Source organism: Flavisolibacter tropicus, from assembly GCF_001644645.1.
GTDB classification, from domain to species: domain Bacteria; phylum Bacteroidota; class Bacteroidia; order Chitinophagales; family Chitinophagaceae; genus Flavisolibacter; species Flavisolibacter tropicus.
The window spans coordinates 4,075,647-4,133,317 of the sequence record NZ_CP011390.1; the positions used below are offsets into that span (position 1 = coordinate 4,075,647).

Here is a 57,671-nt window from a genome sequence, read left to right on the forward strand (position 1 = left end):
TGAATTCAACACGAACAGGTACACGCTGTACTACCTTTACGAAGTTGCCGGTAGCATTATCCGGGGGCAGTAGGGCAAAGCTGGAACCCGTAGCACCGGCGAAAGAAGAAACCTTGGCTTCAAACTCTTTTCCTGGGTAAGCATCCACGTGGATGGTTACTTTTTGCCCTTCTCTCATTTTGTTCAGCTGTGTTTCTTTAAAGTTGGCTACCACCCACAAGTCGTTATTTAAAACAACACTAAACAGAGACTGGCCGGCTTGTATAAATTGGCCAGACTGCACATTTACTTTTGATATAACACCATCAGCAGGAGCCGTAATAACGGCATAGGATAAGTGCAATTTAGCATCATCCACATCAGCCTGGCGTTGCTTGATAACAGCGCTGGCTACACCAATCTGAGAACCGGTAGCATTGCTTTGCGTAGCTACTGCATTGGTTTGCGTAGCTGCCTGAAGCTTTTGCTGTTGCAGGATCTCTACCTGGCGCTCTGCGGCCTGCTTGGCGGCCAAAGCCTGCTCATATTGTTGCTGTGTAACAGAGTGATCCTTGATCAGGTTTTCATAACGCTGAAAATCCTGTGTGGTGCGCCAAACATTTACTTTAGCTGCTTCGATCTGCGCATCTACTGTAGATACAGAAGCTCTGGAAGTAGAGATATTAGCGGTTGCTGCTGAAGTAGAGGCTTTTGCTGCTTGCAGGTTGCTTTCGGCCGTTGCTAAAGCTGCTTCCGCTTGCTCTAATTTGATCACCAGGTCACGATCGTCCAATACAATTAAAGTATCGCCTTTCTTTACGCGTTGGTTATCGGTTACACGTACATCTGCTATATAACCAGAAACGCGGGGAATAACAGGGCTGATATTAGCAGCTACCTGTGCATCATCTGTTTCTTCGTGGTGCTGGGCGTGTGTGTATTTGCTGATACCAAACCAGCCACCGCCAACTATTAATAAAATAAGAATAATTAAAAAGACCTTGCTCTTTTTCTTAGGTGCACTTTCTTCATTTACGGTAGTAGTAGTGCGTTGTTCTTTTACTTGCTGTTCCATAATTCGTTTACTATTGCTGTTGAGAAATGGTTGTTTATTGATTGGTTAAAAGACCTGCTGATTGCAGCAGTTTGTTATAGGCTACAACGGCATCGGATTGGGCAAAAGCGTAGTTCATACGCGCTTGTAACTGGGCTACATCAGCATCCAGCAAGTCAGTAACAGTAGCCAGACCATTGTTGTATTTGTTATTAATGATCTTGTAGTTTTCTGTAGCCTGTGCCATAGCTGTAGTATATACATCGATCTTTTTCTGGCTGGACAAATAGGTTTGATAAGCTTGGTTTACCTGTAGGCGAATAGCATCGTTCAGCATGCCTTCACCAATTACCAATTGCTTTTCACGCGCTTTGGCCTGGTCTACTTTTGCTTTATTCTTCCATAGGGTAGAAAGACTGTATTGTACACCTACGCCTACGTTCATTGCATTCGGCACCGCCAGTACGCCAGGAACATCCAGTGCCACATAACCACCTGTTAAGGCCAGACTGGGTAGTTTTTCAGCAGCAGCTGCTTTTACACCTACCTGGGCTGCTTTTTTACGATAGTTCATTGCTTCCAGGTCTTTACGATTTTGTAAGCCTTGCTGTACATAATCTTCAATAGACTTTAAAGTAGGCGTAGCTGTTATACTAGCAGAGTCTACGGTCAACTCTGTATTTTCTGGCAGCCCTAACATCAGGTTCATGTTGATCATAGACAGCTTCCAGTTGTTCTGTGCATCTAATAATGCTAATTCTGTATTGGAGGCCTGCAGTTCTGCTTTTAAATAATCGTTACGGGCCAGCAAACCGTTCTTTTCCAGGCTGGAAAACTGCTTTACACGCGCACGTGCTTGTCCCAGGCTTTCTTCTACCAGCGATACGGCCGCTTTGGCTTTGTATAAATTGTTGTAGGCATCAATGGTGTTAAGCACCACTTCTTCACGGTTGTTATCGGCATCCAGCTCAATTGCTTTCTCTAAGTATTTGGCAGATTCGATACCATATTTAATACGGCCACCGGAAAACACGGGTAGCGAAGCATTGACCATACCATACATGGCCTGGTTAGGCTTAGCCATAGCTGCACCACTACCACCACCAGAGCTGCTGGGTTTGCTTTTTAATGCTACGCTGGGTTGGTTCAGTCGCAGGTAGGAGCCGGACGCATTAACGTCTGGTAAACGACGATCGGTGGCTTCTCTAACTGCAGCAACGGCCTCTTCAATGCGCGCTTGATTTGTTTTTAATTCTTTGTTGCTGGCCAGGCTTAAGTTAATTGCTTCCTGCAGCGATAATGTTTTCTTTTCTTGCGCATATAGGGAACTGTTTCCCCAAATGCAGATGAAAGAAATCATTGTCAGGAGCTTCCATAATCTATGCTTCATAATTCAGGATTGCTTTGTATAAATTTTTTATGTGGTTACTAGCTTTTTCTTTCAGTAGTTTGTCAAAGGCTTCTTCCGAAAGCGCTTCCAAACCGTGAAACTTTTTGTAGATGGCCTTATTTAAAAGGGCCTGCATGGCAATGCCGGTGAGGGTATTTGTAAGCAACACAATATCTACGCCTTTTTTAAACAGCTTCTTTTTTTGCCCATCCTTAATGATCAGTTCCATGAACGCAAGGTTCTTTTGCTTGAGTTCGTTTAACAGCTCCGTTATAAGGGTATTCTTTTCCAGGATCTGCTCATGCAGCATGATTTTAAAGAAGCGCTGCTTTTCCTTTACCCGTTCTACATAGTCATCAATAACATAGCATAGTTTGTCCCATGGATTCAGTGATTCATTCTGGATGAGGTTTTCGTAGCGCAGGGCCATGTGTTGTGTACGCTCTTCAAAAAGCGATTGCATTAATTTCTCCTTTGATCCGAAATAGTAAGAGATCATGGCAATGTTTACTTGGGCTGCCTCTGCAATATCCCGGATAGAAGTTCCGTCAAACCCTTTGCAAGCGAACAGCTTTTCAGCTGTACTTAAAATATGTATTTGCTTGTCATTCAGATTCATGATGCAAAATTAAACAATCGTTTAATTTAAACAAACGTTTAATTGAACTTGTTAAGGGATTTAACATTTTGTAAATACTGTAAGACCCAACAGTACGATAGGGCAGTTGGTCTTGAATTTGAATAGAATAGGCGGGAAGTTTTACAATGGCAGAATCAATTAACCGGAAGGAGTTATTAGAAGGACCTATAATCAGCTCATTGTTGAAATTGGCGATACCGTTAGTGCTGGCCAATATTTTACAGTCGGCCTATCAGCTCATCGATGCCTTTTGGGTAGGGCGGCTGGGTGGCGATGCCGTGGCAGCCGTTTCAGTTACTACCCCGGTTGTATTTTTATTTATAGCCCTGGGTTTTGGATTGGCGATAGCTGGTTCTACCCTGATTGCCCAGTATGTAGGCGCTGGCAATTTTTCCATGGTGAACCATGTAGCTGCACAAACCACCCTAATGGTAATGCTGGTCTCTTTGCTACTGGCTTCTATTGGTTACTTTTTTACGCCCAACCTGTTACACCTGATTGGTGTGGCGCCAGAAGTATACCGTGGTGCTGTAGGCTTTATGCGGGTAACCTTTATGGGACTTCCTTTTAATTTCTTTTTTATCGTATTTCAGTCCTTTATGCGCAGCACCGGGCATGCTAAAGTGCCGGTTTATATCGTATCGGGCACGGTGGTGCTCAATTTCTTGCTGGATCCACTATTCATCTTCGGCTGGGGGCCTATACCCGCCATGGGTGTAATGGGTGCAGCGTTAGCCACTTTTATTACACAGGTCATTGCCGCACTGATAGGCCTTTTACTGCTTTTTCGTGGACGATACGGGATACATTTAAAACGCAAAAACTTTGCACCCGACTGGGCCTATATTAAACGGGCTTTTTTATTAGGCTTTCCGGCTTCTATTGAGCAGTCCATGCGGGGATTGGGGCTGATTGTAATGACCTTTTTGATCACCAGTTTTGGTACCCTTACCCTGGCCGCTTATGGGGTGGGATCAAGTGTGCTGCAGGTAGTAATGATTCCGGCTATGGGGCTCTCCATGGCTATATCCACGTTAGTAGGACAAAACATTGGCGCTGGCAATATAGAACGAGCGGCTAAGATTGGCAGCTTAGGAACAACACTGGGTTTTTGGGTACTTACCGGCTTTGGTATTTTGGCCTTTTTGTTAGCGCCTCATCTTATTCGCTTTTTTGTTCCGGAAGACCCGAATGTTATAGCCGCCGGTGCTGAATTCTTACGCACAATGTCCTGGGCCTGGGGCTTTATTGCCATTCAGTTTTGTTTGACGGGTGTCTTCCGAGCGTCGGGCAATATGTTTCTATCCATGATCATAGCCTTGGTTTCACAATGGGTGCTGCAGTTTCCGCTGGCTTATGTACTATCGCGACATTCGCCCTTAGGTACGCAAGGATTGTGGTGGGCCTTTCCGGTTACCAATTTGATTACGGCATTAATTACATGGGTGATCTTTAGGAAAGGTGATTGGAAAAAGAAACGACTCACGGATGAAGATGAAGTTTTGACAAGGCAAATAGCAGGTGAAATCATTGCAGAAGAAGGAATCCGTCAGTGATGGTAATAGTAGGAATTGGGAATTTGTGATTTGGAATTTGGTTTAGCAAGGTCTAGATATTCCATATCTCGTCAAGAGACATCAAGAAAAGAAGCTGCTTTTTAAGATATGGAATATCTACAGTCTTTATGAGCGGTTAAACGTCGTCTATATTAAGAAAGGCCTATGCGCTGCTTAAAAAATCCTAGTAATTGCTGCAATAGTATAAAGGAAAGTAAGCCTAGTAGAACACCTGCCACCAAGCCGACGCCCCCGCCCATCCACAAGGTAGTGGTGTGCGACAAGTGAAGATTAAATAAGTAATTGGTCAAGTAGAGCAGTGATATGCCTAGGCCAATACCTCCAATACTGAAGGTGGAAACAACAAAGGTTTTAAAACCAGAAGTAAACGATCTTCTGTTTAATCCAACAAAAACAGAAGAAGACAAAATGCCTAACAATACAAAGCTAAACAACAGTAATAATAGAGTTATTGTAAGAATACTTCCTATTCCTATACATACACACACCAGGCTAATGCCAATAAGTGCCATAAACAAAAGGCCGGGTGCAAAGTCATCATCAGCAGTGTTATCTTCCTTTTGCCAGGAAGCTGAAGTGGCAGTTGTATCGCGATGTGAAGAATCAGGAAGCTGGCTCATACCATTGAAAGCTGCAAGCAGTGTCAGTAAAAATATAGATAAGAATACAAGCGTTTTCATTGCAGTTGTTTTAGTTCAGCCGATAAGTTTAGTCGGGCTTGATTTTCAAAGCGTTCATAAAAATAAGTGGTCTTAAAGATTTGCTCCATTTGCAAAAAGTGCTGGAGAACCTTGGCCCGTCCTTTTTTGTAAAGAAAGTCTGGGTACACCGCGTACTCTTTTCTAATGTTGGCCGCGTACTGTACATACGCGTCTTGACTACTTCCCAGCATTGATAGATCGGCATCTGTAAAAAGGTTGGTGTCATTTTCTGTGCTCAACTGATGCCCCTTGGTGGCTAGAATCTGCGAATAGCAAGTAGCTGATTTGTGCAAAGGATAGGAGAGTGCCTTTAATCGATTTACGGCTAACTCAGCACTTTGTTCCTCGTTGTCTTGCCGTAGTGGATTATAAACAACATCGTGGTAGAAAAGAGAAAACAAAACAGTGTCCCAATCAGCTATCAGGTCTTTGCAATTCAATAATTGTTGCAACAGTTGCTCCAGGTGTGTAAGCGAATGATAGTAGCGTTTCTTTCCTGTATAATGCCCTTCAATTTCTTGCCACAATTGGCTGGCTAAATGTGTATCGGTAGTATAACCTTGAAGCAGTTGTAAAAAATAGTCTTGTAGCATGCAGTAATCATTGGGTCTTAGAATATCCATCTGTTCCGTTGGCCTCTTCCGGAATAACAGCCGTAGTATAAAGCGTATACAATTGCCATCCCAGGGATTCATACAAGGCCTTTCCATCGGGTGTAGCCACCAGCACGCCTTTTGTTCCACCTTGCTCAAATCCTATTGTTTCCAAGGCCTTCATAATTGTACTGCCAAGCCCACGGTGGCGGTGCGCTGGGTGTGTTTCGATGCGGTCATAAATAATAAAGTCATTTACAAGAGCCACCCGGCCAATAGCCGCTATTTCACCATCTTCTGAAATGACTTTGGCAATGGGAACAGGTATGTTTTTTTCTAATTCAAGTCGATACCCTTTGGGCAAGCCCGCTTTAGTGCTGGACATCGGTTTGAAACATGTCATCATAAAGCGAAGTGGCTGTATGCGCCAACGGGCTGGTAAAAGCGTTTCAACAGCTTCAGGTGGTGCACAGACTTTTAAAAAATGCCAGGGCTCAGAAATCGTTTCTGCTAATTGCTGAAAAGTATTAGAAAGGTGAGGGAAAACATAACGTACACGCTGCTGCGGCCATCCTACATCTACCCGCCATCCATCTTTCTCTTTTACGGGAAGAGATACTTCGCGCGCCAGCGACCAGCCCTTGGCCCAGGTTTCTACTATATGTGGATCAACCCAATTCATGTTTCACGTTTCTTGTTTCAAGTCTCATGTTTCTGTACTCATTATTCACCATTCATCACAACATGTATAAAGTTATAACGCGCTCACGTCTCACGTTTGACGGTTCACGATTATTTACCTCTCACCATTTGATTAATAACTTCCTACCTGTGGACTGTCGTCTGTTGACCGGGGACTCTCCTCACGGCTGTTTGGCTTGTAGCATGTAGCTTGAAGCGTGCAGCTCTCTTTCACCACTCACCCTCTCTCCAGCTCCTTCTCCATACACAAACTCATTTCTACACCGGCGTATTGCCCATAATTAGGAATAATATGATACCCGGCTTTCTCATACAACCGAATGGCTTCTGGTTGTTTCTTGCCGGTTTCTAAAATGCAGCTGTTATAACCGAGTTCTTGTGCCCATCGCTCCAATTCAGATAATACTTGTAGTGCAATACCTTTGCCTCGATAAAGCGGTGCTACAAACATGCGTTTTACCTCTGCTACCTGTGGCGTATATTCTTTAATAGCACCACAGCCTATGGCTTGCTCACCGTCATACACCACCACCACGTGGCGAATTTTAGTAAGCTTGTTGAACTGGTCAAAGAAAGCCTGTTCCTCACCATATCGTTGTTGCAGATCTTTATCCAGTTGAACAACTAAACTTCTAAAATCGTTGTGATCTGAATCTGTTCTAAAAACAGTGGCCATAATATATTCTTTAACACCAGATGGTAAACCCAATGCATAAACGAAAAAAAATCTTGCTAAGTGTTGGTATATTGAAACATGAAGATACAGCCTCTGGAAATGACAAGAGCTGATTTAAATAGCAACCATTTTAATTGTCTATCCATACAAGCCTAAGAGTGCGTAACTTCGTGAATGCACCCTTCAATTGCTATACTTCCTTCTATACTGGATAATGACTTTTATAAGTTTACCATGCAGCAATGCGTTGTAAAGTTGTTTCCTCGGGCACGGGCTCGCTACCAATTTATTAACCGCGGTAAGCATGCATTCCCGGAGGGCTTTGCAGACGCCTTGCAAGAGTCGGTTAATGCCATGGCTCAGCTAAAGCTTTCTAAAAAAGAAAAACAATTTTTTGCCGATACCTGTCCTTATTTAGATCCGGTTTATTTGGATTTTCTCCAAGGCTATCGTTATGATCCCCATGAAGTAAAGATTGTTCAGGATGGCGATAGTTTATCAGTGCATGTAGAAGGACTTTGGTATCGTACCATTTTATGGGAGGTGCCCCTGCTTTGTTTGATTTCTGAGAACTACTACCGCTTGCGGGATGAGCAGCGTATAAATGATGCAGCGGTGAAACAGATTACCAAAGAAAAGATGCAGCGGTATAATGAGTTGGGTGCTACCATCGCTGAATTCGGAACCCGTCGGCGTCATTCCTTTGAGGTACACCAAGTGGTAGTAGAAACCTTAAAGCAAAATGCAGGGAAGGGTTTTGTTGGAACCAGCAATGTATACCTGGCCATGCTGAATGATACCAAACCTATTGGCACACATGCACATGAATGGTTTATGTTTCATGCTGCCAAATATGGCTTTAAGATGGCAAATATTATGGCCCTGGAACATTGGGTAGATGTGTTTCGTGGAGACTTGGGAATAGCTTTATCTGATACCTATACCACTGACGAATTCTTTGAAAGCTTTGATAAGAAATTTGCCAAGCTGTTTGATGGTGTACGTCACGACAGTGGCGATCCTTTGGAGTTTGCCAATAAGACCATCCGTCATTACCAGCATTTTGGTATTGATCCCTTATCCAAGACCATCATCTTCTCAGATGCATTGGACTACAATAAAGTAAAGCGTATTACAGAACATTGCAAAGGAAAGATCGGTCACTCGTTTGGCATTGGTACCAACTTCACGAATGATGTTGGCTTGACACCCATGAACATTGTAATGAAAATGACGGAAGCTTTTCCTGAAGGGCAGGAGTGGACACCGGTAGTAAAGTTGTCGGATGAAAGAGGAAAATATACCGGGGAGCCGGAAACGATTGATCTGGCTAAACGCATACTCAACATCCACGTATAAATAGTAATCTCATAGCCTTTTATTCGCGGCGTTTTTTTTCATCAATCTCTTGTTGCAGAATGGCATTAATGGATACCCGTGCACCTTCCAGCGAATAAATGCTGGTGCCATATTCGCGGGCAAAGGGATTGGTGATTTGCCCTTTCCAGGAAACGCTTTCAAATAAAGGTTTCTCTTTTTTCCGCTCCTTATCAGTGTCTGTAATTTCCTGGATGAGAATCACGTTTCGGATTTCCTTTTGTAAAGGAAACCAATTGATATAATCGGCGTTCATAGATACGGCCTGTATGTTTTTGTAACGCGAGTAATAGTTAATAGCGCCGGCCTGTCCGTAATTATCACACAACACTAAAGTGTGTTCTTTGTCAGTTAAAGAAGCATATACACTATCTGTTTTCTGTGCCAGCTCTCGCCAGCCTTGCATATCGGCAAAGTCTTGTGGTAAGGAATGCTCTTTGCCATCTTCCCAGCGTAGTAAGCCTAATGCCTGGTAGGGCTTTGGATTTTTCAAAATCTGCCGTGGTGTTTTATTCGGAAAAGCTACTTGGAGCATAGGAAGAAATAAGACAACAATCAGGAGAATAGCTACCGGTCGGAGATACACTTTCCAGCCGTTTTGTAACAGGCGTTCTAAATACACAGCACCAAAGGCTAAAAGAATAGGATAGAGCCCAATAGCATAATACCCCTTTGCCTGTAAATACAGGTATAGCAGCAGTGTAAATACAAACGACCAAAAGAAAAGGCGATAACGTTGAAAAGGTTTATAAAGAAAGAAGGATAGCTGCGCAGCTATAAGTACAAAGAAGGAGGGTAGAAAGAACAATACCTGTTCTTTTAAAAAGTCGGTCCGGTTCACATTCACCAGTTGTCGCGCTGCTAATTCCTGCATATGTGTAACCACTGGAAAATGGTTGGTGTATTGCCACCAGAGATTGGGTGCAATAAGGATCAAGGCTAAGCCTGCTGCCAGGTACAATGTAGGTTTTGCAAACACGCGTCTATGTTCCGTAAGCAGCAAGGCAGGAATTAAGCCCGCTAATTGAAAGACAATATTGTATTTGTTAAGAAAGCCCAATGCAAATGCGACGGCAGCCCACCATAACCATTTTTTGTTTTCAGAATGAATATACTTCAGCACACAGAAGTATAACACGGTCCAAAGTAGCACCTCTAAGGAGTTGGGTTGGTAAAGAATATTCAGGCGTAGAATAACAGACAATAAAACAGAAGTAGCGCCCAATACCAATGCAAATAAACCTCCCTTTAATTCCTCAATGGCCTTCCATACAACCACAATCGTTAGTGCACCAAACAGCGCGGGGAAGAACTTAACCCAGAAAACACTGTTGCCCAGTTGCAAGATCATCCAGGAGAACCAAGAAGTAACCGGTGGTACTGAAAGATAACCCCAGGCCAGGTGTTTGCCTTGATCCAGATGCAAGTACTCATCGCGGTGTAAATCATATACAGGATCAATCAGCCAATACTGTAGTATGAACTTTAATAGAACGAATGATAGTAAAAGAAACGTCTTTTTATTGTTCATAAACAGTTGGTAGTTGTAAGGGCAGACTTAAAATAAGGGGGCTTATGATAAGCAATTCTTAAAGGCGTTAATGATTGTATCGGTATCTTGGTAAAGCAGGGTTTCGTTTACACTCAACTTCGTTTGATTATCCTTGTTAGGTGGTGGCATAAGGATATGGTATTGTTTGTTCAGCGTCTCTTGAAACTTTTTTCCATCTATTTCTTTTGCCAGTGTCAGGTTATAGATATTGGTGCCATTATCCAACGCACTTACTTTCACACCTTTCATCTTATTCAATGCAGCGAATACGGTGTTGGCTCTTTTAATGGCTTCCTGCAGGCGGCTTTCAGTTCCTTCCAACCGGTGTAAGGCCATAGCCGCATTAAGCCAGTTGCCATACATATTGCCGCCATGTATTTTGATGAGGTGCGGCATTTGATCAATCACTATTTTGTCGCCGCAAAGTATAGCGCCACCACTTGCACCTAAATATTTATAGAGCGAAATGTAAACGGTATCAAAATAAGAAGCGTATTCTTTGATGGACACACCTGACCAGGCAGAAGCCATATATATGCGTGCGCCATCCAAGTGTAGTTTGATGTTTTTACTGCGACAGTAAGCACTGATCTTTTTGATCTCTTCTAGTGGCACCATGCGGCCATCTGCACGTCGCACGGGGTTTTCAACAAGCACAGCACCAATACCACTACTAAACACTTCTTCCTGCGGTAAGCCTTCAATGGAGCTTTGTAATTGTTGGGCGGTGAAACAAGCTTGTCCTTTTGCCAGTGGCATTAAGCGCTTTTGAAAGACAGATTGGGCCGCATCGGCTTCATCGCGAAAGTAGTGGCTCTCGTCGGGTACAAACACTTTTGTATTTCCTCCGCTTAGTACAGCAACAGCTAACTGGTTGGCCAGTGTACCGCTAGGCATGTAGATCGCTTTTTCCTTTCCGGTAATGGCCGCAAACTGTTTCTCTAATGCTTCCACGGCACCACCGTTCCCATAGCGGTCAGGCACAATGACAGTAGCGGATTGAACTTGTTGTAGCTGCTGCAGGTAGTCGCCCGGACTAAACATCTCTCCATCGCCAAAGAACTTGACAGGAGCTCCTGTAGGTGCCGCTGGCCCATTGGTAAGGGGTGCTGCCAATGCTGGTGCTAATGGCAGGAGTGAGGGGAGGGCTGCTAAACTGGTCGACTTCAAAAAGTTTCTACGGTTGATGGATGACATATGTGTGTCTCTTTAAGCTTATTACAGGTATAAAAGTTATAGAGAAATGGGCCAGCTTACAATAAACTGCTTTGAATAAGATGACCACCCTTGTCCTGCAGGTCTTTTTTTGCTTGTAGAAAACCATCTGCACTGATAGCCTTGGTAGCATCTTCTATAACAAAGGTGTTAAACCCTTCTTCCAGTGCATCTTTGGCTGTGAAGTACACACAATAATCTGCTGCTAGTCCTGCCACGTATACATCCGTTATATGGCGCCCTTTCAGGTATTCACTAAGGCCGGTTGCTTTGCGATGGCCATTATCATAAAAGCCGCTGTAGCTATCAATATCCGGGCTGGTGCCCTTACGGAAGATGGCCTCGGTACGGTTCCAGTTCACTGAATCTGACAACGCGGCACCGTGTCTGCCCTGCACACAATGGTCTGGCCATAGTACTTGTGGTAGTCCATTCAGATCTATCATTTCAAACACCTTCTTTCCCTGATGGCTGGAGGCAAAGCTTTTATGCCCTTTTGGGTGCCAGTCTTGTGTGGCCACTATCAAATCAAACCGGTCTTGTATGTTATTGATAATAGGAATGATGGCGTCTCCTTCCGGCACGGCCAGTGAGCCACTTGGTAAAAAATCATACTGGATATCGATCAATAGCAAGGCCTTCATGTTTGTGTTTGACTAAAGTTAAGAAAGCAGGCGCACATCCATAAAGGGTGCGCTTCGCGCTATTGGTTTCACGCAGAGCGCGCCGAGGCGCGGAGAGGGAGGAACCACGGAGGCACAGGAGGCAGGGAGGAGCACAGAGAATATTGTCTGAACCGGGATTTGGGGAGATTAAGGGATTAAGGAGAAATGGCTGATGTGAGGATGGCTGATGGCTGATTTAGGTTGACAGGTTAACAAGTTGAAAAGTTGACAAGGAAGGGAATAATGAATAAGGAAGGATGAAGGAAGAAGTAGGAAAAATTCGAAAGGGGAAATGCGAAAGGCAGAAGGAAGAAAGAAGGAATGTTCAATGCTCAATTTTCAATGTTCAAGGTACAAGGAAAGAAAGAACTTGCTCTACAGGGGCTGGTTTTGTATCTTTAGGACCTACTCTTTAAGTGTATTTTCTTCTCTTCTTATTACACTTTTCTTTACTATTTCTGATGGATTTTTATAGACTGATATACGGTAGTGGTGGGGCTCAGGTACGGGTGAGGTAGGGACTTCATACGGAGTTAAGTAGGACCTGATACGGAGTTACCTAGGCTTCCATACGGAGTAACCATGAGGGGACAGAGAAGTGGTAGTGAAGATAGAGGGAAGTAGTAGGCAAGGTAGACAGAAGCTTGAGGGATGTCTGAACCGGGATTTGGGGAGATTAAGGGATTAAGAGGATAGATTAGGCATTTAGGGTAAGTGTCCTTTTATGATAGCCAGCTTTTCTTTAGTGCAGGAGCAGATCCTTACTTCGATTAACTCAGGATCAAGTTCAGGGTGACCGTAAAAATCATTACCCAATACAGGCAGGTTGAAAGCGGAAGAGTGAAACTGGAAATTCTTCTCCTTTCCTCTGTGCGAAACCTATTCTTTGTGTCTCTCTGTGGTTCCTCCCTTCTCCGCGCCCCCGGCGCGCTCTGCTTGTAGCTTACAGCTTGAAACGTGTAGCTTTTCTCCCTTATCTTGCACCCATGTCAGACTATTTGAATATTGAGGATTTCTTGGAGCCCATAAATAAAGACATGCTGTCTGAAGATATGGGCTATAAAGACAACCAAATTGGTAAAGTGATTGATGCCTATGAAGAAGGTTTCCCCGATTTAGATCGGGCTGATATAGTGATCCTGGGTTGTGGCGAGCAGCGCGGTGCCGGTTTAATGACACGCAGTGAGGCGGCCGACGAAGTGCGCAAAGAGTTTTACAAACTGTTTTACTGGCATACCGATGTAAACCTGGCCGATATTGGTAACCTGCGTATTGGCAACAATCTGAATGATACCTATGCTGCCTTGAAAATGGTGGTGCACGAGCTGGTAGCTATTGGTAAACTGGTAGTGGTGATTGGTGGTTCGCACGATCTAACCTTAGGTCAATACCAAGCCTTTGTAGATGATAAGAAATCTATTGATGCTGTAGGTGTAGATGCTATTATAGATATCAACATCGACTCGCCTTTCCGTAGCGATAAATTCCTGATGGACCTTTTTACAGGCGAGCCTAACTATATGAATCACTATAATCACCTGGCCTTCCAAAGCTATTTTGTACACCCGCGTATGCTGGAGACCATGGACAAGCTGCGTTTTGACTGCTTCCGTGTAGGTGTAGTAAAAGATCGTATAGAAGAAATGGAGCCGGTGATTCGCAACTGCCACTTGTTCTCTTTTGATATGGCCGCTATTGCCAATGCTTTCGCGCCAGCTAATACAGCTTCGCCCAATGGCTTGAATGGGGAAGAGGCCTGCACGCTGATGCAGTTTGCCGGCATGAGCCCCAACATGCAAACGGTTGGCATCTTTGGTTACCAGCCGGAAAATGATAAAGAATCGCTGACAGCTAAACAAATCAGCCACATGCTGTGGTATCTGATGGATGGTCATAGTCGTGGCACAAGAGAAGCCTCACTAGACGATCGCGAATCGTTCAATGAGTTTCACATGACCTTTGCCGAGGTGGAAACCCTGTTTTTACAAAGTAAAAAGACTGGTCGCTGGTGGATGCAATTGCCTGATCAAAAGTTTATTGCCTGCTCACACCGCGATTATATTGCTGCCAGCCAGAATGAACTGCCGGAACGTTGGTTACGTGCTCAGGAAAGGCCGTAGTGGCCGGAGCCGACACCCCCGGCCCCTAAAGGGGAGCAGGCCGCGCGCAAGGCTACGCTAGTCAATGGTCATTAGTCAATAGTCATTGAACAGCGCACAAAACCAGAAGATAAATTCTCTTATAATAGCAAAGCATTCCACTCACGGAGTGCTTTGCTATTTATAGACAGTTCCTTTCCTTCATTAGCTAATTGGCACATTAGCTAATCAGCAAATTCTCCTTTACTCCTTTCCTCTGTGCGAAACCTGCGCGCGTGCGCTCCCCCTTTGGGGGAATCGGAGGAGGCTACTATTAATAAAGTTTTATATTCGAACTTTTAAATAGCTAGCCGCCTTGCCAAGATTATCCTGCTTATTTCTGCTTACTTGTTTTATCCTGATCTGTAGTCTTTCAAGGGCACAGGAGACCTCTATTGAGAGTATACAGGGGCAGCCCGCACCAGAGGTGTATGATCTACTCAAAGACAGTAAGGGGTATCTGTGGCTAGCACATGAATTAGGGGTCAGTCGTTATGATGGAGCGGCTTTTATCAATTTAAATAATCCGAGCCAGAACTCGTTTGCTATGACTGACTTGATGGAAGATGAAAAGGGTCGCATCTGGTGTCACAACTTTACCGGCCAAATCTTTTACATCAAGAATCTAAAACTGCATTTGCTCTCACAATATAAATCAGAGGAAGAGGTGTGGTTTCCCAGAATGGTTATCTGTGGCGATGAGCTAGTAGTTACTTCTATAAAGGGGTTATTTGTTTATAATCTTATTACAGACCAGTCGGCTTATTATTTGATACCTGGCGGAACGAAATCGTTAACACGAGTTGGCAAAAAGGTGGTTTGTTTTGGTGATAATAGATGGTATTCTTATGAAGCAGGCTTACCTATTCGTAAGCTTTCTTCCAGCTTATACTTTTCATTAATTCAAACAGCCAGCTTACAAAACGTAAGTTTTAAAGACACCTTTTATCTGACAGCCAATCCAATGAGTGCTTACTACAAGTTGACGTTGGATGGAGATAGCATAAAAGTGCAGTCGGAAAATAAAACGTCAGCATTCTTAAATACCATTTCTGTACAGGAAAATAAAGTATGGGTACATACAAAAAATTCGAGTTTCACTACCGATGGAAAGGATACGATAGAAGGGTTGAATTTATCTGATGTTCTTACTGATAGTAAAGGTTATAAATGGATGAGCAGCTTGAAAAAAGGCCTTTGCGTTCAATACAATTCACAACAGATAAAAAGGTTAAATGTATCTGCTTTAAGTCCGGGTGATTATGTCAGAAGAATACATACGTTTGATGACCAGATTTTTGTAACTACTGCAAATGGTAAGCTATTCAAATTAAATGATCAAGCTACCTTAACCTATATACTGTCTATACCAAAAACGGCGGGTATTATAGAACAAATTACTCCGTTAGGTAACAATCATTATCTTTTAGCAGCTTCTGTCGGCATGTATTTATATAATAGCGGGACAGGGCAGTTAAGTCAATTTACGTTAAGCTATATTGCAAAGGAAGTACTTATACATAAAGGGAAAGTTTATTTTGCAACTGCCGCAGGTATTAATACAATTGAAAAAATTGAAAATAAGCTGTTGGTTAGCTTATCGAAAGAATTGTTTGATAAAAAACAGCGCTGCAGAAGTATTGCATTTTCCGGAGATAGTTTGTTCGCTGCGTACAGCGATGGTGTTTATATAGCATATAATGACTCTATTCATAGGTTTCTATATAATGGACACCCTGTTTATGCCTCTAAAATTAAGGTTGTATCGGGTAAGATTTTGATCGGTACAATTAACCAAGGTGTGTTAATCATTGAAAATGGAACCACAAAAAGCCTTACAGAGCATGATGGCTTGGTTTCAAACAGTATAAAAGATATAAAGACATCAGCAAATAGTACCTGGTTGGTTTATAATAATGATTTTCAGCAGCTCAATCACTCGCTGACTGGCATAGAAAACAAACCTGATTATTTTCCCAAATTAATTGGCGTCAATGATCTTGCAGCTTTGAATGATCGACTTTATATAGCTGTCAATGAAGACGTTTATAGCATTCGGATGGTATTGCCTACGTCTAATGTTTACATCAAGACGTACATTGATAAAGTTGTAACAAACGGTAAAGAACTTATCTCTGGAAATAAACTGGCACATTTCCAAAATCACCTCCAATTTTCTGTTTCCACGCCCTTTTATTCACCGTATTCAAAAATAATTTATCAGTACCGAATCAAAAGTGCGACGGATAGTACGTGGCAAACAGGTGCTCCGGGACAGACTGTTTTTGACGTTGTTGCTTTGGAGCCAGGTAGGTATACATTTGAAATTGTTGCTGCAGACAAAAGTAAAAATGTCATTTCTAAGCCAGCGGTCTATTCCTTCGAAATTGAGCCGCCCTGGTATCAAACTTGGGTCTTTCGGGGGCTAGTAGCTATCGCGGTAGTGGCGCTTGGATTGTTAGTGGTGCGTTATTATTATAGAACCCGCTTGCGCAAACAAAGCGCCGAATATGAAAAGATACTGGCTGTGCAGGCTGAACGACAACGCATTTCTTCAGAGATCCACGACGATATCGGTGCAGGGCTGTCGGCTCTTCGACTGCTTACCGAAATCACAAAAGACAAGTTGCCAGAAAGTGAGGCGCAACGTGAAGTTGGTAAGATCCATACTTCCATCAGTGAGTTGTCGCAAAAGATGCGGGAGGTGATCTGGAGTTTGAATACAGATAATGACAACTTGAAAAACCTGCTGTATTATATTCAGCGACAGGCTTACCTTCTGTTTGAAAATAGTCCGATTCGACTAAAAGTACTTTTCCCCACACAGGACATTCCCGAGGTGGTGATCAAAGGCGAAAAACGCCGGCACATTTATCTGGCGGTGAAGGAAGCCTTACACAATTGCCTGAAACATTCTGACGCAGAAACCTGTTACCTGACCATGCGTGTGGAGGATCGAATATTAAAAATCATCATTGTAGACGATGGCAAAGGTTTTGCGCCGATTGACAAGTGGCAAACCGGTAATGGATTAACAGGTATGAAGCGGCGCATGCAGCAAATCAATGGTTTTTTTGAAATACAGTCAAAAGAACAAACAGAAGTACGGTTTATAATACCACTAAATGAAAAATCATGAAAACAGTAGTAGACATCGTTGAAGATAATGTGCTTTTCCAGCAAGCATTGATCAACGTCATCAATAATAGTGATGTATTTGAATTGGGGCAGGTATATGGGTCGGCTGAAGGCGCCATGGCAATATTGAAACGCTCTCCTGATATTGTTATTGTAGATATTAACCTTCCCGGTAAAAGCGGCATAGAGTTAATTGCGCAGCTTAGCGTCAATATTGATATACAATGTTTGGTATGTAGCCTGCACGATGACGATGATCATATCGTACAAGCCTTGGAAAATGGTGCAGCCGGATATATATTGAAAGATTCCAGCGTATCACAAATTCACAATGCCTTATTGGAATTAGCAAGAGGTGGGGCACCAATGAGTCCTTACATAGCCAGCAGGGTGATCTCTTTCTTTAAAAAGCCAAAGATCAACGAAGAGAGTGCATTGTTAAGTAGACGTGAGCGCGAAGTGTTGGAGTTGGTAGCCCAAGGGCTACAGTATAAAGAGATTGCCGACCGTTTGCACCTTAGTACCGAAACCGTTAAAAAGCACATGCGTAATATTTATCAAAAACTGCATGTGCAGAACAAGGTAGAGGCAATTAACAAGTTTCGATCGATGTAGAAGGGCAGCGCGGCAAAGGCCAGGGAGAATAATGAACAAGGAATGATGAAAGAAGAAGTGGAGGAAAGGCACAAGGGGCAAGAAACAAGGAACAAGAAAGGAAATGTTCAATGCTCAATTTTCAATGATCAAGGTACAAGGAAGAAGAAAAGACTATAAAGAAAAAGCACTCCATTAAAGGAGTGCTTTTCTATTTCTCATTATTGAATATTCTCTTCTTTCTTCCTACTTCATTCCTTGTTCCTGGTTCAATACTCTTCGCGTCCCTTTGTGCTTTTGCGTCTTAGTTGCCCATTCCCTTCTCTCTGTGCCCGCTGCGTTCTCTGGGCGAAACAAAAAGTGCGAAGCGCTCCCTTTAGTAGCTGGGTTTGCTGTAGCCTTCGCGCATCAAAAATCACGTTTCGCTATACAAGCTACACGTTTCCCTTTGCTTTTAGAATTCGTTTGCAAATACCCGGCGCACATTTGCATTCTCATGTGCAGAATGGTGTTCTCATCGTTCTTTTGTTTTTAAATAAATATACCGCAGGCGGTTTCTACCGCCTGTTTTGTTTTTTGGGAGCATTGATCATTTTCTCTTTCTTCTCGCAGCTCACAGCTTTCAACTCTCCACTTATCCTCCCTTCCTCATTCATCATTCCTTGTTCCATGTTCAATATTCTTTCCCTTGTCAACTTATCAACTCGTCAACCTGTCAACCATCATCAGCTAATTCTCCTTTCCTCTTTTCACTCTTTACACCTCCTAGCTTTCGTGCATCAAAAATCATCCTTCCCGTACTACTTGTCATCCCTCGCGAAAAAACAGCAATTGCAGCCCGGCATTATTCGAATTAATGGTGTCAATTGTGCGTTCACTTTAAAAATCCAGTTTATTAAAAACGTATGAGAAAGTTTATCTGTTTGCTTTTCAGCTTTCTGATGACGGCAAGCATTTGGGCTCAACAACGTGTAATTAAAGGACGGGTTACTGATGCCAACGGTAATCCATTGTCCGGTGTTACCGTTTCGGTTGGAGGCCAAAGTGCTGGTCGAACAGATCAGAATGGAAACTTCAGTGTTTCTGCCGCACAAGGAAACACCTTGGTCTTTACCTATGTAGGCCATGAAAGAAAAGAGGTGCAGGTAGGTGCAAGTGGCGACATCTCGGTGTCATTACAAGCGCAAGCAAAAGAAATCGAAGCTGTAGTTGTTACAGCATTAGGACAAACAAGAAGTAAATCTAAAGTTGGTTATTCTGCCAGCTCATTTAATTCAGACGCTATCAACCGTGCCGCTCCAGTAAACGTATTAGATGGATTACAAGGTAGAATTGCCGGTGCCGATATCTCAACTACCGGTGGACAGCCTGGTTCTTCTACCAAAGTAGTTTTAAGAGGTTATGGTGTGTTAGGAGATGGTAATCAGCCATTGTATGTGATTGATGGTGTGCCTATGAACGATGCGCGTTTAGGTTCCAGTTCATCTGCCGGTGTGGATTTTGGTAACGGCTTGAACGATTTGAACCCTAACGATGTGGAAAGCATTACTGTACTGAAAGGTACTGCGGCCGCTTCTCTGTATGGTTCACAAGCAAAGAATGGCGCCATCATGATCACGACTAAAAGAGGTCGCGCCGGTAAATTAAAAGTAGGCTTTACATCTTCTTTCAACTTATCTACTGTAGGTAAGGTTCCTGATTACCAGACTACCTTTGGACAGGGATGGGATGGTTTGTATTGGTCGCCGGAAAATGGTAGCTGGGGTCCACGTTTAGATGGTAAAGAAAGATTGTGGGGTTCTGTAGTTGACAACTCTCAGTTATTGAAACCATACACCGCTGCTAAAAACAACATCCGTGATTTTTATGATTACGGTCAGGAGTGGAACAATACCATTTCATTAGCAGGTGGTAATGATATTACGAACTTCTACTTCTCTTATGGTAATGTAAATAGCAACGGGGTGTTGCCCAGCGATGCCGATGCGTTGAATCGTAATACGTTCAGCTTGCGTACCAACAGCAAGTTCAACAAGTTTACACTGGGAACTTCCTTCAACTATGTAAACAAAAAACAAAATGCCGTAGCTACGCAAAGCGAGTCTGGCGTATCGGGTGGTATGTTCGAGGAGTTGCTGCAAATACCAGCAGACATTCCAATTGCTGATTTCAGGGATTACAAGAATAAGTTCTTTAACGTAGACAACTACTTTACACCTTATTCCGAGAACCCTTATTTCATTCTATATGAAAATGGAAACCAACAGAAGTCTGACCGCTTCTATGGTAATGTGGATATGAACTATAAGTTCACAGATTGGTTAACAGCTCAGGCCCGTGTAGGTGGTGACTTTACCAATGCCAATACCTTTATCTGGAAAGCGCGCAGCGAGCCTAAGGCTGGTAGCTGGAATGCAGGCGGTAATACCGAAGGCCAGACACGTTCTCCAAATGTGGGTGGTGTAAGCCAGTGGAATGATTATTCTGGCTTGATCAATGGCGACTTCCTGTTGAAGTTTAATAAGCAACTAAGTGATAATTTTTCATTAGAAGCTATTGGCGGTTATAACTATTACCAACAGACTGGCCGATACAGCAGGGCATCTGTAATTGATCTGACCATTCCTGGTTTCTATAACCTGTCCAACTCGTTGAACAAGCCTACTGCCTCAGCTGGCAATAGCAGAAAGAGAACCATGGGTGTATATAGCCAGGCTATAGTGGGCTACAGAGATCAGTTATACCTGACTGTTAATGCTCGTAATGACTGGTCATCTACATTACCAATAAATAATAACAGCTTCTTCTATCCTGGTGGCAACATATCATGGGTAGCTTCTAAAACCTTGGATCTTTCCAGCACGCCAATCAACTTGTTGAGATTCCGTGCGGGTTATGGTAAAACAGGTTCTGATGCACCTATGTACCTGGTGAATTCAACACTGGTTCCGGGTAGTGTAGGTCTTGGTTTTGGTAACCTTAACTTCCCATTCAATAATGTTACAGGCTTTGAAATTGGTAACACTATTGGTAACCTGAGTCTGAAGCCAGTTATTACTAATGAATTGGAAACAGGTGCTGAAATCCGTTTATTCAAGAACCGTTTGGGTATTGATGCGGCTTATTATGATAAGAGAACCGAAGGTCAGATCCTGAACGTTCCTATTTCACCTTCTAGCGGTTATACAGCGCTAGTAAGCAATATTGGTACGGTAACAAACAAGGGTGTGGAGTTGACTATTGACGGTACACCAATCCGTAATAGAAACTTCAACTGGACAGCTACCTATACCTTCACACGCAACAGAAGCAATGTAGAGAATTTAACAGATGGTCTGGATAAGATCTCTTTGAATACTGCATACGATGCTGAATTCAATATCCGTCCAGGTATGCCAGTAGGGGTGTTTGAAGCACCAGTGGCCAGATATACTTCTGATGGCCGTATGATTGTAAGCGCTTCAACCGGTTTCCCTGAAGTGGCTGCTGACAAAGCGGTTTACGGTTCGTCTCAGCGCGACTACACAATGGGCTTGAACAATACCTTAAGCTACAAGAACTTTTCGCTGGGCTTTGGCTTGGATTACAGAAAAGGTGGTTTGTTCTATAGTGGTACTGCCGACTTGTTCCTATTCACAGGTAATGCCTACATGACCACTTACAATGATCGCAAGCCTTTTGTCATTCCTAACTCTGTGAATGAAGTAATAGGTGCCGATGGTAAAGCGACTTATGTAGAGAATAAAACATTGATCGATCAGGCACACGTTGATGATTATTTCTATACCAGCAATGGTAAAGCGTTAGCATACAATTACCGCATCCTGGATAAGTCGTTCCTGAAGTTGAGAGATGTGACGTTGTCTTACAAGCTACCATCTTCTATAGCCAGTAAGATTAAGGCTGAAAACCTGTCCTTGACATTGTATGGCCGCAACTTCCTGCTGTGGACACCGAAAGAAAACGTGTATATCGATCCTGAAGCTTCCAACTTCGGAAATGACCTTTCCGGTGAGTTTGGTGAGTTCAGAACCGGTCCTACACTGAAACAATTTGGTATTCGTTTAAACGCAAACTTCTAATCCCCTAAAAAAAGAACGAGAATGTTGAAACTGAAGAAGGGTGTTCTTGCCGCTGCTGTACTGGCTATGCTAGTCGGCAGTGGTTGCAAGAAACAACTAGATATAAATACCGATCCCAATAACCCTCCTGTAGAACAAGGTACGCCTCGCCTGGTATTCCCGGCAGCAGTATTGTCTACTACTGGTAGAGTAGGGGGCGACATGGCCATCTTAGGTGGTCTTTGGTCACAGTACTGGACACAGTCGGCTACGGCTAACCAGTACAAGAATATTGATATGTACAACTTGAAGAGTGCCGATTTTAACGGCGCTTATACAGAGTTGTTCTCTGGTGCCTTGAACGATTATCAATTCGTGATTAACAAGTCTAAGGAACAGTCTGACTGGAAATACTTGTTAATGGCTACCGTAATGAAAGCCTATACGTATCAGATATTGGTCGATCTATATGACCAGGTGCCTTATACCGAAGCTTTCCAAGGTAACGCCAACCTGCAACCCAAGTTTGATGATGGTTATAGCATCTACAAGGGTTTGTTAGCTGAGATTGATGAAGCTTTAGGTAAAGACTTTACGTCTGGTACGGTAGATTCTAAAGACAAGGCAGCAGATCTGGTATTTAAAGGCGACATGGAAAAATGGGAACAGTTTGCCAACACGCAAAAGCTGAAAATGTTCTTGCGTATGGTAAATGTAAAGCCTGCAGAAGCAGAAGCGGGTATTAAAGCGCTATATGCAAGTGGTGCTACATTCCTGTCTACCGATGCAGCTATTAAAAGCTTCCAGGATGCGCCAGACAACAGTAACCCTATGTATGAGTACAACGTAAGAAAACTGAACGTGGGCACTAACCTTAGAGCTAGCCGAACTATGCTGACGTATCTGCAAGCTAATGGCGATCCTCGTGTAAGTGCATTCTATACGAATACTACGGGTATCAATCAGGGCGACTTTGCTAGTACTGATGCTACTTATCAAGGTGCCGGCGTTGTAAAACAAAGTCCTACCGATCCGGTATATTTTATCTCTGAAGCGGAGTCTTACTTTATGCAGGCTGAAGCAAGAGAAAGATACTTTGGTGGTGCTGACGCTCAGGCTTTGTATAATCAGGGTGTGTTGAAAGCGTTTGCGCAAGTAGGTCAAAGTGGTGCTTCTTTTATTGCACCTGGTGGTAAGTATGCTTATCCAGTAGCCGGTAGCTTGGAAGACAAGATCAAGGCGATAAGCACACAGAAGTGGATCTCTTTCTTTGGTTCTCATGCGCTGGAAGGTTTCTTTGAAAAGAACCGTACGGGCTATCCTAAAACCAGTGCCGTTTACTCTGATGAAGCTGCCTACGTGCCGGGTGAGTTTGTGATCTCAAGAAATGCTGTTACAAACGGCCAACTACCAAAGCGTTTGGTATTCCCTAATGTAGAAAGACAACGTAATAATAATACTCCAGCAGAAGTGCCAATTACTACTCCTGTTTGGTGGGCTAAATAACCCTTAGTAAAACAATTGAATAGATGAAACAGATTCTTTCCATAGTTCTTCTTTCTGCAGTATTCTTTACTTCCTGTAAGAAAGATGAAATCAATAATACAGACGAGAAAGTTGGTCACTCCCGGGTGACTAACTTTCCCGAAATCAGTATCAAAGGTGATCGCCTGATCATTTTAAATGAAGGTGCCACTTATACAGAACCCGGTGCAACAGCGCTTATCAAAGGTGCTGCTGTGCAGTATCAAACAAACGGTACCGTAAATACCGCCGTTCCTGGTGTTTATAATCTTACCTATTCTGCTCAAAATGCAGATGGCTATAGTGCGTCTGACTGGAGAACTGTAGTAGTGATTGGTAATAGTGTAGCCGCCAACGATTTTTCAGGTAACTATAATCGTGCAGCAACTGGTACTACCACTACGTGGAGAAAGAAAGCTACAGGTGTTTATGAAATAGATAACCCAGGCGGTGCAGTTACTGGTTATGGTTTAAAAGCAATTGTAGTAAACTACCAAGGGAATAAGATCAAGATCCCTCGTCAGCTGGGTGTTGATCCATCAGGTAGTCCAATTGAAGTAAGTACCGGCTCTGAAACGTATACTCCTGAAACGGGTACTTATTCCTGGATATTCCTTGCCCCTGGCTATGGTACAGCGTCAAGAACCTTTGTAAAACAATAATAATCTGAACACAAGTATGAAAAAACTAGCATTGATATTAGTTGTTGCCGTAACCGCACTTACAGCTTGCACAAAGGAGAAGCCGGAAGTAGGCGGCACTGGTGCCGAGAAAGTGGCCAACGAATGGTGGGTGCGCTTGACGGTAGAGGGTAATGATATTTATAAACTGGGCCATTTTAAAATGGCAACCTATAATACTGCCAGCAGTAAGGATTCAATTTGGATCGATGATCTGAAACATGGCTATGGCTTTAAAAGCAAAGCAAAGGTGGATCTTAGTAATCTAACTTTTGGTGCGGCCAATGTACAAAACACTTACTATGACCCAGCAAAGCCTGCTAACTTCCCATTAACAGTTAGTGTTACAAATGGTAAAGTGCTTCCTGGTGCAGGACTATCTAAAACCGGCAATGTTACTGATAGCATCTACCTGGAAGTAGAGTTTTCAGATGACCCGGGAACTAAGTATATAATGAGCGGTCACGCACGTACGCAATTCGCTGAAGACGAATATTAATTTGACAACCCTTTTAGTAAAACTATCGTTAAAGCCCTCTGTCAAGAGGGCTTTCTTGTTTAAGTTTGTCGGTGCTAAAAGCATACAGCTAATCAGGTATTGTGATTGTGTGCCCAAACTACTGCTCCCTTATTACTTTAATGTGCAGAATTAGTCTTACCAGTTAGACATATAAATAACACTGTTTTTCCGGTAAGGATACCGTCTATCCACAATCCCTTTATGTGTACGGCTGCTATGTTCTTTTTTTGAAGAGAAAGAGATAGGAGTTGACAACCTTATGAACCGTATTTCGTTTTTAAGAGCCCTTTTTGTAGTGTTTTTGGGTGTAAGTGTGCCGTTACTTTCAGGGATTATTTCGTATCCCCATGATCGGTGGCAATACCTTGTATCTACAACCGTTTATTTCATCTTTGTTTTTGCTATAAGCTGGATTACTTGCAGGGTATTTAACGCCCGTATACGAGCATTTTACCCTATTACCGGCAGCCCTTTTTTAAAAATGCTGTTGCTGTGCCTATCCAGTTCTGTGATCGTTGGTGCATTCCTGGCAACAGCTACAGTGTCGTGGTTAAATCTAACCGATCATTCTATCACCTGGAGCCGTATACGCCTGGCTGTACTCCTGAGTACCATTTTCTCTGTGATTTTTACCCTACTGTTTGAAGTGGCACGTCTTAGTTATGAACGACTAAATACACGGCAGGTAGTAAGGCGGTTAGACCGAAAATGGCATAAGGCAGAAATGAATGCATTGAAATATGAAATGGATCCCCATTTTATTTTCAACTCACTGAACACTTTATCGCACTTGATTAATACTGATAGCAGCAAGGCGCATTTGTTCAACCATAAACTGGCACAGGTCTATAAGTATTTCTTAACTACCAAGAATAAGGATTTGATTCCGGTTGCAAAAGAGTTAGCCTTTATTAAGGATTATGTGTTCTTATTAAACATCCGGTATGGTGAAAAACTAACACTGTCTATCAATATAGATAACCTTGATGTAGATCAGGCCATGATTGTGCCCTGCGCCCTGCAGGTGCCTATTGAAAATGCCATTAAGCACAATGAACTAACGGCCCAGGAGCCTTTAACGATAAAGGTCGTTTTCGACGGCAATGCTTTGCAGGTGAGCAATGAGTTACGCCCAAAACAGTACTCAGTTGAATCCACTTCTATCGGGTTGTCTAATCTTAATAACCGCTATCAACTGGCTTGTCAGCAAGCTATTGATGTATTAAAAACCAAGCATGAATTTATAGTGAAGCTGCCCTTGGTAGCATAAAGGAGAGAAGGAGATGATGAGAGCTATAATCATAGAGGATGAAGTGCCGGCGCTGGAGAACCTGCTCTACACATTTAAGCAAGTAAACCTTTCTATTGAAGTAGTAACAGTATTGCCAACCGTTAAGGAAGCTATTGCCTACTTTGAAACCCATGCAGGAAATGCGGATATTATCTTTAGCGATGTGCAGTTAACAGATGGCTTGTCGTTTCGGATCTTTGAAGCGGTACCTATCAAAACGCCCGTTGTATTTATTACTGGTTACGACCAGTTTATGTTAGAGGCCTTTGAGCATAATGGCATTGATTACCTGCTAAAACCCATCGACGCGGCGGAGCTGGAAAAAGCCTTGGTGAAATATCAAATGCTGCAAAAGCATTTCTCTGCTTCCAATGAACAAGCCATGGCTAAGCTTTTACAGAGTTACTCTCCAAGAAGGCGTTCACGGTTGTTGGTGAAAAAGGGCTTTGAAACAGTGCCTCTGCCGCTGGAAGATATTGTACTTTTTTATCTGGATAAACGCATTGTCTATGTCGTAGACAAAAGCAGCAACAAATACATTATTGATAAAACGCTCACCGAGTTGAGTGCGGAATTAGACGAGATCACTTTCTTCCGGGCCAACCGGCAGTATATTGTTAACATTGATTACATCAAGAGCTATCGCTTGTATGAGCGTGTGAAACTGCAAGTCAACCTAACGCTACCTGATATCAAACACTTTATTGTTGTTAGCCAGGACATGGCACCGCTGTTTAAGCAGTGGATGGGGGAGGGATGATACCCCCTGTCCCCCTAAAGGGGAGACTTAGGTCTGATAAACCTTACGCGATATAAGGGTCTTGAATACATACAAACAAGAAAGCCTCCCTTTGGGAGGCTTTCTTGTTTAAAATCTTTTTCCAGAATGAATTGCCCTGTAAAAAAGATAACTATGTCCTAAGTCTCCCCTTTAGGGGGACAGGGGGCTTTACCAAATATGCGTTCTCTTCTCTTTCGCCTTATACATCTTATCACCAGGCTTCACATCAAATGCTTCGTACCATGCATCCATATTTACAATTGGACCATTAGCACGGTGCATACCCGGAGAGTGAGAGTCAGTTAAGATCAACTGTGCTTGTGTTTCAGGCAATGCGTTAGAGCGCCATACCTGTGCCCAGTTCAGGAAGAAACGTTGCGCAGGAGTAAAGCCATCGATCTTTTTACCTTCCTTGAATTGCTTGGTTTTAGTAAAGGCTTCGTAAGCAATGCTTAAACCACCCAAGTCGGCCAGGTTCTCACCCAAGGTCAACTTACCATTTACATGGATCGTATCTAATACCGTAAAACCATTGTATTGCTCTACTACCTCGTTAGCACGCGTCTTAAACTTGTCTGCATCTGCTTTAGCCCACCAGTTTTTCAAGTTACCATCAGCGGCATACTGGCTACCATTGTCATCAAAGCCGTGTGTCATTTCATGACCAATTACAGCACCAATACCACCGTAGTTTACAGCATCGTCAGCACCAAAATCAAAGAAGGGGAACTGTAGGATACCAGCAGGGAATACGATCTCATTGTTGCTGGCATTATAATACGCATTGATCGTTGGAGGTGTCATGCCCCAACGGTTTTTATCAATAGGTTGGCCCCAGCGGCTGATCATATCGTTATACGCCCACTGACTAGCGCGTTTGGTATTTCCTAAGAAATCATTGTGGTTGATAGCAATAGCGCTATAGTCTTTCCACTGGTCAGGGTAGGCAATCTTTTTGGTAAACGTATTTAATTTCTCCAATGCCTGGCGTTTGGTTTCATCGCTCATCCAATCCAAACGCTGAATACGGCCAGCAAACGTTTCCTGCAGGTTGTTTACCAACGCTTGCATACGTTGTTTTGCTTCAGGCTTAAAGTATTTCTCTACATATAGTTGGCCCAGCTGATCGCCCAATTGGTTGTCAATGATACCACTCACAAACTGCCAGCGTGGTGTCATTTCTTTTTGTCCCGTCAGCACTTGAGTTAGCTCAAAGTTTTGCTTAACAAAAGCACTGCTTAAGTAAGGGGCTGCACTGCTCAATACATTCCATTTCAGATAAGTTTTCCAGTCTTCCAATGGAACTGCAGTTAACAACAGGTCTACTGATTTAAAGAAAGCAGGATTATTAACAACCACGCTATCTGCACCTGTTAGCTTCAGGTTGTTCAGCATGGTGGTCCAGTTAATAGCTGGGGTGGTAGCTGTAAAATCTTTTACGGAAAACTTGTTATAGGTTTTATAAGGATCGCGCATTTCGGTACGGCTCATTTGTGCCTTGGCCAATGCCGTTTCAATACGCATTACAGCATCTGAATGACGCTTTGCTGTAGTGGCATCTTCGCCCATCAAGCCAAACATCTTTGCGAGGTGTTGACTATAGGTGTTGCGAATGCTGGTACTACGTGAATCATTATTTAAATAATAATCGCGGGAAGGCAATGAAGTACCCCCTTGAGAAAGCTGTGGGATATACACGGTAACATTCTTGCGGTCCTGCGACAGGAAAAAGCCAAACAAAGGGCTTCCTGTTGCTTGTGTGCGCATGTAGGCAATCTCGTTCAGCAGGCCATTGACATCGGTGATGGCATCAATGCGTTGCAGATCGGGCTTGATAGGGTCGTAACCAAGACGCTCAATGGTCACTGTGTCCATACCGCTTGAATAAAAATCACCGATCTTCTGCATTTTTGGGTTGCTGCTTTGTTTAGCGGCAGTCTCCAATAAAGCTTGCATACGCTTGCTGCTTTCTTCGCGTAGCATATCAAACGAACCCCAACGTGTTTTAGCGCCAGGAACAGGGTTGTTCTTCAACCAGGTACCATTTGCATAGAGGTAAAAGTTGTCGCCCGGTTTTACCGACTGGTCCATATTCGCCGGATCAATGTATTTGGGCTGCTTAGGCTTTTTATCGCCGGGAGGCGCAAAAGCTAATGTAGCAGTAGCTACTAAGCCCACTGCCATAGTTTTCACAATTGAATTCATGTGCAAGGAAAATTTATAGTGCTGTAAGTTACGGAAGGCTGTGTAAATGATTGACGACATTCTGAAAATGTTTTGTTAGTATACCATATGTATTTTGATACATTTGGTATACATTAACAGGATCATGAAACGTTACCTCTTTTCCTTAGCAGCATTAATTGTTCTCTATAGCTGTTCGCCTACCCAGCAGATTCGTCGCAGTGCGGAAAATGGTTTACTGCAAAGCGAGCCGCTGAAAACAGCACATGTAGGCATTTCTATTTTTGATCCGGCTGCTAATAAATACTTGTACAACTACCAGGGCGATAAATATTTTGTACCGGCCAGCAATACCAAGATCCCTACTTGTTATGCCGCTATGAAATATTTGGGAGATAGCTTGGTGGGTTTTCGTTATTCCACCAATGGCAATTCTATTGTAATAGAACCATCGGGCGACCCCAGCTTTCTGCATAGTGATTATAAAATACAGCCAGCTTACCAGCTGTTACAGCAATACCAAAACATCACCATTCAAAAGCCATTGTTTGAAGATGAATTTATAGGTAGCGGTTGGAGCTGGAACGATTTCAAAGAAGCCTATATGGCACAGCGTAGCAACTTTCCCATTTATGGAAATACAGTGCGCTTATCGTTGAAAGACAATAAACAAATACAAGTAGCACCTTCTTATTTTACTACCAATATAGAAGTTGGAGAGCCGCTAACTGTTGGATTTACCATAGAAAAGCCATGGGAAGAGAATCGGTTTATTGCCTTAGCAGGAAATTCAAAAAGTGCAGAGATTCCTTTCCGTCCAACTATCGGTACCATACAAGCGCTTTTAGCCGATACACTGAATCGAAAAGTGGAATTGGATATAGCTACTACCAAACGTCCCGCTAACGTTTTACATTCACAGCCTACCGACTCGCTGCTCAGGCCCATGATGCACCGTAGCGATAACTTCTTTGCCGAGCAATCCCTTCTCATGGTTAGCAACGAGAAGTTAGGAGTTATGAAGGATAGCAAGATCATTGATACCTTATTAAAGACCGATTTCAAAGACCTGCCACAAAAGCCCCGCTGGGTTGATGGTTCTGGTTTAAGCCGCTATAACCTGTTTACACCTCAGGATTTTGTAACCATTCTGAATAAGATGAAGAACGAGTTTGGAATGGAGCGCATTAAGGTGATTTTACCCACAGGCAATGATGGCACATTGGTTAACTACTACAAAGACCTGGATGGAAAACTGTTTGCCAAAACGGGTACCTTATCAGGTGTAGTAGCCTTGAGTGGATTTATGTATACAAAGAAGAATAAGCTACTGGTGTTCTCTGTTTTAGTTAACAACCATCAAAGTTCGGCAACCAATGTTCGCCGCGCCGTAGAGCATTTTCTGATGGGTGTACAGGAGAAGTATTAAAGCTGTCTGAACCAGGATTTGGGTAGATGACGGGATTAGGGAGATAACCGAGCGGTATTTTGTATCTTTATGGTCTTCTCTTTTAGGTAGTATTTAGCCCCTCTTATTACACTTTTCTTCACTATGTCTTATTGAATTTCTACTGGCCCAAGGATGGCGTGGTACGGGTGTGGTAAGGGCTCAGGTAGGGCTGAGATACGGGTGAGGTACGGGTGAACCCAAAGGACAGGTACAGGCTTATAGGAAGATACTAGCAGGTTACCATTAGGTTACTATGGCTTTACTGGGAAGCTCCTATTAAGGAACCATTAAGGGAGAACGGTAGAAGGGGGAAATTCAGGGGAAAATATTAAAGGCGTTTATCATGTAACGGATTGGGGGTAGTCATAACAAAAAACTCCCGTAAAAGGAGTGCTTACTTTTGGTTCCATGCGCTTGACACTTTGACGTTTCACCTTTGACGTTTCACCTCTCACGTTTCACGGTTCCAGCCCTATAGGGGGCGGGTGTGCGTTTACTTGCCTCAAAAAAAGTTTCGCCGCTACCCAACCTCCTCGATTAGCCGCACGTACATTCTAAAAAATGATTACATGCGACTACTAGCTTTATCTTTCGTGATAGCACTTTTTGCCTCTTCCTGCCAGGCCGACCTAGGCGAAGATTTAAATAAACGGCAATTATATACCTCGTTACAAGATTTCCAGAATAAGAGCCAAGCAGCCTCTCAAACATTCACCGTCAATAGCTCCAACTTTATATCAGTACAGGGTACTAAAGGCACACGATTTAACTTTCCTCCTAATGCCTTTGTTACGTTAAATAACCAGCCAGTTACAGGGAGCGTATCCATTGAAGTAAAAGAGATCCTCAAGCCAAAAGAAATGATCTTGAGTAACATGCCGACTGTATCAGATGGTAAGCCATTAGAGTCTGGTGGGCAATTCTTTATCCGTGCTACCCAAAACAGTCAGGAGTTAAAACTAGCGCCTGGCAAGCAAGTACAAGTACAAGCAAAAGCTGACACACCTATGGTTAATATGCGTGTGTTTACAGGGCAAGTAACAGCTACGGGAAGTGTCAACTGGCAACAAAGTACTAACCAGGCTGATGTGGTACGCCAGGACACCACTTTAGGAGCAGGTGCCTTAGTACACAGTATGTTTTCCAGTACTGTTAGTTGGGTGAATATTGATAAGTTCATTAACGAACAGCTAATCAGTTATACCGTGTTTCCTGGCAACTGTCCCGACCTAGCACAGGCGATAACATATGTACACCTGACCGGACGTAATACGGTAATGGGAATTACCAAGTTGGCTGATCGATTCAGTGCCGATAAGATAGTGGCTGGCCCCGCAACTGTCGTAGCCATTTGTGTAAAAGATAAAAAGCTTTACTATGCCTTTGCGCCTGTTACCCTAACGAATGGAGGCTCTGTAACCTTACAGTTTATGGAAACTACTGAAGAAGATCTAAAGGCAAAGCTGGCAACACTTCATTAGGGTATCACTTTGTTCATAGACAACTATCCGTTAATGGTTGATTATACCCGGCATGTATGAGTGCCGGGTATTTTAAAACAAAGAATGACTAGCTGCTCCATTCTATAAAGAAAGGCTGCGTACTGATAAAAAGCTAGCTGTAAGATTATTACGTAGCATAGCATTTAATGTTAGGAGCATACAGTTGGTCTTAATTTACAACAGTTGATTCCAAAGCCTGCTTGAGAATGAAGGAAAAGTGTAAATCTTGCTGCTGCTGTAAAAAGCCTTGCTGATCTCATTATAACGCGAGCAGCAATATTGATCAATATAAATTTTACTTGATAGCAGCTGCAGAAGACATACAAACACTGGTTGCGGGTTGTCGCCAAAACGACCGCAAGGCACAGGAGCGCCTGTACAGGCAGTACTATCATGCTCTTGGAGCTATCTGCATGCGCTATACAAAGAATGAGCAAGATGCTATTGAACTCTTGAATGATGGCTTTTTGAAGATCTTTAAAAACATACATCAATACGACCCTGCAAAAGGCGCTTTGTATACCTGGATGAATAAGATCATTACCAATTGCTGCATTGATTTTCTACGTAAACAACAAGAAGTTTATTTCAGTCCCGTAGAAGAACATTCAGAGGAAGTGCACTTAGATAATAGAGCACTACAATTGATGGATGCCCAGGAGCTGCTTTTGCTGGTTCGTCAGCTGCCACCGGCTACGCAACTCGTATTTAACCTGCATGTGATAGAAGGATATCCGCATAAAGAGATTGCTGAAATGCTCAACATGCGTGAGGGTACCAGCAAGTGGCATGTAAATGAAGCCCGTAAACAATTACAAAAGAAATTACAAGTTTTGGCTGCCGCCTCATGAGCAACGAACAACCACATATAAACCCCTGGGCCGAAAAGCTGCAACAAGTGTCAATGCCAGATACTGATGCTTCCTGGCAAGGCATGGAGCGTTTGCTGGACCAACACTTGCCTGTAGAAGAAAAAGAAAAGAAACGACGTTTCTTCTTTATCCTATTCCCAGTTTTCCTTCTGGGCATTGGGCTGATGTTATTGGGCGGTTATCTATTCACGGCTTCTAAACCGCAAGTAAAACAACATCAGCAGGCTGCAGAAAGTGGCGGCGTTAGTATTACAGCTGTAGATTCCTCTAGTTCAGGTGATGCAACACTCCTCCAGGCATCAGGCAATTCAAAAGCAGTAACTTCTGCTGGAAGTCAGTTGCCAGGTGCTTTTACTATTAATACAGTAGTGGGAGATTCAGGAGTTAGTACTACACAGGCAGAACAACATGCTGCGGATGCGATAAAGGAAAAACACACTGCCAATAGTAAGACTTCATCTTTTAAAGCCTCCAATTCAGCCAATAATAATTACCCAATCAATTACAGTGAGGTTAGCCTTGGCGAAAAAACAGCCGCTGCTGCAGGAGGTAATTCAGCCTTTAGAAAAACAACCAAGGCGGATTCACAAACGCAAATGGCAAATGGTAATACTGGCACTGGTGTGAAGAAAAATAAGGAAAAAGCGAATGCTCAAAATGGAAGTGATATAAATGGTGGTGGGAACGATGTGGCTATTTTAACAAACAAAAGAAAGGATAGAGAAACAAATGCTGTGAAAGTAGACAGAAACAAAGCAGTAGCAAACCTATCTGCAACTGTGCAGCATAACAGTCCCATGCGCACTCACCTGCTACCAGTTTTGCGTAAACCAGTTAATCCTTTGCAGCAGCTAATTTTGAAAGATAGCATCGATCAACTGCGTAGCAGTGTTTTGTCGGACAGTGTGCTACAAGCAATGAAAAACAAAGGAAGTGAGTTGATCAAAAGGGGCTGGACCTTTAGTGTGGGGGTTAATCATTTTGTGCGCATCAATAGTCAGCAGCCGGCGCCTTACAAAGGCAATGAAACAACGCCAAATTCAGAAGGGCTAACAGGAAAGATCACTGATTACTTGCCTGTTCCACAAGCCCGGTATCACTTCAATAACAAACTATTTATCCAGGGAGAGCTACAGTTCAATGCACCACAGTTTACACAGCCGGTACAATTGGAACATCGAAACTACAGCGATGGGCTCTTTAATGTAAATGATACGGCGTACCTGAAAAAGCTAACGTATTTCAACCTGCCTCTAAGTATTCATTACAGCCCATTGAAACGTTTCTATATAGGTGCTGGCATACAGTACTCCCGCTTAAATAATGCAATTGTGCTTCATGAGAAAACGAAAACAAGGGGCGGTTCGCAGTTTCCTGATTCTACTTTCAAAAGCAGTAAACAGGAACGCATAAAAGATGATACGCTATTCCAGAAGCTTCATACCTCTGAGTTGCGGTTATTGTCTGACGTTAGCTATCAAGCAGGAGCATTTGGCGTGGGGGTACGTTACAACTATGCACTACGCAACCTGGTAAAGGTGCCAGTAGTTGGCGGAACTATTACGCAAGCGCGCAACAGTTCCTTGCAATTGTACATTCGTTATCAATTCCTGGACAAACGTAAGCGAAAACATCGGGCATCAAAATAGCTTATCGATCTGGTCTCTTCTAAACGTTGTATAAGTAGGGCGGCCATTGGGGGCGGCGTTGGGCATAGAACAATTGAAAAGGTCGCTTACCAGTGCCTGCATTTCCACTTGGGTCAATATCTTGCCGGGTTTTACAGCCTGCTGCCATGCTACGGAACGCAAAAGTTTTTCGCGGTTAGACAGTTTTAGTTCACTGCTAAAATGTTTGTATTGCTCGAGGATGCGTTCGATCACAATCTTTTCATTGCCGGACTCCATATCGGCAGGTGTGCCTTGAATGACAAAAGTGGTCTTGCCAAAAGGCTCAATGCTATAGCCCATTTTTTGGAAATAGGGAAGGAGCTCTTGCAAAATCACCGCATCGGTAGGTGTTACATCAATGGTAGCAGGAAACAGGCTTTGTTGGGTAGGCAAGGATTGCTGATCCAGTGCCTGCAGCAAACGTTCGTACAATACACGCTCATGCGCTGCCTGCTGATGTACCAATAAAAAGTGATCAGCGTTTGGCACCATCACATAGGTGTTGAACAACTGTGTCAGCTTAACTTCCTCCGGTGCACTAAATAAACCGTGCTGGGCTGCCAGTGAAACAAATGAAGTAGGCGTTTCGGTAGGAGCCGGAAATGAAGGGAACGATGCCGTAGCAATTGTTGGTTGCTCAAAGAGATCATCCTCTTGTGGACGGATATACGAACCCAATGAGCGAAACGATGAATTGGAAGATGAACTGTTGGACGGTTCAATTCGATGCGCTTGGTTGGCTTCAGTAAATGCCTGGAAGATGGATGACGATTGTGCTGCCGCTTTGTTATCGTCTGTAAATGGTTTTTGAACAGCGTCTAATCCTTGTATGGAGGCGTCCAGGTCAAACTCCAGCGAAGGCGTAATACTGAATTGCGCCAGCGCATGTTTTACGGCTGCCTGCACAAAGGCATACACGATCTTTTCGTCTTCAAACTTGATCTCCTGTTTGGTAGGATGCACGTTTACATCTACTTGTGCAGGGTCCAGGTCAATGAACAGCACGTACATGGGAAAACTGTCTGCCGGGATCATGTCCTGGTAGGCGCTCATTACCGCATGATTCAGGTAAGGGCTTTTAATAAAGCGGTTGTTAACAAAGAAGTACTGATCGCCCCGGGTTTTCTTGGCCGTTTCGGGTTTACCAATAAAGCCATGAATATTGAGGTAGTCGGTTTCTTCTTTTACGGGTACCACCTTGGCAGCGTAGCCAGAGCCTAGTATCTGGGTGATGCGTTGTTTTAAAGAACCGGCATCCAAGTGAAACAGTTGCTGTCCGTTATTGGTCAGCGAGAAAAAGATATGTGGGAAGGCCAGTGCTACGCGGATGAATTCATCCACAATATGGCGTAGCTCCACTGGGTTGCTTTTTAAAAAGTTGCGGCGGGCCGGCACGTTAAAGAACAGGTTCTTCATGGCAATGCTGGTACCTGTAACCATAGCCACAGGCGATTGTTTCACCACCACACTATTCTCTATTTCAATGCAGGTGCCTGCCTCGTCCTGATCGCGCTTGGTGCGCATCTCCACCTGGGCTACCGCGGCAATAGAGGCCAGTGCCTCACCCCGAAAGCCCATGGTGCGGATATGAAAAAGGTCATTGATATTTTGGATTTTGGAAGTAGCATGGCGCTCAAAGCACATGCGGGCATCGGTTTCGCTCATGCCCACGCCATTATCTATCACTTGTATCAATGCCTTTCCTGCATCATTGACCAATAGCTTGATCTCCGTTGCCCCGGCATCTACAGCGTTTTCCAACAATTCTTTTACAGCACTGGCTGGCCGTTGAATGACTTCACCAGCGGCTATTTGATTTGCAATATTATCAGGAAGGAGTTGAATTCGATCTGCCACAATAGTCGTCTTGAACCTTCAAAAATAGGAAATGAAAAGAGATGCAAAGCCTTTGTTTACCACATTCTACAAGAAGTTTTCTTTAAAACGAACTGTGTTTGTAAGGGCTGGTCTTTTAATAGGAAGGCTCAAAGGACAAGAGACAAGGCACAAGGGAGGTTTCCTGTGCTTGATGGCTGGTTCATATTATGCTTATCCATTCTGTGTCCACTCCTTTAATGAGATGTTCCACCTCTTTAAAAGAGTGGAATAATTCTGGGGCAACTTTAGAATATATGTGGTATATCTCTGGAACATATCACCCGCTACCCACTAGAAACAGGGGATTGTTTACAAATCAAGGGTCGATAATAGGTATGAAAAATAAAGTATTATTCATTTACAGGTATATGCTTATATAAAAGGTCAAAGAAGTAAGAATGGTGTAGAAACAAGTGCCAGTCAAGCAGTTAGGCATTATTCTGCATCAATACATTTGCACCTCCAATATCCTTTACACTAATGAAAAATCCAATTCTATGCCTGGCGGCCAGCCTTGTACTGCTATGTAGCTGCCAGAAAAACGCTGAAACCCTCGTTGAAAAAACTTCAGGCAATTCAGCCGATGCCACCATTTCTATCCCTGGTTTTACCCGATATACCATTGCCAAAGGAGAACACTATGCCAGCAACAACGCTTACAAGACCATTGAAACAAGCGAGTTAACGTTTCTGGTCCGGTTTGATAGTACCGCCATTTATCAATCTGTAAAGGCTGAAAATCAATATGATATCAATAAGCTTTATGGCTTTTCCGACAATAATGCCCCGCACCATAGTTACAGCGCCCGCTTTGGTTGGAGCTGGAACCAGGGTGCTTTACGCTTGTATAGTTATGTATATAATGAGGGAAAGGTGAGTTCAAAAGAGCTGACAACTGTGCCCATTGGCGAGGAAGTGCGTTGTAGCATTAAGGTGACTTCAAGCACTTATGCCTTTTATGTTAATGACCGATTAGCCGCTATCCTGGACCGTAAGGCCACTACACCCAAAGCCAGTGGCTACCTGCTGTATCCTTATTTTGGCGGTGACGAGGTGGCGCCGCATAATGTGAACATCTGGATAAAAGAGCTTTACCGCTAACAACTATTATGACTTTATTGTCAATATATCTCTTTTATTTTTGTAGGTAGTTAGCAGCAAGGTGGAGAACACATTCCAAGTTAAATACCGCGATAAGATTTTGTTTCCTGTTCTGATCGTGTTCATGAACGCGATCGACATATATATTGTGTATCCCGGAGCGTTATTCACTCAACGTTTTTTCTATACACTTATTGAAGACACAATTGAAGTGTTGATTTGCTGGCTGTTTATGCGGGCCTTGATATTATGGTTGGATAAGAAGCTGCCCCTTCATAAAAACTTTGGTTACCGGGTAGCAGTACAACTTCCGTTAACCATACTTTCTACCTGCGGACTGCTGCTTTTGATCTGTGAGCTGGTGCAGGTACTTCGGCATGGTAAACCGGTAGATAGGGCCGTTTATACCCATCATGTGTGGGTGTATGGCATCTGGCTGCTGGGGCATAACGCCATCTATATAACCATGTATATGTGGCAATGGACACAGTTTGTGCAGAAGAACAAAGAAATGCCGGCGCCTGAATTACTAGCTACACCCGATTTGCCGCAGCCCGAAAAAGAGACCCTGATCCTACGTTTGGGAAATAAAACCCGAGTCGTTCAATTTTTAGACATTCTTTATTGTACCGTATCTGATAACCTGACCATGATCTGTACTGCTGGTCATGAATGCTTGCTGGCAGAAAAATCGCTGGAGCATCTGGACGAGGTATTGCCTCCTGATCTTTTCTTCCGGGCCAACCGTCAGTTCATTATTCATCGCGATCTGATTGTTTCTACTGAGCGAATTGAAAATGGCAAAATAAAGCTCCTGGTTAAACCGACCCCCAAGCTGCCCGATGCTATTATCATCAGCCGCACCAAGGCACCGGCTTTTAAAGAGTGGCTGAAAATGGCCGCTGCTTAAGCCTACACTTCGCCCCTGAAATTGCTACACTTCGCGGGGAAACCCCTCCCGTTAAATCTTTTGGAGATGCACACCCGGTATTTTTGAAGAGCAAAATCAACGCATAATTACCAAAATGAAAAAGCTGAACCTGTTTTTAATAACTATTGTTCTTTCGCTAAGCTGCCTGGCTCAAACCAATAAGGGCACTATTAATACACAGATAGATGCATTTATTAAAAAAGAAATGAAAGACCTAGGTATCCCGGGTGTGGCAGTAGCCGTTATTAAAAATGGAAAAGTACTGCACACTAATACCTATGGTATGGCCAATTTAGAGTGGCAGCAGCCGGTAACGCCGCATACCAGTTTCCAGATTGCCTCTGTTACGAAACTCTTTACTTCAACGCTTCTCTTGAAATGGATACAGGAAGGCAAAATCAATCTGGATGATCATGTGAGTAAATACCTGCCGGATTGTCCAGACAGCTGGAAGCCTGTTACCATCCGCCATTTGACAGCCCATGAATCGGGTATTAAGTGGCCAGCAGGCTTGGGCGGTTATTTAGGTATTGGGTCTGCCACCAATTTTAAAGTAGAAACTTCAGAAGATTTGATCAAGGGCATGAAAGATTCCACTTTAGCCTTTCAGCCTGGAGCTAAGCAGGCTTACCAGAACGGCGACTACTTTGTGCTGCAGTATATCCTGGAAAAGATGGGAGGGAAACCCATAGAGCAATTGCTGCCACAAGAAGTGTTGCGGCCTTTACAGATGAACGATGGTGGTTTTGATGAAGAGATCAGAAGCTTTCCCTTCCAAACCATGATGGCTGTATCGCATAAATCGCAAAACTTTACCAAGGGTAAAACGGCGCCTCTGATATTTAAAGGCTTTTATGCGCGCACGTCGTATGCCTCGGGAGGTATGTTTCTTTCAATTGACGATGCTACCAAATGGGCTGTGGCCCTGGACAAAGAAGTATTTTTAACGAAAGCCACTCAAGAGCAGATAACGGTTAATACGGCAAGTGGTGGTGGCTTTACCCAGCTGGGATGGACCAGTGAGGTCAACCATGGGCACTTGCTCATTGGACATTCCGGAGGGCCCGGTATGGGAGACATCATTCGTATGCCTAAAGAAAAGCTGACTATAATTGTTTTGAGTAATTATGCGGACATGTATCCTTATATGGCGGCCCACATTGCCCAACTGTTGGTAAAGGACCTGGAGTTTCCAGATGCCCCTAAAACATTTGATCGGAATCTAGTACGGTAAAGAATCTTGGGCTTGTAAGTGGAATTTTTACATCCCATTTACAAGCCTATTTCCAACAGGTAAGTTATTTGTATTAATTTGCCCATATGAAGAAGCATCTCTTAACAGTCCTCGCGGCCTGTTTCTGTATTTCTGTATCCTTTGGGCAAAATCGTAGCACCCTTTCGAAAAAGCAGTGGGTAGACAGTGTGTTTAAATCGTTGAATAAAGAAGAACGCATTGCACAATTGATGGTGATACGTGCCCATAGTAATTTAGGTCAGGATCATATTAATGGCGTAGTGAACCTGATTCAAAAGTACGATGTAGGAGCCCTGTGCTTCTTCCAGGGTGGTCCGGTGCGCCAGGCAAATCTGACCAACTATTATCAATCGCTGGCTAAAACGCCATTGATGGTTACCATTGATGGCGAGTGGGGATTGGGCATGCGCTTAGATAGTGTGAATAAGTTTCCTTACCAATTAACATTAGGTGCTCTGCCTAATGAGCAGCTGGTGTACCAGATGGGATTGGCTGTAGGACAGCAAATGAAACGCATTGGTGTGCATGTGAACTATGCCCCAGTAGTAGATATCAATAACAATCCTAACAACCCGGTAATTGGTTACCGCTCGTTTGGTGAGGATAAAGAAAAAGTAAGTGCTCTGGGTGTAGCTTATACCCGTGGTATGCAAGACGCTGGTATTATGGCTTGTGCCAAGCACTTCCCTGGACATGGCGATACGGAAGTAGATTCGCACCTGGATCTGCCTGTGATTAATAAATCAATTGGCAGTTTGGATTCATTGGAGCTGTATCCTTTTAAGGCGCAGTTTCAGGCGGGTGTGGGTTCTGTAATGATCGCCCACCTTTCCATCCCTTCTATCGACAATTCTCCTAATCGTCCTACTTCATTGTCTAAAAACAATGTAACGGATCTGTTGCGTGATAAAATGAATTATAAAGGGCTCACTTTCACCGATGCGTTGGAAATGAAAGGTGTAGCCAAGTTCTTCCCGGCCGGAGAAGCTGCCGTACAAGCATTGATAGCTGGTAATGATATGTTATGCTTGCCAGAGGATGTGCCAGCGGCTATTGAGGCCATTAAGACGGCTATCAAGAAGAAGCGCCTGAAGCAAAATGATATTGACGATAAAGTACAAAAGGTACTGGAAGCCAAGTATGACCTGGGACTAAGCCAGCCACAAGTAGTGGATACCACTAATTTGTTGGCGGATCTGAATGCGAAGACAGAGGACCTTAAAAAACAAGTAGCGCGTAATACAGTAACCGTGTTGCGCAATGATGCCAACGTGTTTCCCTACCGTCTTGGACAGCGCATTGCCTATGTAGGCTTTGGACCGTCTACTGTAAACACGTTTGGACAACGTCTGGCGCATGACTTCCATGCAGATACCTTTGCGCTTTCTTATAAAGCAGATACGGCAGCGGTAGCTAGCGTATTGCAACAATTAAATAGCAAAACCTACGACGCTATTATTGTAGGTGTGCATGACTATAGCTATCGTCCTGCTAATAATTATAATATTAGTAAGAACGCATTGGATCTTTGGAACGCATTACCTGCCGATAAGACGGTTACGTTCTTATTTGGTAATGTATATGCAGCAAAAAACTTCTGTAATGCAAAGACATTGGTAGCAATGCATCAGGATGATGAGGCCTTCCAGCAAACAGCGGCTGACTTCTTACGCGGTTCGCTTTCCTCCATTGGTCGCCTACCAGTTTCTGTTTGTGAGTTTCCTTATGGAACCAGCATTGTATTGAACAACCGTGTAACTACAGGAAGTTCTGCAGCCTGGTTAGGTATCGATAGCATTATGAATGATGCTATGGCTAAAAAAGCATTCCCCGGAGCTGTAGTGATAGCTGTTCAAAACGGAGAGATCAAATACCACAAGGCGTTTGGTAAATATGAATATGCCGACGATGCTAAACCGGTAACACTGGAAAGCATTTATGACCTGGCTTCTGTAACAAAGGTGTCTGCTACTACTATAGCCGTTATGAAGTTGTATGAGCAGGGAAAGCTGGACTTAAATAAAACACTTGGCGACTATCTGCCTTGGGTACAGGGATCAAACAAAGCCGGTCTATTAATCAAAGATATCCTGCTGCACCAGGCGGGCTTATCTCCTTTTATTCCTTTTTATAGAGAAACAATTGATACCAATACGGGTAAGCCATCTGAGGCGCTGTACAGAAGCGAGATGGATACTTTGTTTACTATACCTGTAGCTCGCAATCTTTACCTGCGTAAAGATTGGACTGATACCTTACATAAACGTATTGTTCAAAGTCCGCTAACTGCGCATGGTAAATATGTATATAGCGATAACGATTTTATTCTTTTGGGTAGCATCGTAGAAACGCTAACCGGTATGACATTGGACCAATACGTTCAAAAAACATTCTATACTCCAATGGGTATGGCTACTACTGGTTTCCAGCCGTGGAAGCGTTTTGGTGTAGAGCGTGTGGTGCCTACTGAAAAAGAAACCTATTTCCGCCGTCAGTTGCTAAGAGGTTATGTGCATGATGAAGGCGCTTCATTGTTTGGCGGGGTAGCAGGGCATGCGGGCTTATTCTCTAATGCTTATGACCTGGCTATGTTGTACGAGATGCTGTTAGATGGCGGTACGTTCAATGGTGAGCATTATTTAAAGCCTGAAACGATTCAGCTGTTTACTGCCTATAATAGTGATATTAGCCGTCGCGGATTGGGTTTTGACAAACCAGAAAAAGACAATGCAACGTCTAAGAGTCCTTATCCATCTGTGTTGGCATCGCCATCAACCTTTGGTCATACTGGCTTTACCGGCACTTGTGTATGGGTAGATCCAGAGGCAAAGCTGGTGTATGTGTTTTTATCGAACCGGGTATATGACAGCCGTGGTAATAACAAGCTTTCTACCATGGGCATCCGCGGTAAGGTACAAGACGTAATTTATAAGGCCCTAAAAGCTGAAGCTGCTGTACAACAACCAGCACCTCTGGAAACACATTAATAGCGAGTGTTAAAGGTTAATCGTTAGCAATAGCGATTAACCTTTAAATTAGAATGATAAATAAAAAAAGAGGTGGTTAACTAACCACCTCTTTTTTTATTTAATCCTTTTTCGGAGTATCATCTTTTGGCGGACGCTGTTGAGGCGGCCGTCCTCCTTGTGGACGGTTTTGATTCTTGGGTTGCTGTTGCTGGCCACCACCTTTTTGAGGCTGTTTCATCCGCTGCTGGGGTTGTTGGCCTTGTTGAGGCCCTTTGTTCTCCACCTTAGGCTTTTGTTGCGCCTGCGGACGTTGCTGTTGAGACTGAGGCCCTTTTGGTACCTGGCCCTGAGGTCCTTTTTGTTGTGGCTGTCCTTTTTGTGGTGTAGCCAATTGCTTGGGTTGCTGTTGCTGACGCTTTTGATCGCGGCGTTTTTTATCAGCACGTTCCAGGCTCTTCAAGCTGATCTGACCCACTACATCTACAAATGCCGGTTCAATTTCCTTAGGCTTAGAAGAGGTTACTTCCACAGCTTCCAGTTCTTCCGGAATAATGTTTTGATGATTGAGCGAGCGGATCTTACGAACACGTTCTATAGTAACGGGGTATTGCTTATTGCTGTTGGGCAGCACATACCACATCAGGTTTTTGAAGATGTCTTTTTTGATCAACGTAGCAGTACCAGCGGCTACCTGTAGCATATCGGCGTTTTCAGGAAAGCCTTGTAAAGCATCTAAATACGTGTCTAGCTCATAGTTCAAGCAGCATTTTAAACGACCGCACTGACCGCTGAGCTTGGTTTGATTAATAGATAAGTTCTGATAACGGGCAGCGGCTGTATTCACAGATTTAAACTCTGTTAACCAGGTAGCACAACACAATTCACGGCCACAGCTGCCAATACCACCTACCTTTCCGGCTTCCTGGCGGGCACCGATCTGGCGCATTTCCACCTTTACCTTGAACTCCGATGCATAGATCTTGATCAATTCACGGAAGTCAACACGATCGTCGGCTATATAAAAGAAGGTTGCTTTTTTGCCATCGGCCTGAAACTCTACCTCGCTCATTTTCATGTTGAGGTTCAGTTGCTTGGCGATAGCCCGGCTGCGGATGAGTGCCTCTTTTTCGCGGGCTTTATTTTGTTTCCAGAGTTCCACGTCGCGATCGGTAGACCGGCGTAGCACCTTTTTCATTTCGGGATTATCTTCTTTAATGCCCTTCTTTTTGAGTTGTATACGGACAATTTCTCCGGTTAGCATTACTTCCCCTACATCAAACCCGGCAACGCCTTCTACGGTAATCACGTCGCCTTTTTCGTAAGGTTGAAGGGTAGCATTTCGATAATAATCCTTGCGGCTGCCTTGGTTAAAGCTTACTTCTATTACGCGGCAGGTATCATCCATATCCGCAATTGGCAGGTTGACCAGCCAGTCGTAAGCATTCATCCGGTTACAGCTACCAGTTCCGCAGCTGCCATTGCTTTTACAGCCGTTTGGCGAACTGCCTGTTCCACAACTTCCACATCCCATACTTTATGGTTAATCCCTAATTTTTAATAGTTAATGAATGATGAGGTTGGCTGCCGTGTTGCTATGAAACACCTGTTGTGCGGGAATACGGCTTGCGCTATCATGCGCTTTTTATTGTAGCATTCTGCTCTTTGCCGTTCGTACACAACGTTGTACGGATTGAAAAAATCTATCAGCATATGGTGAAGGACCGCTCAACCAAAGGATTTGCTGGTCCGCTTCAAAGCGTAAACACGTCTCTCTTCACAAGCCTAAAACCTCACGATATATATTTCGGGCCCCTTATGGGGTTATTGCAAATATAATTTTTTTATGTCACCGTTTCTATAAGACTCAGAAACTAGTAAGAAAGGCTGCATGCGGCAAGCTATATGCTGTAGGTGGGAAAACGTGAGGGCTACACGCTGCAAGCTGCACGCTTCACGCAAAAAAGCCAAATTTCCTGCGTAAGGCGTGTAGCGTAAAGCTTGTAGCTTTTCTTACACCGAAACCACCACATTGTTCCTTACAATATGGAATAGCTTGATGCTGAGGGCATGGAAAAGGATCTTGACATTGGCATTACGCTCGATATAGTAGGCGGCCTTGTCTAATTCCTCTGCCAGGGCTTGCTTCTGCTCAATGCTCATTACCTTGTTCAAGCGGGGTACAAAATCTCTTTCTGAGTCGGAGAGGGTATTGAGTACCTGTTGGCGACCTTCTTCATGGAGGACCTGCAGACGGATGGCCAATTCCAGCAAATGGGTAAAATAGCGCAGAAACTGCTTTTGGTTTTCTCTTCCCAGGCGCGCCATTTCTTCAATGCACTTGATTTGGGTGATGGTGGCGTTCTTCAGGGTTGCATTCAGCCACTCGCGTAGGAGGCTGCTGTAATCTTCATCGGCATGCTGCAGAATATGCAGGGCCTCGCGGTAATTACCCTGGCTAATATTGGCAATCTGGCGGGCTTGATCGGCTTGTACCTTGGCTTTATGTACCAAGGCTTCTTCTACGTCCTCTGTATTAATAACCGGTATACGCACCAGCTGGCAGCGGGAAAGAATGGTAGATAGGATCGATTCCTCGTTTTCTGCCACCAGGATGAATAAAGTTTCAGCAGGGGGCTCTTCAATCAACTTCAGCAGTTTATTACCTTCTTTACCCAAGTATTCAGGCATCCAGAGCACCAGTATCTTGTAACCACTTTCAAAGCTTTTAAGACTGAGTTTGCGAAGGATATCATTACACTCCTGGGCGGTAATGTTTCCCTGTTTGTTTTCGGCCTCTATAAATTGCAGCCAGTCGTATACATTGCCATAAGGATATTGCTTAATAAACTCCCGCCATTCGGTAATGTAATCAGCGCTAAGTGGAGGAGTGCCTGCTTTCTTGGTTACTACCGGATATGAAAAATGAATATCCGGGTGTACCAGGTTTTCGGTCTTGGAAAAAGCAGCTTGTTGTTGCATCCAGGCGTCGGCAGCTTCTGGCGTATCGGGTAATTTGACCTCCGGTACCGCTTCACCAAATAGGGACGCTTCTGCCGGGGCGGTAGAATTTTGATTGGGTATAAGACTGATGTATTGAGCAAAGGCCATGGCCAAGGGCAACGCACCCGATCCCTCTTTTCCCAGAAACAGCAAGGCATGGCTTAAGCGGTTGTGCTGCACCATTTCCACCAAATGCTGTTTTACCTCTCTTTGACCAACAACGTCTTTAAAAAGCATAGAACCTTGATTATTAGGATTGTAATGGATTAATAGGAAATGAAAAACTGCCTTTGAAGGCGGGTTCAAATTTAGAACTAAGATGGATAGGATTGAAAAAGTTGTACAGGAAAGCGTTGACAGGTTAACAAGTTGGAAGGTTAACAAGAGAGTTACATTTACTTTATTCCATCAGTCTTAACAGAAATAAAAAGCTGGCCATTGCTGCCAGCTTTTTACTATACATAGTTTATATAGTCTCCCTTATTAACTAGTCAACTTTTCAACTTGTTAACTTTCTCTTCTTCATCCCTTAATCTACCCAAATCGTGGTTCAGAGTTAGTTTAAAAACACAGTGATCTCTTCACTCATTGGGTTTACTTTGCTAGGGAACACTTTTACCAGCTTGCCGTTTTCGTCGATCAGGAATTTGGTGAAGTTCCACTTGATGATAGGATCCTGAGCGCCGATTTTTTTGGCTTCCTCATCCAGGTATTTAAAGATGGGGTGAATATCATCGCCTTTTACAGAAACCTTTTCTGCCATTGGGAAGGTTACACCATAATTCTTTTTGCAAAACGAGGCGATCTCCGTGTTTGTGCCTGGCTCTTGAGCACCAAAGTTGTTGGCCGGGAAACCAATAATCACCAGCTTGTCCTTGTATGTTTCATACAGTTTTTCCAAGTCGGCATACTGAGGCGTATAACCACACTGTGAAGCGGTGTTCACTACTAAGATCTTTTTGCCTTTATAGTTGGAAAAGTTAATCTCTTTTCCATCAAGGCCTGCGATTTTGAAATCATAAATTGAAGAACCCATAACAAAGAAAGAAAAGAATAGTGCCAACAATAAAGCTTTCATACATTGTTTTTATATGGTGAATAATTAGAGTATAAAGGTAATTGAAAGGGAGAAGAATAATGAACAAGGAACAAGGAATGAAGAAGGAAGAAGGAATGAAGAAGTAGAGGAAATGGCTGAAGTGGGGATGGAGGATGGCTGATTTAGGTTGACAGGTTGAGAAGTTGAAAAGTTGACAAGGAAGGGAATATTGAAAAAGGAACAAGGAATGAAGAAGGAACGAGGAGAAGAATTAGCTGGTGTGCAGATTAGCTGATGAGGGATGACAGTTGATAGATGACGGGTAATTAGGGATTTAGGATTAGCGAGGAAGTGACTTGGTAGGTCATTGGAATGCTATTTCGATAGGCTTCACATCCTTTTAGGTAGAATTGTTATTGTTGAATGTAGAGTGGCGATCGCAGGTTAGTAGGGTGGAGCATTGCGAATTAATCTAGCTAACTGCCTTGTGGGATAGGGTTTTATATATTTATTAATAGACGTAGGTGTAATTATTTAAAATATTTACATTTCAGCGTATAATTTTGACTCTTCCTTTAAAAAACCAATTAATATCCTTATGAGAAAACAAGTGCCCTTTTTGTTAATGACCTTATGCCTGGGGTTGTTTTCTTTTATATCGCAAGCCCAGATTGGGTCGCTGGATACTACGTTTAACCCATTGGATATTGGCTTTAGGGCAGATGCAAATGAAACCATTCACACTATGGCGCTGCAGAGCGATGGAAAGCTTGTGATTGGTGGCGCGTTTACTTCTTATAATGATACTGCTCGCAGAGGTGTTGCCCGGTTAACTACCGATGGATATTTGGATCTTTCCTTTAATCCCGGAGCTGGTGCCAATAATGCAGTGTATGGCTTAGCTATACAGGCGGATAGTAAAATCGTGATTGGCGGGGATTTTACAACCTACAATGGCATCTCTCGTTCTCGTATAGCGCGACTAAATGCTGATGGCTCATTGGATGGAAGTTTTGCCCCTGATTTTAATGATGCTGTGTATGCCGTGGCCGTTCAGCAAGATGGGAAGATAGTGGTAAGTGGGGCTTTTACAACTGTCAATGGCACTCCTTGTAATCACATAGCCCGCTTCAATACCGATGGAACATTGGATGCCGGCTTTACGCCCGGCAACGCTACCAACAATTCTATTTATGCTATAGCGCTGCAGCCTGATGGAAAGATTGTGATCGGGGGAAGTTTTTCTTTGTATAATGGCACATCGCGCAATGGTGTTGCCCGCTTGAATACAGATGGTTTATTAGATCCAGCCTTTAATCCTGGAACTGGTGCTATAGGTGGTACGGTTTATTCCCTGGCTGTTCAAAGTGATGGAAAGGTGTTAATTGGTGGATACTTTACTTCTTACAATGGTGCGGCGCGAAACTACATTGCACGTATAAATGCCAATGGTACGCTGGATACTGGTTTTACTCCCGGTACAGGCGCCACTGGCGGTGGTGTGCTGGCTATAGCTGTTCAAAGCGATGGCAAGGTGGTGATAGGGGGCTATTTTACTTCTTACAATGGTACAACACGTAGCAGCCTGGCCCGACTGAATGCTAATGGAACGATTGATGCCTCTTTTTATCCGGGTAATGGTTTTAATGGAGGTATTCGTTCTATAGGAATTCAAAGCGATGAAAAGCTGATAGTTAGTGGCGAGTTTACTTCTTACAATAGCGTTATTAAAAACCGTATAGCCCGCATTAATGTAAAAGGTCCTACATTAATTATCAACTCGGTAACACCCGCTGCTTTTTGCGCAGGCGCCAACTTAACGGTGTCCTATACGGTATTGGGTGTATTTACGGCCGGTAATAAGTTTACCGCCCAGATCAGTGATGCGGCTGGCCGGTTTATTTCTCCTGTCAATATTGGTACCATCGCTGGTACAGTTTCAGGCTCTATGACGGTTACCGTTCCTGTTAACGCCGATGGTGGTTCAGGCTATCGCATTCGTGTAGTAAGTGATAATCCTGCCATTGCCAGTTTTGATAATGGTAGCGATTTGACAGTTATAGGCGCTTCTACTACCCCTTTTATTACAAACAGCAGTGCTACTACTTTTTGCGCTGGTGGCAAAGTGGTATTAACATCTTCTGCAGAAACAGGAAACTTTTGGTATGTCAATGGGGGGTATACCGGTATAACTACTCCAACCTTTACAGCAACGGTTACTGGTAGCTATACAGTAAGAACCAATGAGAATAGCTGTATGTCGGCTGCTTCAGCGGCCATGCCGGTTACTGTTACCAGCAAGCCTACAGCAACTGTTACTTATACGGGTACTCCTTTTTGCCCAACAGGTGGTGCAACGCCTACGCTAACGGGCACCAGGGGCGGTACTTTTTCTACTACTAGCGATATTGCTGTTAATGCCACTACTGGTACAGTGAACCTGAGTGTTCCAGCCGGTACCTATTCTATCGATTATACCATTCCCCCAACAGGTGGTTGCGATGCCGTAACGGTTACTACCTCTATTGCTGTTCGTCAAATGCCAGCTATTACAACGCAACCCGTTGCCGGAGCTGTATGTACTGGAAACAATATCAGCTTTAGTGTAGCGGCAACAGGTACAAGCGTAGGATACCAATGGCGGAAAAACGGAATAGATATTTCCGGTGCTACCGCTGCAACCTACACCATAAGCAATGCGGCTCTGACCGATGCGGGTAACTATTCAGTTAACGTGTCTAATGCCTGCGGTGCTGAAGTATCAAGATCTGTACTGCTTTCTACTGCTCAATCTATAGCTATATCTGCACAGCCTGTAGCACAAACCTTGTGTGCGGGTGGTACAGCTAGTTTTTCGGTAGTGGCTACGGGCAGTAAGCTCACATACCAATGGCGGAAAAATAATGTAAATATTGCAGGGGCTACCGGTAATACGTATGCGATTTCTAATGTGGCGGCTACTGATGCGGGCAGTTATGATGTAGTATTGTCTGGTGATTGTGCCAGCAAAACCTCCAATGCTGTAGCATTAACGGTAAATGTTCCGGTGAGCATTACCACACAGCCCACTGCCCAGGCGGCCTGTTTAGGTGCTGCGGCCAATCTAGCGGTAAATGCTGCCGGCACAAACCTTTCTTACCAATGGCGTAAAGGCGGCAGCAATATTGCCGGGGCTACGTCAAGAACCTATACAATTGCAGCGGTAACTTCTGCAGATGCCGGTAATTATGATGTGGTGATTACAAACCCTTGTAATACGGTAATCTCCAGTGTGGCAGCCGTAAGTATATCGCCTGCACCCTCTACCCCTGTAATTACGGCTTCAAACAATGTGCTTACTTCATCTGTTGCTAATGGTAACCAGTGGTTTGCTAATGGTACTGCTATCAATGGCGCTACCGCAAAAACCTTATCTGCGCCTATTTCCGGTGTTTATACCGTACAGGCAACACTGGGTAGCTGTATTGCTACTTCAGCGCCTTATAATTTTGTGATCACGCGTATAGAAGGACCCGAATCATGGAATGGAGAGGTAACTGTTTATCCTAATCCTGTGGTGAAAATGCTTGTTATTCGTAACCCTGCTGCACGTAAACTACAAATACAGTTCTTTGATGGCAATGGTAAAAAAGTATACGAAAGCCAGCTGCGCTCCACACAAGGAATAATTGATGTACAAGGCTTGGCTAGTGGTATTTATCGTGTAATGATCACTGATACGGCTAAACAAGAGGCTATAATGCAAAGCATCTTAAAGCTATAATAACAATTGATGTTTGATCAAGGACAGTTAATAGGATTTTTGATTTAAAGATTTCAAGATAGTACTTATAAAAAAGCCCCAGCTCAGGCCGGGGCTTTTCATTTATATTCCAGAGAAGATCAGTTTATAACAACTTTGACTTATTGCTTTTCATACGCACCTAGGTCCGGTAAGCTAAAGGGCCGAGGGCGGCCATCTAAGTCATTTGTAACATCGGTTGTCATACCCTTATTAAGCGCAGGTGAGCCATCTTTCAGGCGAAAGTTGTAGATACGCTCTGTGGTATTAACGTTATCAAACTGCGGATCCTGGTTCATAGCACTAGTTACCGTTGCATTAGCCGGGTTAGCGCTTACGCGCCATAGCACATGGTCAAAGTTGACAGTAAAGGCCGTTGCACCATTTTTAACTACCACTACTTCTTCTTTAACCATTCCTTCACCATCGCCCCAAAAGATGCAGTTGCGGAACAAGGCGTTTAAATCACTGGGTGTGGTTGTGGCGTTTAAGTAGTTGGATACTGTTAAAACAGGATCTTTTCGTTGCAAGTAGGCATTGGAGAAAGAAGCCACCGTGCAGTGGGTAAACTGGTAATTACCCCCCTTTGCCAATACAATGTTTTTGCCACAATTGCTAACCAAAACATTGTTTGCTTTGATGCTGGAATTAACGGCTAATATGCCCGCATCGTAGGCATTGTCGATAATAGTGTTTTCCAATACAAGCTTTGCTGTGTTGGTAGTAGATGGGTCTACGACTGTAATGCCCTGGTAAGCATTTTTGATGATGGCATAGGTAAGGCGGTTGTTCTTACTAACGTCACTAAAGATCAAGCCAGGGAAACCGCCTGGGTAATTTCGGTAAGGCTCGTCAAGCCGATCGCTGGCAAATACGACACGGGTGCTATCCCACTTCTCTCCGTTTACTTGTAGTGTGCCATGTACAATAAGAGGAGCATCGGCATGCATATAGATCTTACAGCCTTTATTGATTGTTAGCGTGGCATTGGCATCAACGGTTAAGCGGCCTAAGATCACATAGGGTAAATCGCTATCCCAGGTTTCGGTACCTGTGATCTTTTTATTGCGAAGAAAATGGGCGTTTTGACCCAGCGCATCTAGTTGAATAAAAGTGCGGTTGCCGTTGTAAGAGATCTCAATGCTGTCGCGAACAATAAAAGGAAGATTGTTGGTACTGGGGTTAATGTTTACCGTAACAAAAACGTAGGCACTGTCTTTTGGTCGGATTTCCAGATCGTTCACTTCCGGACCTTTATAACCATTCACGTTTATTTTAAACGGCGACAATAACCCACCTGCCAAGCGAATGGTGCTGATGCGAATACCTTCTTTATTATCATTAAAGATCTTGAGTTTTTGAGTAACAGAGCCGGCGGTGGTAAATACGGTATCAAAGTGAAGGGTGTCTGCTGAAGTTTGTAGCCTTGCCTGGTTGCTGGAAGTAAAACGTTCCTTTTGGCAAGCTAGCAGTAGCAGTGCTAAACAAAAGGGCAGCAATCCATACGGTACAAACTTCTTCATACGGTAAAAGTACATTAGGATGTAGAAATACAAAGCGTTGCTATACTTAAACGAGTGTTTGCGGCTTCTAGTATCACGCGGCCGCAAGACTCTAATGTAGCGCCTGTAGTTACTACATCATCTACCAGCAAAATATGTTGATTGGCGAGAGCTGTAGTCTCCTTTAGCTCAAACCGGTTTTCCATATTCTGCCACCGCTCCATCCTGTTTTTTCGGGTTTGGCTTTCTGTAGCGGTGGTGCGTATCACAGCCTCCTTTATAATGGGGCGCTGCCATACATCGCTAATGCCTTCACATAAAACCATGGCTTGGTTATAACCACGCTGGCGTTCTTTTTCTGGAAACAAGGGTAGGGGAACAAGTGCAGTAATATCCTGAAAGCGCGGGTTGTTGATTAGCCTATTTCCCATAAGTTGACCCAAATAGAAGCCGAGACGTTGTTGTCCTTTGTATTTGAATTGATGAAGCAGGTGTTGGAGTGTAGCACCTTTTGTAAAGTAATAGCTGGCAGTGGCTGCTGTTACGGGTAAGCGTCCCCAAAAAATCTTTTCTACCGGGTTGTCAGCATAGCTTTCAAAATGTGTTTGGGGTAGTTTCTCCAGGCACTGCAAGCAGAGATAATGCTCTTTGTCTATAATATCTGTACCACAACCTTCGCAGATATGTGGAAAGGCCAGATGAAGAATGGATTCGCGAAGAAGTCTGAACCACGATTGTCTGAACCGGGATTTGGGGAGATTGGATGGATTAGGAGGAAAAATGGTTTCCATTGGCACGTGATTAATATCTTAAGATAGACTTTTAATCCGTCCAATGAATGCATTAATGTTACTCACTATCTATAAGTGGTTCTTTTCTTCCCAATCCCTTAATCCACCCAAATCGTGGTTCAGACTAAAACAAATGCCTGTACACTTCTTCCACACGACCCATGGTGATCACTTCAATATTATGGCGTTGTTTAAGTGTGCCTTTTTGATTGTATTTCGATACGATGATTTTTTCAAAGCCCAGTTTCTCTGCTTCGGCTATCCGCTGTTCAATACGATTAACGGCACGGATCTCTCCACTCAAACCTACCTCACCCGCAAAACAAATGTTGTGGGGAATGGCAACATCTTCAAATGATGAAAGAAGCGCACACAGAACAGCCAGGTCAATAGAGGGGTCTTCTACTTTTAGTCCACCAGCTATGTTGAGGAAAACATCTTTCACCCCAAAATGAAAGCCGCCTCTTTTTTCCAGCACGGCTAATAGCAATTGCAAACGACGCAGATCAAAACCCGATACGGTACGTTGAGGTGTGCCGTATACCGATTGGGTAACCAGTGCTTGTACTTCAATGAGCAGAGGGCGCTGTCCTTCGATAGTAGCGGCAATAGCAATACCACTCAGTTGATCTTCTTTTTGTGTGATCAAAATTTCACTGGGGTTTGCTACAGCATTCATACCCGTATCATTCATTTGGTAGATACCTAATTCCGATGTGCTACCAAAGCGATTCTTCAGTGTGCGTAAAATGCGGTAGGCATAATGACGATCGCCTTCAAACTGCAGTACAGTATCTACCATATGCTCTAGTAATTTAGGACCTGCTATACTACCTTCTTTGGTAATATGCCCAATCATGAATACGGGCGTATTGGTTTCTTTCGCAAACTGCTGAAACTCGGCGGCACACTCGCGAATCTGCGATACGCTGCCGGCAGCCGATTCTATAAATGGTGACTCCAATGTTTGAATCGAATCAACAATGATCAATTGAGGTTTTAGTTTCTTGATTTCATTGAAGATCGTTTGTGTAGATGTTTCTGTGAGGAGGAAGAAATTTTCGTTTAGAATATTCAAGCGATCAGCTCGCATTTTTATCTGCTGCTCACTTTCTTCTCCGCTGATATAAAGAGTAACTACATCCTGTAACTGTAAACCCATTTGTAAAAAGAGCGTGGATTTACCAATGCCTGGTTCGCCAGCTACTAATACAATACTACCAGGTACAATACCACCACCTAGTACACGGTTTAGTTCTGCATCAATGGTTACTAAGCGAGGATGCTCTTTTGTTTTAACTAAGTGAAGGGGTTGTATTTTTTTTGATGTACTGCCGTTGCCATGATAATCATCCCAATCTGCAGCAGCTGATTTTTTTGTGTCTTTTTGAATGAGTTCTTCAACAAATGTGTTCCACTGTTGACAGCTAGGACATTTGCCTAACCATTTTGCACTTTCATAACCACAGTTCTGACAAAAAAATCCTGTTTTAACTTTCGACATGCGTTAAAATTACTTGTTTAAAAAGGAAAGTGACGGTGTTAGATGTGTTGGAGTAAGGGACAAAAGAAGCGGTGCAATTTGCAGTAAAAAGGGCTGATCTTACGACCAACCCTTTTACTTACTAACCCATTAAATTCTAGCACTAAATTACAAATATGCCCCACATTACAAAATTATTTTTTGGCCTTGTGAATAACTTTTAGAGAATTTTATATAAAGATTTGCAAAGGGAAAAGGGTGTGTAAGTTGTTACAAATCAATATGTTATGCTTTAGTGAAAATTAATCGGTTTTTAATGTTTAACCTGCAAAACTGTCAGCTTCAAGCTCTAGTTTTACGTCTGACTGACAAAAAATGCTAAAACTTTTGGCAAAAAAATGACAGTCCCTGCGAATTGGTAGCTTTGGTTACAGATTTGAGGATTATTCATCAAAAGAATACGAAAAATGACACCTTCAATTTGGTTGGTCTCTTTAGTTTTTATTGGTATCAGTATGTTGGTCTCGGCTATTTTAAAAAGCCGTTTTAATGCCTTTAGCAAGATTCCCTTGCAGGCACGCCTGACTGGTAAAGAAGTGGCAGAGAAAATGCTCCGGGAAAACGGTATATATGATGTAAAAGTGGTTTCTGTGCCTGGTTTTTTATCTGACCACTACAACCCGGCCAATAAAACCATTAATCTTAGTCCAGAAGTTTATAATAATTACAGCATAGCCGCCGCAGCCGTAGCTGCACACGAAACAGGTCATGCTGTGCAGCACGCTACAGCCTACGCCTGGTTAACGCTGCGTAGTAAGCTGGTTCCTGCGGTACAGTTTAGCTCTACCATTGTAAACTGGGTACTGTTGATTGGCGTAATCATGGCTTCCTCCGGGAACCCTACTTTATTACTGGTAGGTATCGTTTTGTTTGCTGTTACGGTACTGTTTTCAGTAATTACCCTGCCTGTAGAGTTTGATGCCAGCCGCCGGGCTCTGGCTTGGTTAAACCATACGAATGTCACCAATCGGGAAGAATACCCAAAGGCTAAGAATGCCTTAACCTGGGCGGCAATGACCTATGTGGTAGCTGCACTGGCAGCTATAGCTACCTTGGTACAGTATATATTGATTTATATGGGCGGCCGAAACCGCAATTAATGGTAGCATCTAAAATTAATAGCAGCCTCCGGTTTTAAACTGGGGGCTTTTTGTTTTGTGTGACCACTATATGCATTGGAAACCGTAAAATTCTATCGGACATAAATAACAGTCCTTTCTTTAAAAGCAAATCCTAAATAGTCTACCAGTTTGTAGGCTTTTTAACCTATATAAGCAAGTAGTGCTCTTGTTGTTTTTACAACAAGAACCCCTGTTTTTGTTTAAAACGGCCACTTGTTAAGTGCTTGGGGATCGTAAAAGCATAAATATTTGTTATAATATCATTAATTGAAGAGTTATATTTACTTGCTTTAAAAAACATACACATGAGGAAATTAAAAGCTCTACTGCTTGTAGGGTTACTTTTTGGGCTACAAACCGTATGGGCACAAAGTCAAGTAACCGGGCGGGTTACCGATGCTGGAGGCTCTCCAATAGCGGGCGTAACCGTCTCAATCAAAAACACAAAAAATGCAACTGTAACAGACGCTGAAGGTGCTTTTTCGATCAATGCACCGGCCAAGAGCACGTTGGTCTTTACCTATGTTGGGTATCAGACATTGGAAAGACAGGTTTCTGGTAACAACGTAAGCGTTCAATTAAGCCAAGGTGAAAATGCATTAAGCGAGGTGGTAGTGGTGGCTTATGGAACACAGAAAAAAGAGTCCTTTACAGGTTCTATCTCCACGATCAAATCGGATGTTATTAAAGAAAGACCGGTCAGCTCTTTTGATAAAGCACTGCAAGGTGCTGCTGCTGGTGTAACCGTTCAAAGCGTATCCGGCCAGCCGGGTGCCGCCACGACTGTAAGAATCCGTGGTGTGGGATCGTTTTCTGCTTCCAGTTCACCGCTATATGTAGTAGACGGAGTAGCCATTACTACTGGCGATTTTACCCAGTCTGCGCAAACAGCGAATGTGCTTTCTACCTTAAACCCCAGTGATATTGAATCCATATCTGTTTTGAAGGATGCCTCTGCAGCTTCTTTATATGGCTCTCGCGCTGCTAATGGTGTAATCGTTATCACTACTAAAAGAGGCCGTTCTGGTAAAACAAAAATTAATGTTTCTGGTAGCCAAGGTTGGTCTTCTATTGCCGTTGACAAGCACGATGTAATGACCACACAGCAGTATTTTAAATACTGGTGGGATTATTATTATGCTACTCGTATTGCTGCAGGCGATGCTCCTGCCACAGCAGCTACCAAGGCTAATGCAAGTACCATTACCAATCTTAGCGCTAATCCTTATAATAATGCCAATCCATATGATGCAAACGGCAACCTGAATTCAGGTGTAAATGCCTTGTATGACAACAACTGGACAGACGCTGCAACCAGGCAGGGTTTGACAAAAGATTACGGCATCAACCTTTCGGGTGGAAATGATAAAACAAAGTTTTTCATTTCTGGAAACTACTTTAACCAAAAAGGTATCGTTCTGGCCTCAGACTTCAAACGCTATTCTGCGCGTGTAAACGTGGAAAACCAAACCACTGATTATTTGAAGTTAGGTGTAAGTTCTACGTTGGCCTATACCGATCAAAACACACCTCCGGGTGCAGGTGGTGCGGCTAACCCTATCCGCTTTGCCGATATCGTGTCTAACGTTTATCCTTTGTATCGTTTGGATGCTGCAGGAGCTCCCATTGTTGATCCTACCGGTGGGTTTGTATACAACTACAGAACGCCAGTTGTGTTTGATTACAACCCGGTGGGGCTGGCTAAGAAAAACATTTACAATGCCCAAACCGCCCGTGCTATTTTAAATTCTTTTGCAGAAATAAGCTTCTTAAAAGATTTCAAGTTTAAAACGCAAGGCGGTGTAGACTTTATTGACCTACTTGAGACACAATACTATAACCCTACCAATGGTGATGGCTCTGGTGTAAAGGGAAGAACCAATAAATATGCGCCTAGAGATCTGACGCTGACATTGACCAATACATTAGCTTACGATAAAACATTTGGCATTCATGGTGTAAATGTGTTATTGGGTCAGGAAGCTATTAAAATGCGTTATGATAACCTGATAGCCGGAGCAACTGGCTTTCCGGGTGAAGGCATTGTAGAACTGGGTGCTGCGGCTACGCCTTCTCAGGCTTTCTCGCAGGTGACTGAGAAGAGAATTGCCTCTTATTTCTCAAGAGTAAACTACAGCCTTTTAGACCGCTACTTTGTTTCTGGTAGTGTAAGACGTGATGGATCGTCTGTTTTTGGATCGGACAACCGAAATGGTACGTTTTGGTCGGCAGGT

General features: G+C 43.4%; 40 protein-coding genes (2 of these 40 cut by a window edge). 22 read left to right on the forward strand and 18 right to left on the reverse strand.

Going from position 1 to position 57,671, the window contains the following annotated elements; genetic code table 11:
* The 3 genes in view from SY85_RS17405 to SY85_RS17415 are tightly spaced (at most 34 nt apart) and all read right to left on the reverse strand, a layout consistent with a single transcriptional unit that may run on beyond the window.
* Nucleotides 1–1,054, reverse strand: partial view of an HlyD family secretion protein gene (locus SY85_RS17405; protein ID WP_066406144.1) — the 5' portion only. Its footprint begins 74 nt before the window's first position; only the first 1,054 of its 1,128 coding nucleotides appear in the window; the start codon lies at nt 1,052–1,054; its stop codon lies beyond the left edge, outside the window.
* Between the two features lie 34 nt (nt 1,055–1,088).
* Nucleotides 1,089–2,423 carry a TolC family protein gene (locus SY85_RS17410; protein WP_066406145.1) on the reverse strand — a complete coding sequence of 445 codons (1,335 nt, stop codon included), beginning with the start codon at nt 2,421–2,423 and terminating at the stop codon, nt 1,089–1,091.
* Nucleotides 2,413–3,042, reverse strand: a complete 630-nt coding sequence (locus SY85_RS17415; protein WP_066406146.1) for a TetR/AcrR family transcriptional regulator — start codon at nt 3,040–3,042, stop codon at nt 2,413–2,415. The genes SY85_RS17410 and SY85_RS17415 overlap by 11 nt, the downstream gene beginning before the upstream one ends.
* A 146-nt stretch (nt 3,043–3,188) precedes the next feature.
* Here SY85_RS17415 and SY85_RS17420 point away from each other — a divergent pair, with 146 nt between their 5' ends.
* Nucleotides 3,189–4,619 carry an MATE family efflux transporter gene (locus SY85_RS17420; protein ID WP_066406147.1) on the forward strand — a complete coding sequence of 477 codons (1,431 nt, stop codon included), beginning with the start codon at nt 3,189–3,191 and terminating at the stop codon, nt 4,617–4,619.
* A gap of 152 nt (nt 4,620–4,771) precedes the next feature.
* On the opposite strand, the gene SY85_RS17425 is transcribed toward SY85_RS17420, so the two are convergent.
* The 4 genes from SY85_RS17425 to SY85_RS17440 all read right to left on the reverse strand — a co-directional run bounded on the left by SY85_RS17425 (nt 4,772) and on the right by SY85_RS17440 (nt 7,312).
* Nucleotides 4,772–5,320: a hypothetical protein gene (locus SY85_RS17425; RefSeq protein ID WP_066406148.1), complete on the reverse strand. Its 549-nt coding sequence runs from the start codon at nt 5,318–5,320 to the stop codon at nt 4,772–4,774.
* Nucleotides 5,317–5,964, reverse strand: coding sequence for an HD domain-containing protein (locus tag SY85_RS17430; RefSeq protein ID WP_226999104.1), 648 nt, complete (start codon nt 5,962–5,964; stop codon nt 5,317–5,319). Before SY85_RS17430 ends, SY85_RS17425 begins: the two co-directional genes overlap by 4 nt.
* Nucleotides 5,942–6,616: a GNAT family N-acetyltransferase gene (locus tag SY85_RS17435; protein WP_066406150.1), complete on the reverse strand. Its 675-nt coding sequence runs from the start codon at nt 6,614–6,616 to the stop codon at nt 5,942–5,944. Before SY85_RS17435 ends, SY85_RS17430 begins: the two co-directional genes overlap by 23 nt.
* A gap of 237 nt (nt 6,617–6,853) precedes the next feature.
* A complete protein-coding gene (locus SY85_RS17440; protein ID WP_066406151.1) occupies nt 6,854–7,312 on the reverse strand; it encodes a GNAT family N-acetyltransferase in 459 nt (152 codons plus the stop codon).
* A gap of 174 nt (nt 7,313–7,486) precedes the next feature.
* Here SY85_RS17440 and pncB point away from each other — a divergent pair, with 174 nt between their 5' ends.
* The gene (gene pncB / locus SY85_RS17445) at nt 7,487–8,671 is read left to right on the forward strand and encodes a nicotinate phosphoribosyltransferase (RefSeq protein ID WP_066406152.1); all 1,185 of its coding nucleotides are present in this window, start codon (nt 7,487–7,489) and stop codon (nt 8,669–8,671) included.
* Nucleotides 8,672–8,690: 19 nt separating this feature from the next.
* On the opposite strand, the gene SY85_RS17450 is transcribed toward pncB, so the two are convergent.
* From SY85_RS17450 to pncA, 3 genes are read right to left on the reverse strand one after another with little or no spacing between them, the layout of a single operon-like run.
* Nucleotides 8,691–10,220: a glycosyltransferase family 39 protein gene (locus SY85_RS17450; RefSeq protein WP_066406153.1), complete on the reverse strand. Its 1,530-nt coding sequence runs from the start codon at nt 10,218–10,220 to the stop codon at nt 8,691–8,693.
* Between the two features lie 42 nt (nt 10,221–10,262).
* A complete protein-coding gene (locus SY85_RS17455) occupies nt 10,263–11,438 on the reverse strand; it encodes a threonine aldolase family protein (protein ID WP_066406154.1) in 1,176 nt (391 codons plus the stop codon).
* 56 nt (nt 11,439–11,494) lie between these two features.
* Nucleotides 11,495–12,100 (reverse strand): bifunctional nicotinamidase/pyrazinamidase, encoded by a 606-nt coding sequence (gene pncA, locus SY85_RS17460; RefSeq protein ID WP_066406155.1) that lies wholly within the window; start codon nt 12,098–12,100, stop codon nt 11,495–11,497.
* A 1,007-nt stretch (nt 12,101–13,107) separates the two neighbouring features.
* Between pncA and SY85_RS17465 the strand changes: the two genes are divergently transcribed.
* The 9 genes from SY85_RS17465 (at nt 13,108) to SY85_RS17505 (ending at nt 26,827) form a co-directional block, all read left to right on the forward strand.
* Nucleotides 13,108–14,241, forward strand: coding sequence for an arginase family protein (locus tag SY85_RS17465; protein WP_066406156.1), 1,134 nt, complete (start codon nt 13,108–13,110; stop codon nt 14,239–14,241).
* Nucleotides 14,242–14,575: 334 nt separating this feature from the next.
* Entirely contained in the window at nt 14,576–17,398 is a 2,823-nt protein-coding gene (locus SY85_RS17470) for a sensor histidine kinase (RefSeq protein ID WP_148661232.1), read from the forward strand.
* Entirely contained in the window at nt 17,395–18,012 is a 618-nt protein-coding gene (locus SY85_RS17475; RefSeq protein WP_066406158.1) for a response regulator transcription factor, read from the forward strand. The genes SY85_RS17470 and SY85_RS17475 overlap by 4 nt, the downstream gene beginning before the upstream one ends.
* A gap of 884 nt (nt 18,013–18,896) precedes the next feature.
* Nucleotides 18,897–22,073: a SusC/RagA family TonB-linked outer membrane protein gene (locus tag SY85_RS17480; protein ID WP_066406159.1), complete on the forward strand. Its 3,177-nt coding sequence runs from the start codon at nt 18,897–18,899 to the stop codon at nt 22,071–22,073.
* A 21-nt stretch (nt 22,074–22,094) separates the two neighbouring features.
* Nucleotides 22,095–23,558: a SusD/RagB family nutrient-binding outer membrane lipoprotein gene (locus SY85_RS17485; protein ID WP_066406160.1), complete on the forward strand. Its 1,464-nt coding sequence runs from the start codon at nt 22,095–22,097 to the stop codon at nt 23,556–23,558.
* A 23-nt stretch (nt 23,559–23,581) separates the two neighbouring features.
* A complete protein-coding gene (locus SY85_RS17490; protein WP_066406161.1) occupies nt 23,582–24,238 on the forward strand; it encodes an immunoglobulin-like domain-containing protein in 657 nt (218 codons plus the stop codon).
* Between the two features lie 16 nt (nt 24,239–24,254).
* Nucleotides 24,255–24,755, forward strand: a complete 501-nt coding sequence (locus SY85_RS17495) for a lipid-binding protein (protein ID WP_066406162.1) — start codon at nt 24,255–24,257, stop codon at nt 24,753–24,755.
* 280 nt (nt 24,756–25,035) lie between these two features.
* Nucleotides 25,036–26,046, forward strand: a complete 1,011-nt coding sequence (locus SY85_RS17500; protein ID WP_066406163.1) for a sensor histidine kinase — start codon at nt 25,036–25,038, stop codon at nt 26,044–26,046.
* A 13-nt stretch (nt 26,047–26,059) separates the two neighbouring features.
* Entirely contained in the window at nt 26,060–26,827 is a 768-nt protein-coding gene (locus SY85_RS17505; protein WP_082886552.1) for a LytR/AlgR family response regulator transcription factor, read from the forward strand.
* A gap of 189 nt (nt 26,828–27,016) precedes the next feature.
* Here the strand turns inward: SY85_RS17505 and SY85_RS17510 are convergent, their stop codons facing one another.
* Nucleotides 27,017–29,053 (reverse strand): M13 family metallopeptidase, encoded by a 2,037-nt coding sequence (locus tag SY85_RS17510; protein ID WP_066409924.1) that lies wholly within the window; start codon nt 29,051–29,053, stop codon nt 27,017–27,019.
* Nucleotides 29,054–29,177: 124 nt separating this feature from the next.
* Between SY85_RS17510 and SY85_RS17515 the strand changes: the two genes are divergently transcribed.
* From SY85_RS17515 to SY85_RS17530, 4 genes are all read left to right on the forward strand, one after another.
* Nucleotides 29,178–30,461, forward strand: a complete 1,284-nt coding sequence (locus tag SY85_RS17515; RefSeq protein WP_066406165.1) for a D-alanyl-D-alanine carboxypeptidase/D-alanyl-D-alanine-endopeptidase — start codon at nt 29,178–29,180, stop codon at nt 30,459–30,461.
* Between the two features lie 590 nt (nt 30,462–31,051).
* Complete coding sequence (locus SY85_RS17520) at nt 31,052–31,963, forward strand: hypothetical protein (RefSeq protein WP_066406166.1); 912 nt, start codon at nt 31,052–31,054, stop codon at nt 31,961–31,963.
* Between the two features lie 320 nt (nt 31,964–32,283).
* Nucleotides 32,284–32,835, forward strand: coding sequence for an RNA polymerase sigma factor (locus tag SY85_RS17525; RefSeq protein ID WP_066406167.1), 552 nt, complete (start codon nt 32,284–32,286; stop codon nt 32,833–32,835).
* Complete coding sequence (locus SY85_RS17530; RefSeq protein ID WP_066406168.1) at nt 32,832–34,505, forward strand: porin family protein; 1,674 nt, start codon at nt 32,832–32,834, stop codon at nt 34,503–34,505. Before SY85_RS17525 ends, SY85_RS17530 begins: the two co-directional genes overlap by 4 nt.
* On the opposite strand, the gene mutL is transcribed toward SY85_RS17530, so the two are convergent.
* The gene (gene mutL / locus SY85_RS17535; protein WP_066406169.1) at nt 34,497–36,383 is read right to left on the reverse strand and encodes a DNA mismatch repair endonuclease MutL; all 1,887 of its coding nucleotides are present in this window, start codon (nt 36,381–36,383) and stop codon (nt 34,497–34,499) included. The genes SY85_RS17530 and mutL overlap by 9 nt on opposite strands.
* A 501-nt stretch (nt 36,384–36,884) precedes the next feature.
* Here mutL and SY85_RS17545 point away from each other — a divergent pair.
* The 4 genes from SY85_RS17545 (at nt 36,885) to SY85_RS17560 (ending at nt 42,678) form a co-directional block, all read left to right on the forward strand.
* Nucleotides 36,885–37,505, forward strand: coding sequence for a hypothetical protein (locus tag SY85_RS17545; protein ID WP_066406171.1), 621 nt, complete (start codon nt 36,885–36,887; stop codon nt 37,503–37,505).
* A 124-nt stretch (nt 37,506–37,629) separates the two neighbouring features.
* Complete coding sequence (locus SY85_RS17550; protein WP_066406172.1) at nt 37,630–38,415, forward strand: LytR/AlgR family response regulator transcription factor; 786 nt, start codon at nt 37,630–37,632, stop codon at nt 38,413–38,415.
* Between the two features lie 115 nt (nt 38,416–38,530).
* A complete protein-coding gene (locus SY85_RS17555; RefSeq protein WP_066406173.1) occupies nt 38,531–39,670 on the forward strand; it encodes a serine hydrolase domain-containing protein in 1,140 nt (379 codons plus the stop codon).
* 86 nt (nt 39,671–39,756) lie between these two features.
* Entirely contained in the window at nt 39,757–42,678 is a 2,922-nt protein-coding gene (locus tag SY85_RS17560) for a glycoside hydrolase family 3 N-terminal domain-containing protein (RefSeq protein WP_066406174.1), read from the forward strand.
* A 100-nt stretch (nt 42,679–42,778) separates the two neighbouring features.
* Here the strand turns inward: SY85_RS17560 and SY85_RS17565 are convergent, their stop codons facing one another.
* From SY85_RS17565 to SY85_RS17575, 3 genes are all read right to left on the reverse strand, one after another.
* Nucleotides 42,779–44,191 carry a PSP1 domain-containing protein gene (locus tag SY85_RS17565; protein ID WP_066406175.1) on the reverse strand — a complete coding sequence of 471 codons (1,413 nt, stop codon included), beginning with the start codon at nt 44,189–44,191 and terminating at the stop codon, nt 42,779–42,781.
* A gap of 479 nt (nt 44,192–44,670) precedes the next feature.
* Nucleotides 44,671–45,897 (reverse strand): DNA polymerase III subunit, encoded by a 1,227-nt coding sequence (locus SY85_RS17570; protein ID WP_066406176.1) that lies wholly within the window; start codon nt 45,895–45,897, stop codon nt 44,671–44,673.
* Nucleotides 45,898–46,216: 319 nt separating this feature from the next.
* The gene (locus SY85_RS17575; protein WP_066406177.1) at nt 46,217–46,738 is read right to left on the reverse strand and encodes a glutathione peroxidase; all 522 of its coding nucleotides are present in this window, start codon (nt 46,736–46,738) and stop codon (nt 46,217–46,219) included.
* 559 nt (nt 46,739–47,297) lie between these two features.
* Between SY85_RS17575 and SY85_RS17580 the strand changes: the two genes are divergently transcribed.
* On the forward strand, nt 47,298–50,462 hold the full coding sequence (locus SY85_RS17580; protein WP_066406178.1) for a T9SS type A sorting domain-containing protein: 3,165 nt from the start codon (nt 47,298–47,300) through the stop codon (nt 50,460–50,462).
* Between the two features lie 140 nt (nt 50,463–50,602).
* Here the strand turns inward: SY85_RS17580 and SY85_RS17585 are convergent, their stop codons facing one another.
* From SY85_RS17585 to radA, 3 genes are all read right to left on the reverse strand, one after another.
* Complete coding sequence (locus SY85_RS17585; protein ID WP_066409926.1) at nt 50,603–52,003, reverse strand: choice-of-anchor Q domain-containing protein; 1,401 nt, start codon at nt 52,001–52,003, stop codon at nt 50,603–50,605.
* Nucleotides 52,004–52,017: 14 nt separating this feature from the next.
* A complete protein-coding gene (locus tag SY85_RS17590) occupies nt 52,018–52,773 on the reverse strand; it encodes a ComF family protein (RefSeq protein ID WP_226998875.1) in 756 nt (251 codons plus the stop codon).
* Nucleotides 52,774–52,897: 124 nt separating this feature from the next.
* Nucleotides 52,898–54,277, reverse strand: a complete 1,380-nt coding sequence (gene radA, locus SY85_RS17595; protein ID WP_066406179.1) for a DNA repair protein RadA — start codon at nt 54,275–54,277, stop codon at nt 52,898–52,900.
* A gap of 446 nt (nt 54,278–54,723) precedes the next feature.
* Here radA and SY85_RS17600 point away from each other — a divergent pair, with 446 nt between their 5' ends.
* Together SY85_RS17600 and SY85_RS17605 are read left to right on the forward strand one after the other, a co-directional pair.
* Nucleotides 54,724–55,416 carry a zinc metallopeptidase gene (locus SY85_RS17600; protein WP_066406180.1) on the forward strand — a complete coding sequence of 231 codons (693 nt, stop codon included), beginning with the start codon at nt 54,724–54,726 and terminating at the stop codon, nt 55,414–55,416.
* 326 nt (nt 55,417–55,742) lie between these two features.
* Nucleotides 55,743–57,671 carry the 5' portion of a SusC/RagA family TonB-linked outer membrane protein gene (locus SY85_RS17605; RefSeq protein ID WP_082886556.1) on the forward strand. The gene runs 1,158 nt beyond the window's last position, so 1,929 of the gene's 3,087 nt are visible here — the first part of the coding sequence; the start codon lies at nt 55,743–55,745; its stop codon lies off the right edge, out of view.

What these genes read in the sequence shown, in the direction of transcription:
- SY85_RS17410 (WP_066406145.1), bottom strand. Translation starts at nt 2,423, where the DNA reads ATGAAGCATAGATTATGGAAGCTCCTGACAATGATTTCTTTCATCTGC.
- SY85_RS17415 (WP_066406146.1), bottom strand. Translation starts at nt 3,042, where the DNA reads ATGAATCTGAATGACAAGCAAATACATATTTTAAGTACAGCTGAAAAG.
- SY85_RS17420 (WP_066406147.1), top strand. Translation starts at nt 3,189, where the DNA reads ATGGCAGAATCAATTAACCGGAAGGAGTTATTAGAAGGACCTATAATC.
- SY85_RS17425 (WP_066406148.1), bottom strand. Translation starts at nt 5,320, where the DNA reads ATGAAAACGCTTGTATTCTTATCTATATTTTTACTGACACTGCTTGCA.
- SY85_RS17430 (WP_226999104.1), bottom strand. Translation starts at nt 5,964, where the DNA reads ATGGATATTCTAAGACCCAATGATTACTGCATGCTACAAGACTATTTT.
- SY85_RS17435 (WP_066406150.1), bottom strand. Translation starts at nt 6,616, where the DNA reads ATGAATTGGGTTGATCCACATATAGTAGAAACCTGGGCCAAGGGCTGG.
- SY85_RS17440 (WP_066406151.1), bottom strand. Translation starts at nt 7,312, where the DNA reads ATGGCCACTGTTTTTAGAACAGATTCAGATCACAACGATTTTAGAAGT.
- pncB (WP_066406152.1), top strand. Translation starts at nt 7,487, where the DNA reads ATGCACCCTTCAATTGCTATACTTCCTTCTATACTGGATAATGACTTT.
- SY85_RS17450 (WP_066406153.1), bottom strand. Translation starts at nt 10,220, where the DNA reads ATGAACAATAAAAAGACGTTTCTTTTACTATCATTCGTTCTATTAAAG.
- SY85_RS17455 (WP_066406154.1), bottom strand. Translation starts at nt 11,438, where the DNA reads ATGTCATCCATCAACCGTAGAAACTTTTTGAAGTCGACCAGTTTAGCA.
- pncA (WP_066406155.1), bottom strand. Translation starts at nt 12,100, where the DNA reads ATGAAGGCCTTGCTATTGATCGATATCCAGTATGATTTTTTACCAAGT.
- SY85_RS17465 (WP_066406156.1), top strand. Translation starts at nt 13,108, where the DNA reads ATGTCAGACTATTTGAATATTGAGGATTTCTTGGAGCCCATAAATAAA.
- SY85_RS17475 (WP_066406158.1), top strand. Translation starts at nt 17,395, where the DNA reads ATGAAAACAGTAGTAGACATCGTTGAAGATAATGTGCTTTTCCAGCAA.
- SY85_RS17480 (WP_066406159.1), top strand. Translation starts at nt 18,897, where the DNA reads ATGAGAAAGTTTATCTGTTTGCTTTTCAGCTTTCTGATGACGGCAAGC.
- SY85_RS17485 (WP_066406160.1), top strand. Translation starts at nt 22,095, where the DNA reads ATGTTGAAACTGAAGAAGGGTGTTCTTGCCGCTGCTGTACTGGCTATG.
- SY85_RS17490 (WP_066406161.1), top strand. Translation starts at nt 23,582, where the DNA reads ATGAAACAGATTCTTTCCATAGTTCTTCTTTCTGCAGTATTCTTTACT.
- SY85_RS17495 (WP_066406162.1), top strand. Translation starts at nt 24,255, where the DNA reads ATGAAAAAACTAGCATTGATATTAGTTGTTGCCGTAACCGCACTTACA.
- SY85_RS17500 (WP_066406163.1), top strand. Translation starts at nt 25,036, where the DNA reads ATGAACCGTATTTCGTTTTTAAGAGCCCTTTTTGTAGTGTTTTTGGGT.
- SY85_RS17505 (WP_082886552.1), top strand. Translation starts at nt 26,060, where the DNA reads ATGATGAGAGCTATAATCATAGAGGATGAAGTGCCGGCGCTGGAGAAC.
- SY85_RS17510 (WP_066409924.1), bottom strand. Translation starts at nt 29,053, where the DNA reads ATGAATTCAATTGTGAAAACTATGGCAGTGGGCTTAGTAGCTACTGCT.
- SY85_RS17515 (WP_066406165.1), top strand. Translation starts at nt 29,178, where the DNA reads ATGAAACGTTACCTCTTTTCCTTAGCAGCATTAATTGTTCTCTATAGC.
- SY85_RS17520 (WP_066406166.1), top strand. Translation starts at nt 31,052, where the DNA reads ATGCGACTACTAGCTTTATCTTTCGTGATAGCACTTTTTGCCTCTTCC.
- SY85_RS17530 (WP_066406168.1), top strand. Translation starts at nt 32,832, where the DNA reads ATGAGCAACGAACAACCACATATAAACCCCTGGGCCGAAAAGCTGCAA.
- SY85_RS17545 (WP_066406171.1), top strand. Translation starts at nt 36,885, where the DNA reads ATGAAAAATCCAATTCTATGCCTGGCGGCCAGCCTTGTACTGCTATGT.
- SY85_RS17550 (WP_066406172.1), top strand. Translation starts at nt 37,630, where the DNA reads ATGAACGCGATCGACATATATATTGTGTATCCCGGAGCGTTATTCACT.
- SY85_RS17555 (WP_066406173.1), top strand. Translation starts at nt 38,531, where the DNA reads ATGAAAAAGCTGAACCTGTTTTTAATAACTATTGTTCTTTCGCTAAGC.
- SY85_RS17560 (WP_066406174.1), top strand. Translation starts at nt 39,757, where the DNA reads ATGAAGAAGCATCTCTTAACAGTCCTCGCGGCCTGTTTCTGTATTTCT.
- SY85_RS17565 (WP_066406175.1), bottom strand. Translation starts at nt 44,191, where the DNA reads ATGGGATGTGGAAGTTGTGGAACAGGCAGTTCGCCAAACGGCTGTAAA.
- SY85_RS17570 (WP_066406176.1), bottom strand. Translation starts at nt 45,897, where the DNA reads ATGCTTTTTAAAGACGTTGTTGGTCAAAGAGAGGTAAAACAGCATTTG.
- SY85_RS17575 (WP_066406177.1), bottom strand. Translation starts at nt 46,738, where the DNA reads ATGAAAGCTTTATTGTTGGCACTATTCTTTTCTTTCTTTGTTATGGGT.
- SY85_RS17580 (WP_066406178.1), top strand. Translation starts at nt 47,298, where the DNA reads ATGAGAAAACAAGTGCCCTTTTTGTTAATGACCTTATGCCTGGGGTTG.
- SY85_RS17585 (WP_066409926.1), bottom strand. Translation starts at nt 52,003, where the DNA reads ATGAAGAAGTTTGTACCGTATGGATTGCTGCCCTTTTGTTTAGCACTG.
- SY85_RS17590 (WP_226998875.1), bottom strand. Translation starts at nt 52,773, where the DNA reads ATGGAAACCATTTTTCCTCCTAATCCATCCAATCTCCCCAAATCCCGG.
- radA (WP_066406179.1), bottom strand. Translation starts at nt 54,277, where the DNA reads ATGTCGAAAGTTAAAACAGGATTTTTTTGTCAGAACTGTGGTTATGAA.
- SY85_RS17600 (WP_066406180.1), top strand. Translation starts at nt 54,724, where the DNA reads ATGACACCTTCAATTTGGTTGGTCTCTTTAGTTTTTATTGGTATCAGT.